At 73.1% G+C, this 55,816-nt stretch carries 55 protein-coding genes (2 of these 55 cut by a window edge); 19 read left to right on the top strand and 36 right to left on the bottom strand.

The window, feature by feature from the left end; all coding sequences use genetic code 11:
• The 4 genes in view from hppD to hisC are tightly spaced (at most 22 nt apart) and all read left to right on the top strand, a layout consistent with a single transcriptional unit that may run on beyond the window.
• A protein-coding gene (gene hppD, locus ACIRG9_RS26005) for a 4-hydroxyphenylpyruvate dioxygenase (RefSeq protein WP_402861029.1) crosses the window boundary here: on the top strand, window positions 1-1,203 show its 3' portion. It extends 3 nt beyond the left edge of the window; only the last 1,203 of its 1,206 coding nucleotides appear in the window; its start codon lies off the left edge, out of view; it ends in the stop codon at window positions 1,201-1,203.
• Window positions 1,204-1,213: 10 nt separating this feature from the next.
• On the top strand, window positions 1,214-1,927 hold the full coding sequence (locus tag ACIRG9_RS26000; RefSeq protein WP_402861026.1) for an RDD family protein: 714 nt from the start codon (window positions 1,214-1,216) through the stop codon (window positions 1,925-1,927).
• A gap of 22 nt (window positions 1,928-1,949) precedes the next feature.
• A complete protein-coding gene (locus ACIRG9_RS25995) occupies window positions 1,950-2,903 on the top strand; it encodes an RDD family protein (protein ID WP_402861023.1) in 954 nt (317 codons plus the stop codon).
• Complete coding sequence (gene hisC / locus ACIRG9_RS25990; RefSeq protein WP_402861020.1) at window positions 2,900-4,003, top strand: histidinol-phosphate transaminase; 1,104 nt, start codon at window positions 2,900-2,902, stop codon at window positions 4,001-4,003. The genes ACIRG9_RS25995 and hisC overlap by 4 nt, the downstream gene beginning before the upstream one ends.
• An 83-nt stretch (window positions 4,004-4,086) precedes the next feature.
• Here hisC and ACIRG9_RS25985 read toward each other — a convergent pair whose 3' ends face one another.
• The 5 genes from ACIRG9_RS25985 to ACIRG9_RS25965 all read right to left on the bottom strand — a co-directional run bounded on the left by ACIRG9_RS25985 (window position 4,087) and on the right by ACIRG9_RS25965 (window position 8,573).
• Window positions 4,087-5,337 carry a PQQ-binding-like beta-propeller repeat protein gene (locus ACIRG9_RS25985; protein WP_402861017.1) on the bottom strand — a complete coding sequence of 417 codons (1,251 nt, stop codon included), beginning with the start codon at window positions 5,335-5,337 and terminating at the stop codon, window positions 4,087-4,089.
• A gap of 121 nt (window positions 5,338-5,458) precedes the next feature.
• Window positions 5,459-5,941 carry an SRPBCC family protein gene (locus ACIRG9_RS25980; protein WP_402861014.1) on the bottom strand — a complete coding sequence of 161 codons (483 nt, stop codon included), beginning with the start codon at window positions 5,939-5,941 and terminating at the stop codon, window positions 5,459-5,461.
• 126 nt (window positions 5,942-6,067) lie between these two features.
• Window positions 6,068-6,277: a DUF397 domain-containing protein gene (locus ACIRG9_RS25975; RefSeq protein ID WP_402861011.1), complete on the bottom strand. Its 210-nt coding sequence runs from the start codon at window positions 6,275-6,277 to the stop codon at window positions 6,068-6,070.
• A gap of 200 nt (window positions 6,278-6,477) precedes the next feature.
• A complete protein-coding gene (fahA, locus tag ACIRG9_RS25970) occupies window positions 6,478-7,677 on the bottom strand; it encodes a fumarylacetoacetase (protein WP_402861008.1) in 1,200 nt (399 codons plus the stop codon).
• Window positions 7,678-7,709: 32 nt separating this feature from the next.
• Window positions 7,710-8,573, bottom strand: a complete 864-nt coding sequence (locus tag ACIRG9_RS25965; RefSeq protein WP_402861005.1) for a hypothetical protein — start codon at window positions 8,571-8,573, stop codon at window positions 7,710-7,712.
• 94 nt (window positions 8,574-8,667) lie between these two features.
• Here ACIRG9_RS25965 and ACIRG9_RS25960 point away from each other — a divergent pair, with 94 nt between their 5' ends.
• Window positions 8,668-9,834: a homogentisate 1,2-dioxygenase gene (locus tag ACIRG9_RS25960; RefSeq protein WP_402861003.1), complete on the top strand. Its 1,167-nt coding sequence runs from the start codon at window positions 8,668-8,670 to the stop codon at window positions 9,832-9,834.
• Between the two features lie 26 nt (window positions 9,835-9,860).
• Here ACIRG9_RS25960 and ispF read toward each other — a convergent pair whose 3' ends face one another.
• Genes ispF through ACIRG9_RS25945 form a run of 3 tightly spaced genes read right to left on the bottom strand, consistent with a single transcriptional unit; the run spans window position 9,861 to window position 11,610 of the window.
• Complete coding sequence (ispF, locus tag ACIRG9_RS25955; protein WP_402861000.1) at window positions 9,861-10,358, bottom strand: 2-C-methyl-D-erythritol 2,4-cyclodiphosphate synthase; 498 nt, start codon at window positions 10,356-10,358, stop codon at window positions 9,861-9,863.
• 16 nt (window positions 10,359-10,374) lie between these two features.
• Window positions 10,375-11,070 (bottom strand): 2-C-methyl-D-erythritol 4-phosphate cytidylyltransferase, encoded by a 696-nt coding sequence (ispD, locus tag ACIRG9_RS25950; protein ID WP_402860997.1) that lies wholly within the window; start codon window positions 11,068-11,070, stop codon window positions 10,375-10,377.
• A 54-nt stretch (window positions 11,071-11,124) separates the two neighbouring features.
• Window positions 11,125-11,610: a CarD family transcriptional regulator gene (locus ACIRG9_RS25945; protein ID WP_007073334.1), complete on the bottom strand. Its 486-nt coding sequence runs from the start codon at window positions 11,608-11,610 to the stop codon at window positions 11,125-11,127.
• Between the two features lie 328 nt (window positions 11,611-11,938).
• On the opposite strand from ACIRG9_RS25945, the gene ACIRG9_RS25940 reads away from it, so the two are divergent.
• Window positions 11,939-12,661 (top strand): hypothetical protein, encoded by a 723-nt coding sequence (locus ACIRG9_RS25940; protein ID WP_402860994.1) that lies wholly within the window; start codon window positions 11,939-11,941, stop codon window positions 12,659-12,661.
• A gap of 12 nt (window positions 12,662-12,673) precedes the next feature.
• Here the strand turns inward: ACIRG9_RS25940 and ACIRG9_RS25935 are convergent, their stop codons facing one another.
• From ACIRG9_RS25935 to ACIRG9_RS25920, 4 genes are all read right to left on the bottom strand, one after another.
• The gene (locus tag ACIRG9_RS25935; RefSeq protein ID WP_402860991.1) at window positions 12,674-13,234 is read right to left on the bottom strand and encodes a hypothetical protein; all 561 of its coding nucleotides are present in this window, start codon (window positions 13,232-13,234) and stop codon (window positions 12,674-12,676) included.
• Between the two features lie 56 nt (window positions 13,235-13,290).
• Window positions 13,291-14,340 carry a type III polyketide synthase gene (locus ACIRG9_RS25930; protein ID WP_402860988.1) on the bottom strand — a complete coding sequence of 350 codons (1,050 nt, stop codon included), beginning with the start codon at window positions 14,338-14,340 and terminating at the stop codon, window positions 13,291-13,293.
• An 80-nt stretch (window positions 14,341-14,420) separates the two neighbouring features.
• Window positions 14,421-15,587 (bottom strand): acyl-CoA dehydrogenase family protein, encoded by a 1,167-nt coding sequence (locus ACIRG9_RS25925; RefSeq protein WP_402860985.1) that lies wholly within the window; start codon window positions 15,585-15,587, stop codon window positions 14,421-14,423.
• 31 nt (window positions 15,588-15,618) lie between these two features.
• A complete protein-coding gene (locus ACIRG9_RS25920; protein ID WP_402860982.1) occupies window positions 15,619-16,377 on the bottom strand; it encodes a methyltransferase domain-containing protein in 759 nt (252 codons plus the stop codon).
• Window positions 16,378-16,422: 45 nt separating this feature from the next.
• Here ACIRG9_RS25920 and ACIRG9_RS25915 point away from each other — a divergent pair, with 45 nt between their 5' ends.
• The 4 genes from ACIRG9_RS25915 (at window position 16,423) to disA (ending at window position 21,013) form a co-directional block, all read left to right on the top strand.
• Complete coding sequence (locus ACIRG9_RS25915; protein ID WP_402860979.1) at window positions 16,423-17,262, top strand: UbiA family prenyltransferase; 840 nt, start codon at window positions 16,423-16,425, stop codon at window positions 17,260-17,262.
• 140 nt (window positions 17,263-17,402) lie between these two features.
• Complete coding sequence (locus tag ACIRG9_RS25910; protein WP_402860976.1) at window positions 17,403-18,143, top strand: hypothetical protein; 741 nt, start codon at window positions 17,403-17,405, stop codon at window positions 18,141-18,143.
• Between the two features lie 106 nt (window positions 18,144-18,249).
• Window positions 18,250-19,698, top strand: a complete 1,449-nt coding sequence (gene radA / locus ACIRG9_RS25905) for a DNA repair protein RadA (protein ID WP_402860973.1) — start codon at window positions 18,250-18,252, stop codon at window positions 19,696-19,698.
• Between the two features lie 130 nt (window positions 19,699-19,828).
• Window positions 19,829-21,013: a DNA integrity scanning diadenylate cyclase DisA gene (gene disA / locus ACIRG9_RS25900; RefSeq protein ID WP_402860970.1), complete on the top strand. Its 1,185-nt coding sequence runs from the start codon at window positions 19,829-19,831 to the stop codon at window positions 21,011-21,013.
• Between the two features lie 42 nt (window positions 21,014-21,055).
• On the opposite strand, the gene ACIRG9_RS25895 is transcribed toward disA, so the two are convergent.
• The 3 genes from ACIRG9_RS25895 to ACIRG9_RS25885 all read right to left on the bottom strand — a co-directional run bounded on the left by ACIRG9_RS25895 (window position 21,056) and on the right by ACIRG9_RS25885 (window position 23,024).
• Window positions 21,056-21,793 (bottom strand): hypothetical protein, encoded by a 738-nt coding sequence (locus ACIRG9_RS25895; protein ID WP_402860967.1) that lies wholly within the window; start codon window positions 21,791-21,793, stop codon window positions 21,056-21,058.
• Window positions 21,794-21,954: 161 nt separating this feature from the next.
• Window positions 21,955-22,515, bottom strand: coding sequence for a peptide deformylase (locus ACIRG9_RS25890; protein WP_402860964.1), 561 nt, complete (start codon window positions 22,513-22,515; stop codon window positions 21,955-21,957).
• Window positions 22,512-23,024 carry a glycine cleavage system protein R gene (locus ACIRG9_RS25885; protein ID WP_402860961.1) on the bottom strand — a complete coding sequence of 171 codons (513 nt, stop codon included), beginning with the start codon at window positions 23,022-23,024 and terminating at the stop codon, window positions 22,512-22,514. The genes ACIRG9_RS25890 and ACIRG9_RS25885 overlap by 4 nt, the downstream gene beginning before the upstream one ends.
• 95 nt (window positions 23,025-23,119) lie before the next feature.
• On the opposite strand from ACIRG9_RS25885, the gene ACIRG9_RS25880 reads away from it, so the two are divergent.
• Complete coding sequence (locus tag ACIRG9_RS25880; RefSeq protein WP_402860958.1) at window positions 23,120-24,025, top strand: A/G-specific adenine glycosylase; 906 nt, start codon at window positions 23,120-23,122, stop codon at window positions 24,023-24,025.
• 324 nt (window positions 24,026-24,349) lie between these two features.
• Here ACIRG9_RS25880 and ACIRG9_RS25875 read toward each other — a convergent pair whose 3' ends face one another.
• The 3 genes from ACIRG9_RS25875 to lysS all read right to left on the bottom strand — a co-directional run bounded on the left by ACIRG9_RS25875 (window position 24,350) and on the right by lysS (window position 29,422).
• Window positions 24,350-26,887, bottom strand: coding sequence for an ATP-dependent Clp protease ATP-binding subunit (locus tag ACIRG9_RS25875; RefSeq protein WP_402860955.1), 2,538 nt, complete (start codon window positions 26,885-26,887; stop codon window positions 24,350-24,352).
• Between the two features lie 561 nt (window positions 26,888-27,448).
• On the bottom strand, window positions 27,449-27,799 hold the full coding sequence (locus ACIRG9_RS25870; RefSeq protein WP_402860952.1) for an Lsr2 family protein: 351 nt from the start codon (window positions 27,797-27,799) through the stop codon (window positions 27,449-27,451).
• Window positions 27,800-27,913: 114 nt separating this feature from the next.
• The gene (lysS, locus tag ACIRG9_RS25865) at window positions 27,914-29,422 is read right to left on the bottom strand and encodes a lysine--tRNA ligase (RefSeq protein WP_402860949.1); all 1,509 of its coding nucleotides are present in this window, start codon (window positions 29,420-29,422) and stop codon (window positions 27,914-27,916) included.
• A gap of 94 nt (window positions 29,423-29,516) precedes the next feature.
• Between lysS and ACIRG9_RS25860 the strand changes: the two genes are divergently transcribed.
• A complete protein-coding gene (locus ACIRG9_RS25860; RefSeq protein ID WP_402860946.1) occupies window positions 29,517-30,257 on the top strand; it encodes a class I SAM-dependent methyltransferase in 741 nt (246 codons plus the stop codon).
• 154 nt (window positions 30,258-30,411) lie between these two features.
• On the opposite strand, the gene ACIRG9_RS25855 is transcribed toward ACIRG9_RS25860, so the two are convergent.
• From ACIRG9_RS25855 to ACIRG9_RS25825, 7 genes are all read right to left on the bottom strand, one after another.
• On the bottom strand, window positions 30,412-31,170 hold the full coding sequence (locus tag ACIRG9_RS25855) for a type III pantothenate kinase (protein ID WP_402860943.1): 759 nt from the start codon (window positions 31,168-31,170) through the stop codon (window positions 30,412-30,414).
• A 17-nt stretch (window positions 31,171-31,187) separates the two neighbouring features.
• Window positions 31,188-32,084 (bottom strand): carboxylating nicotinate-nucleotide diphosphorylase, encoded by an 897-nt coding sequence (gene nadC, locus ACIRG9_RS25850; RefSeq protein ID WP_402860940.1) that lies wholly within the window; start codon window positions 32,082-32,084, stop codon window positions 31,188-31,190.
• A complete protein-coding gene (locus ACIRG9_RS25845; RefSeq protein ID WP_402860937.1) occupies window positions 32,081-33,823 on the bottom strand; it encodes an L-aspartate oxidase in 1,743 nt (580 codons plus the stop codon). Before ACIRG9_RS25845 ends, nadC begins: the two co-directional genes overlap by 4 nt.
• A gap of 61 nt (window positions 33,824-33,884) precedes the next feature.
• Window positions 33,885-34,778: a septum formation family protein gene (locus tag ACIRG9_RS25840; protein ID WP_402860934.1), complete on the bottom strand. Its 894-nt coding sequence runs from the start codon at window positions 34,776-34,778 to the stop codon at window positions 33,885-33,887.
• A 95-nt stretch (window positions 34,779-34,873) separates the two neighbouring features.
• Entirely contained in the window at window positions 34,874-35,302 is a 429-nt protein-coding gene (gene panD, locus ACIRG9_RS25835; RefSeq protein WP_402860931.1) for an aspartate 1-decarboxylase, read from the bottom strand.
• Window positions 35,303-35,323: 21 nt separating this feature from the next.
• Window positions 35,324-36,172 carry a pantoate--beta-alanine ligase gene (panC, locus tag ACIRG9_RS25830; RefSeq protein ID WP_402860929.1) on the bottom strand — a complete coding sequence of 283 codons (849 nt, stop codon included), beginning with the start codon at window positions 36,170-36,172 and terminating at the stop codon, window positions 35,324-35,326.
• A gap of 103 nt (window positions 36,173-36,275) precedes the next feature.
• The gene (locus ACIRG9_RS25825) at window positions 36,276-37,253 is read right to left on the bottom strand and encodes a Rossmann-like and DUF2520 domain-containing protein (protein WP_402860926.1); all 978 of its coding nucleotides are present in this window, start codon (window positions 37,251-37,253) and stop codon (window positions 36,276-36,278) included.
• 206 nt (window positions 37,254-37,459) lie between these two features.
• On the opposite strand from ACIRG9_RS25825, the gene ACIRG9_RS25820 reads away from it, so the two are divergent.
• Both ACIRG9_RS25820 and ACIRG9_RS25815 read left to right on the top strand, forming a co-directional pair.
• On the top strand, window positions 37,460-38,551 hold the full coding sequence (locus ACIRG9_RS25820) for an SAM-dependent methyltransferase (protein ID WP_402860923.1): 1,092 nt from the start codon (window positions 37,460-37,462) through the stop codon (window positions 38,549-38,551).
• 330 nt (window positions 38,552-38,881) lie between these two features.
• The gene (locus ACIRG9_RS25815) at window positions 38,882-40,042 is read left to right on the top strand and encodes an NADH-quinone oxidoreductase subunit D (protein ID WP_402860920.1); all 1,161 of its coding nucleotides are present in this window, start codon (window positions 38,882-38,884) and stop codon (window positions 40,040-40,042) included.
• Between the two features lie 17 nt (window positions 40,043-40,059).
• Here the strand turns inward: ACIRG9_RS25815 and ACIRG9_RS25810 are convergent, their stop codons facing one another.
• From ACIRG9_RS25810 to ACIRG9_RS25795, 4 genes are all read right to left on the bottom strand, one after another.
• Window positions 40,060-42,012: a hypothetical protein gene (locus tag ACIRG9_RS25810; RefSeq protein WP_402860917.1), complete on the bottom strand. Its 1,953-nt coding sequence runs from the start codon at window positions 42,010-42,012 to the stop codon at window positions 40,060-40,062.
• 190 nt (window positions 42,013-42,202) lie between these two features.
• Entirely contained in the window at window positions 42,203-43,210 is a 1,008-nt protein-coding gene (locus tag ACIRG9_RS25805; RefSeq protein WP_402860914.1) for a glycine betaine ABC transporter substrate-binding protein, read from the bottom strand.
• 369 nt (window positions 43,211-43,579) lie between these two features.
• Entirely contained in the window at window positions 43,580-44,302 is a 723-nt protein-coding gene (locus ACIRG9_RS25800; RefSeq protein ID WP_402860911.1) for an ABC transporter permease, read from the bottom strand.
• A gap of 112 nt (window positions 44,303-44,414) precedes the next feature.
• A complete protein-coding gene (locus tag ACIRG9_RS25795; protein ID WP_402860908.1) occupies window positions 44,415-45,101 on the bottom strand; it encodes an ABC transporter permease in 687 nt (228 codons plus the stop codon).
• Between the two features lie 2 nt (window positions 45,102-45,103).
• Between ACIRG9_RS25795 and ACIRG9_RS25790 the strand changes: the two genes are divergently transcribed.
• Complete coding sequence (locus ACIRG9_RS25790) at window positions 45,104-46,099, top strand: ABC transporter ATP-binding protein (RefSeq protein WP_402860905.1); 996 nt, start codon at window positions 45,104-45,106, stop codon at window positions 46,097-46,099.
• Window positions 46,100-46,236: 137 nt separating this feature from the next.
• On the opposite strand, the gene ACIRG9_RS25785 is transcribed toward ACIRG9_RS25790, so the two are convergent.
• From ACIRG9_RS25785 to folP, 7 genes are all read right to left on the bottom strand, one after another.
• Window positions 46,237-46,749: a hypothetical protein gene (locus tag ACIRG9_RS25785; protein WP_402860902.1), complete on the bottom strand. Its 513-nt coding sequence runs from the start codon at window positions 46,747-46,749 to the stop codon at window positions 46,237-46,239.
• A gap of 68 nt (window positions 46,750-46,817) precedes the next feature.
• Complete coding sequence (locus ACIRG9_RS25780; RefSeq protein ID WP_402860900.1) at window positions 46,818-47,126, bottom strand: hypothetical protein; 309 nt, start codon at window positions 47,124-47,126, stop codon at window positions 46,818-46,820.
• A gap of 123 nt (window positions 47,127-47,249) precedes the next feature.
• Window positions 47,250-48,461: an ABC transporter permease gene (locus tag ACIRG9_RS25775; RefSeq protein ID WP_402860897.1), complete on the bottom strand. Its 1,212-nt coding sequence runs from the start codon at window positions 48,459-48,461 to the stop codon at window positions 47,250-47,252.
• Between the two features lie 119 nt (window positions 48,462-48,580).
• Window positions 48,581-49,069, bottom strand: coding sequence for a DUF3180 domain-containing protein (locus tag ACIRG9_RS25770; RefSeq protein ID WP_402860894.1), 489 nt, complete (start codon window positions 49,067-49,069; stop codon window positions 48,581-48,583).
• A gap of 55 nt (window positions 49,070-49,124) precedes the next feature.
• Window positions 49,125-49,652 (bottom strand): 2-amino-4-hydroxy-6-hydroxymethyldihydropteridine diphosphokinase, encoded by a 528-nt coding sequence (folK, locus tag ACIRG9_RS25765; protein ID WP_402860891.1) that lies wholly within the window; start codon window positions 49,650-49,652, stop codon window positions 49,125-49,127.
• Window positions 49,649-50,008 carry a dihydroneopterin aldolase gene (gene folB, locus ACIRG9_RS25760; protein ID WP_402860888.1) on the bottom strand — a complete coding sequence of 120 codons (360 nt, stop codon included), beginning with the start codon at window positions 50,006-50,008 and terminating at the stop codon, window positions 49,649-49,651. Before folB ends, folK begins: the two co-directional genes overlap by 4 nt.
• Window positions 50,005-50,868: a dihydropteroate synthase gene (gene folP / locus ACIRG9_RS25755; RefSeq protein WP_402860885.1), complete on the bottom strand. Its 864-nt coding sequence runs from the start codon at window positions 50,866-50,868 to the stop codon at window positions 50,005-50,007. The genes folB and folP overlap by 4 nt, the downstream gene beginning before the upstream one ends.
• A 355-nt stretch (window positions 50,869-51,223) precedes the next feature.
• Here folP and ACIRG9_RS25750 point away from each other — a divergent pair, with 355 nt between their 5' ends.
• The 4 genes from ACIRG9_RS25750 to ACIRG9_RS25735 all read left to right on the top strand — a co-directional run.
• Window positions 51,224-51,538: a hypothetical protein gene (locus tag ACIRG9_RS25750; protein ID WP_402860882.1), complete on the top strand. Its 315-nt coding sequence runs from the start codon at window positions 51,224-51,226 to the stop codon at window positions 51,536-51,538.
• Window positions 51,539-51,550: 12 nt separating this feature from the next.
• A complete protein-coding gene (locus ACIRG9_RS25745; RefSeq protein WP_073837722.1) occupies window positions 51,551-51,913 on the top strand; it encodes a hypothetical protein in 363 nt (120 codons plus the stop codon).
• A 49-nt stretch (window positions 51,914-51,962) separates the two neighbouring features.
• On the top strand, window positions 51,963-55,394 hold the full coding sequence (locus ACIRG9_RS25740; RefSeq protein WP_402860878.1) for an ATP-binding protein: 3,432 nt from the start codon (window positions 51,963-51,965) through the stop codon (window positions 55,392-55,394).
• 187 nt (window positions 55,395-55,581) lie between these two features.
• Window positions 55,582-55,816, top strand: the 5' end (the start) of a protein-coding gene (locus ACIRG9_RS25735; protein ID WP_402861127.1) for an MFS transporter. The gene runs 1,673 nt beyond the window's last position; only the first 235 of its 1,908 coding nucleotides appear in the window; its start codon is at window positions 55,582-55,584; its stop codon lies off the right edge, out of view.

Genomic DNA, 55,816 nt, shown 5'->3' with positions numbered 1-55,816 from the left:
ACCCAGGCGATCGACCGACCCGACTCGACCGACGAGGTCGACGTCGACGCCCTCGTCGGCGCCGTCGACCACGACATCACCCGGGACCCGTTCCCGGTCAAGGGTCTCGACCACGTGCACTTCCTGGTGGGCAACGCCAAGCAGGCCGCCCACTACTACTCCACCGCGTTCGGCATGACCTGCGTGGCGTACCGGGGCCCGGAGCAGGGCTACCGGGACCACGCCCAGTACGTGCTGACCAGCGGCTCGGCCCGGTTCGTGCTGACCGGCGCGGTCCGTCCGGACGCCGACGGCGCCGAGCACGTGACGAAGCACAGCGACGGCGTCTCCGACATCGCGCTGGAGGTGCCGGACGTGGACGCCGCGTACGCGCACGCCACCGCGCAGGGCGCGACCGGCCTGGTCGAGCCGCACGACGTCACCGACGAGCACGGCACCGTCCGGATGGCGGCCATCGCCGCGTACGGCGACACCCGGCACAGCCTCGTCGACCGGTCCCGCTACACCGGCCCATTCCTGCCCGGCTTCGTGGCCCGCGGCCCGATCGTGGACCGGCAGCCGATGATCGCCGCTGGCGTCCAGCCGAAGCGCTTCTTCCAGGCCGTCGACCACATCGTCGGCAACGTGGAGCTCGGCAAGATGGACGACTGGGTCGAGTTCTACAAGCGGGTCATGGGCTTCAGCAACATGGCCGAGTTCATCGGTGACGACATCGCCACCGACTACTCCGCCCTGATGAGCAAGGTGGTCGCGAACGGCACCCGCAAGGTCAAGTTCCCGCTCAACGAGCCGGCCATCGCCCGCAAGAAGTCGCAGATCGACGAGTACCTGGAGTTCTACCAGGGTGCGGGCGCCCAGCACATCGCCGTGGCCACCAACGACATCCTGGGCAGCGTCGACGCGATGCGGGCGGCCGGTGTCGAGTTCCTGGACACCCCGGACTCGTACTACGACGACCCGGAGCTGCGCGCCCGGATCGGCCAGGTGCGGGTGCCGATCGAGGAACTGAAGGACCGCAAGATCCTGGTCGACCGGGACGAGGACGGCTACCTGCTCCAGATCTTCACCAAGCCGGTGCAGGACCGCCCGACCGTCTTCTTCGAGTTGATCGAGCGGCACGGCTCCCTCGGCTTCGGCAAGGGCAACTTCAAGGCCCTGTTCGAGGCGATCGAGCGGGAGCAGGAAAAGCGCGGCAACCTGTAACACTGTCCGCGTGACCCAGCCGCCCCCGAACGCGTTTCCGCCGCCCGCCGGGCCCCCACCCGCGGGCGGCGGCTTCGCTCCCCCCTCCGGACCGCCGTACGCCCCGCCCGCGCAGTACGCCCCGCCGGCGTACGCCGGACCACCGGGCGCTCCCCCGCCGGCCCATTCGCCGTACCCGGGTTTCGTGCCGCCGCCGCTGGCCCCGAACGGTCAGCCGCTCGCCAGTTTCGCCGACCGGCTCCTCGCCTGGCTGATCGACATCGCGATCGCGACCCTGCTCGGCATGGTGCTGTTCTTCCCGGTCTTCATCTGGCTCTGGTTCCGGATGTTCAGCGAGATGATGGCGGTGAACCCGGACGGCACGGTGCCCCAGCCCGATCCGGCGACGATGATGACCGAGTTCTTCGTGCCTTTGCTGCTCGCCGAGGCCGGGCTGGTGGTGGTGATGCTCGTCTTCTACTGGCTCTACCACGTCGAGTACGCCCGCCGGACCGGCCAGACGCTCGGCAAGAAGGTGATGAAGCTCCGGATCGTGCCGCTCGACCCGGCCACGCCCCTGACCCGGGGCGTGCTGGGCCGGCGCTGGCTGATCGAGTTCGGCGCCGGCGCGCTGGTGCCCTTCCTCCACTACGTCGACGGGTTGTGGCAGCTCTGGGACAAGCCCTGGCAGCAGTGCCTGCACGACAGGTTCGCCGGAACCGTCGTCGTTAAGGTTGCACCGTGAGCGAGCGCAGCGAGGCACGGCCGTGAGCGTGCAACCCGGCTGGTACGTCGACCCCGCCGATCCCGACACCCGACGGTACTGGGACGGCGACGGCTGGGTCGGGGCACCGATACCCGTCGACGCCACCCCGCCCGAGGGTCCCCCGCCACCCGAGCCGGTTCCCGCCGACGTGCCGGCGGCCGCCGTGCACGGGTCGCAGCAGGAACAACCGGGGCAGCCGGCCGCCAGACCGCGGCCGGGGCAGCCGGGCGGGCCGAGCGCCGGTGCCCCGGCTGGCGGGCCGTGGCCGGGGCACCCGCTCGGACCGGGACACCCGCAGGGGCCGCCGCCGGGCTGGCCGTACCCGACCTGGCCGGGGCAGCAGCCCCTGCCGCGCCCGCACGGGCTGCCGCTCGCCTCGTACGGCGCCCGGCTGGTCGCCCGGGTGATCGACTTCGCCCTGGTGTTGCTGCTCAACGTGGTGGTGAACGGCTGGTTCGTCTGGCGCCTCCTCGGCGAGTTCGCCGCACCGTGGAACGAGTACGTGCGCCGGGTGAACGCGGGGGACTTCCGGAACCCGGAGCCGCTGCCGGCCGCCGGTGAGCAGTTCGGCAGCCTGCTGGTCACCGTCCTGCTGATCGCCACCGCGCTCTGGTTCGCGTACGAGGTGCCCTCGATGGCCGCCCGCGGGCAGACCTTCGGCAAGCGGCTGGTGGGCATCCGCGCGCTGCCGGTCGAGGCCGACGCGCCGCTCGGCTTCGGCCGCGCCACCCGGCGGTGGAGCACCCTCGGCCTGCCCACCCTGCTCTGGTTCTGCTGCGGCCTCGGGCTGCTGCTCCAGTTCGTCGACGTGGTCTCCGCACTTCTCGACCAGCCGTTGCGCCAGGCGCTGCACGACAAGCGGGCGCAGACCGTGGTGGTCCAGTTGCCCCGCACCAGGCCCGACCCCCGTACCACCCCGCGCGACCGCGCCAACCCCCCGGGAGACACCGAATGACCGACACCGGACGTCACCAGCCTCCGCTGCGGCTGACCCGCGCCGACCTGGACGCGCTGCCCAACTACGTCCCGGGACGCAGCCCCGCCGACCTGGCCCGCGAGCTGGGCCTGGCCGAGGCGATCAAGCTGGCCAGCAACGAGGTCCCCTACGGCCCGCTGCCGGGCGTGGTGGAGGCGGTCGCCGAGGCGGTGGCCGGCTCGCACCGCTACCCGGACATGGGCGTGGTGGCGCTGCGCCAGGCGCTCGCCGAGCGGTACGGCGTGGCAGCCGACCGGATCGCCACCGGCTGCGGTTCCGTGGCGCTGGCCGAGCACCTGGTCCGGGCCACCTGCCTCCCCGGCGACGAACTGCTCTACTCGTGGCGGTCGTTCGAGGCGTACCCGATCATCGCGGCGACCAGCGGCGCGACCAGCGTGCGGGTGCCGAACGACGCCGGCCACGGCCACGACCTGGCCTCGATGGCGGCGGCGGTGACCGACCGGACCCGGATGATCCTGGTCTGCAACCCGAACAACCCGACCGGCACCGCGGTCCGCAAGGCGGAACTGGACCGCTTCCTCGACGCGGTCCCGGACGACGTGCTCGTGGTGATCGACGAGGCGTACCGGGAGTTCGTCACCGACCCCGAGGTGCCGGACGCGCTCGGCTACCTGGACCGGCCGAACGTGGCGGTGCTGCGCACCCTCTCCAAGGCGTGGGGGCTGGCCGGCCTGCGGGTCGGCTGGCTCGCCGCGGCGCCAGCCGTCGCCGCCGCCGTGCGCAAGGTCGTCACGCCGTTCTCCACCAGCATGGCCGCCCAGGCCGGCGCGCTGGCCGCGCTGGCCCAGGCCGACGAGGTCGAGCGGCGCTGCGCGCTGGTCGTTGCCGAGCGGGACCGGGTCACCGAGGCGCTGCGCAAGCTGGTCCCGGACGTGCCGGCCAGCCAGGCCAACTTCGTCTGGCTGCCGCTGGGCGAGCGGGCCGTCGAGTTCGGCAAGGCGTGCGAGGCGCGTGGCGTGATCGTCCGGCCGTTCGCCGGTGACGGGGTCCGGGTCACCATCGGCACTCCGGCCGAGAACGACGCCTTCCTCGCGGTCGCCGAGTCCGCCCTCAGCTGAGGTGTAAGGAAGGGCCCCTTGTACAACGCCATGCGTTAACAAGGGGCCCTTCCTTACACCCGCCACGCAGCGTGCGCGGGGTGTCAGGTGACGGCGAGCAGCACCGGCTCGGCCACCAGGAAGTACGCCTGGTCGTCGTCTTCCGGGACGGCCCGCTCGCGGACCCGCTCCACCGCCACGTAGCCGCCCGTGGCGTACGCCCGGCCGGGCTGCCAGCCGATCCCGTCGTGGCCGATGGTCAGGGCGATGCGGGACCGCTCCGCGCCGGTGGCCGGGTCGAGAGTCACCAGGTCCCGCCCCTCGGTCAGCAGGTGCACCCGGCCCGGCTCAGCCGCGATGAGCCGTACCGGGCCGAGGTCGGCCCGCCGCCACAACTCCGCGCCGGTACGCGCGGACCTGCCGGTCACCACGCCCGCCGAGGTGCCGACGGCCCGCTCGCCGTCGAGCGCGGTGTCCACCCCGTCGAGGCCCGGCGCGGCCACCGGGGCACCGGTGCCCACCAGCCAGCCCCGGCCGTTGCCCTCGCCACCGGAGATGCGCAGCCCCTGGCAGCCGGAACGGCCCTCCCGGCAGCCGATCGGCGTCAGCACGAACCTGTCGGGGGCGTCCGGCGGCCGCCAGCGGGTGCGGACCGCGCCGGTGGCGGCGTCCCGGAACTCGACCGTCTCCGGCCCGTCGCAGGCCGCCAGTCCGAGCACCTCACCCGCGGCGGTCGTGCCCGCCGCGCCCAGGCAGCCCCGCTCCTGGTCAGCCCGCCACAGCCGGTGGCCGTCGACCAGGTCGTACCCGCCGAGTTCCCCGACGCCGGCCACGACCAGCACGGTCCGGCCGGTCGGGATGCGGGCGACGGAGAGCCCGGACGGGTCCCAGACCGTCGTGGCGTGGGTGCGACGGGGTTTCGGCTGCACGCCCGGTTCCGGCCCGTCGGCCCGCCAGGCGACCCGCCCGGTCCGCGCGTCGAGGGCCACCAGCTTCCCGTCGGACCAGCGGCTGACCACTGTGGTCCCGTCGGCCACCACCCCGCTGAGCCGCGCCGGCCAACGCCGGTACGACCAGTACGGGGAGACGCGGTGCCGTCGGTCCGCCGGCTGGTCGGCGTACACCTGGCGGGCGGCCGCGTAGACGCGGAGCCGGTCGTCCACGATCAGCGGCGCCGCCGGCAGCCGGCCCACCACCCCGACGGCCGGGGTGACCGCCGACGGGTAACCGGCCCGGGCGACCGTCTGGACCTCGGCCGGGGCGAGCACCCGGTACCCGACGACCACGACGGCCCCGACGCCGAGCAGCGCCGCGACCACGGCCGCCACCACCCGTCGCCTCTTCGGGAACCCCATGCCGCACCTCCGTGCGGCACCCTACCCACGGCAACCAAGGGAAACACTGTGAGGTCGGGCCGGCCGCGGCCGGCGCGATCGGCCCGGTGAGCTGGGCCTGGGATGGTTCGTCGCGCCGGGCTCAGGCCGCCACCGCGGGAGCCGCGGACCGGGCGGCGCGGGCGAGGTCGGCGAGGTCACGCCGGAACGCGCCCTCGACCGCGCGGACCGCCAGACCGCCGAAGATCAGGGCAAGGACCCGACCGGACCGGGCGGTGGGCCGCGCCTCCTGCCGGACGGTGACGGCGGTGCAGGCCCGGCGGCGCCGCCGGACCGTACGCAGCGTCCAGGTGATCCGGTAGTCCACGCCGATGCCGGGCGAGCTGAGCACCAGCCGCCGGAGCGGGACGGCCTCGACCACGACGAACTCCTCCGCCTGGGCGCCTCCGTCCGGCCGGGTACGAATCTCCTGCCAGCTGGTACCGGCAGCGAGGTGACCCGGGGTGAGCAGCTCGACCGCGCCGACCGTGGAGAGCCAGTCGGCGCGGGCCGGCAGGTCGACCAGCAGCTGCCAGAGAGCGATGGCGGGCGCCTCGATGAGCTGGGTGACCGCGACCGTCGACATGACACCTCCCGTGTCGTCCACGGTACGGGGAGTGAGGTCGCGGCGGGACCCCCGCGGCGGATTTCCCGCCGCCGCTGACCGCTTCGGCGGGGATCGCGAGCTTCGTCCGGCCCGTCCCGCAGCCGGTCAGACCCGGAACCGCCCGCGCCGGACCGCCTCGACGAAGGCGGTCCAGCCGGGTGCCGTCACGGCCAGCACCGGGCCGGCCGGGTCCTTGGAGTCGCGTACCGCGACCACGCCGACGGTCCGGGCCAGATTGTCCGCCACCTCGACGCACAACCCCTGGTCGTTCGAGCGGCTGCTGGTACGCCAGACGGCGCCCGCGAGATCGGTCATGCTCGGTGCCTCCTTGTCCCCTGGGACGTTCCCCACGACAGCCAGCGGCACCGTGCCGCGCCGCCGGCCGGGGTCCCCGCCAGCCGCGGCGGACCCGGCACGATCAACGCGGATGCGCAGGACCCCGATCACACAACGGGTGCGACCGGGCCGGCGGTACGGGAGGCCAGGTCAGCGGGCCGGAAGGCTCCGTGGCCGGGTCAGCGGGCCGGGAGGATGGTCCCGGTGACCTCGCCGAGGGCGATGGTGGTGCCGCCCCGGCCGGGGGCGGTGGCGGTGACGATGACGGTGTCGCCGTCCTCCAGGAAGGTCCGGGTGCCCCCGTCGGCGAACTTGACCGGCTCGGCCCCGCCCCAGGTCAGCTCCAGGAACGAGCCGACCTGGCCGCGCTCGGGGCCGGACACCGTGCCGGAGGCGTAGAGGTCACCGGTACGCAGCGACGCGCCGTTGACGGTGAGGTGGGCGAGTTGCTGGGCGGGTGTCCAGTACATGGTGGCGAAGGGCGGCTCGGTGACCCGTTCGCCGTTCCACTCCACGGCCAGGTCCAGGTCCAGCCCGAGGTGCGGGCTGTCCCGCAGGTAGTCCTGCACCGGCGGATCCTGGTCGGGCGCGGCCACGAAGGCGTCGGCCAGCGCGTCCAGCGGGGTGACCCAGGCCGAGACGGAGGTCGCGAAGGACTTGCCCAGGAACGGGCCGAGGGGCTGGTATTCCCAGGCCTGGATATCCCGGGCGGACCAGTCGTTGACCAGCACCACGCCGAAGACGTGGTCGGCGAAGTCCGCCACGGACACCCGGTCGCCGAGCCGGCTCGGCACGCCGACCACGAAGCCGACCTCGGCCTCGATGTCCAGCCGTACGGAGGCACCGGTGGTCGGGCCCTGCGCGGTGGCCCGCTGCCCGGCGGGGCGGACCACCGGCGTTCCGGAGACCACCACCGTGCCGGCCCGGCCGTGGTAGCCGATCGGCACGTGCTTCCAGTTGGGCAGCAGCGGCGGCTGGCCCGGCCGGAAGATCTGCCCGACGTTGCCCGCGTGGTGCTCGGACGAGTAGAAGTCGACGTAGTCGGCCACCTCGAACGGCAGCAGCAACTCCACCTCGCGCAGCGGCACCAGCAGCGGCTCCACCGCCGCGCGGTGCCCGGCGTCGGTGAGCAGCTCAGTGATCCGCTGCCGGACAGCGGTCCACTGCGGGCGGCCGAGCGCCATGAAGTCGTTGAGCGTAGGACGGCCGAGCGCCCCGGCGGCCAGCACCAGCCCGGCTGCCTCCGCGCCGGCCAGATCCAGCACGAAGTCACCGATGCGTACGCCGATCCGCGGCTCGCGGTCGCCGTGCCGGAACACCCCGTACGGCAGGTTGGTCACCCCGTACGCCGAACCCTCCACACCTGCAATCCAGCTCATGCCGCCACTCCGCTTCGCTTCCTGACGCTCGCTCATTTCTCAACGCCCCCGTTCACCAGGCCGAGCCGGATCAGATCGGTCAGTGGATCGGAGATGCTGCACGAGCCGTACCCGACCCAGAGCGGGCGCTCGGCGTCCCGGTGCGCCCGGACCCGCTCGACCGGGCGTACCGGGTCGGTGGCGGCGAGCAGCTCGGCGACGGCGTCCACCTCGACGCCCTCGGTGGCGGCCAGGGTCGCGGCGAGCACGTTGACGAAGCCGTGGTGGGTGAAGGCGGTCTCCGGGTCCCGGTGCCGGATCGCGTGGTGCAGCCCGGCGGTGAGCTTGAACGGCAGCTCCCGGTCCCGGCAGGCACAGATCACCGCGGCCAGCTCGACCGGGGTCGGGAAGAGTTCGGCGGCCAGCCCGCCGGTGCGGAACTTGGCGGCGATCGGCAGCCCGGCGGCCCGCGCCCCGGCGACCGTGTCCAGCGCGCCCATCAGGCCGAAGGTCAGCGGGATCTCGGCGTAGACCTGGGTGTCGCGCCACTGCTCGGCGAGCTTGACCAGCTCGGTCAGGCCGGGTTGCGGGTCCTCGCCGCGCTTGGCGACCGCCACCTCGACCTGCCTGGCGGTCACGCCGTCGGGCAGGAACGACAGGGCGTGGGGCAGCCGTTCGATGCCGGTGTCGCCGATGAGTCCGACGACGTAGCCCTCGGCCGGGTCGACCAGGTCGCTCAGGTCGCCGGCCGCGATCGCGGAGGCGGGCAGCAGCAGCGGGCCGACCAGGTCGGCGTACCGGGCGGCGCGATGCCGCCGGTGGGCGGTCACCGCGTCCGGCAGCGTGGCGCTGCCGGGCGGGAAGACCGCGGCGTCGTCGACCAGGCCGGCGAGGAGGCGGGGCACCTGCGTTGACACGAGACAAGAATGTACGGGACGCTACGAGGAACGGACAACAGCGTCCGATTATCGGACGTTACCGGCCGGAGAACGGGACATACCGGGAGGCGAGATGCCCTACTACCGCAGAGTCGGCGAGGTGCCGCGCAAGCGCCACACCCAGTTCCGTCAGCCCGACGGCACCCTCTACGCGGAGGAGCTGGTCGGCCAGGAGGGCTTCTCCTCCGACTCGTCGCTGCTCTACCACCGGTACGCGCCGACCGCGATCGTGGCCGCCGAGGCGTTCACCCCGCCCGCGTTCACCCGGGTGCCCAACCTCCCGCTCAAGCCGCGCCACCTGCGTACCCACAAGCTCGACGGGACCGGCGCGGACCCGGTGCTCGGCCGGCAGTACCTGCTCGCCAACGACGACGTGCGGATCGCGTACGTGCGGGCCGACCAGCCGTCCCCGTTGTTCCGGGACGCCACCGGCGACCACTGCCTCTACGTCGAGTCCGGCTCACTGCGGGTCGAGTCGCCGTTCGGCGTGCTGGACGCGGTGGCCGGCGACTACGTCGTCATCCCCACCTCGACCATCCACCGCCTCGTGCCGACCGGCGACGAGCCGGCCCGGTTGCTCGCGATCGAGGCGGCCGGGCACGTCGGCCCGCCCAAGCGCTACCTGTCGGTGCGCGGGCAGTTCCTGGAGCACTCGCCGTACTGCGAGCGGGACGTCCGGGGACCGGACGCGCCGCTGCTGGTCGACGACGAGGACGTCGAGGTGCTGGTCCGGCACCGTCGCGGATGGACCAGCTACACCTACGCCCACCACCCGTTCGACGTGGTCGGCTGGGACGGGCACCTCTACCCGTGGGCGTTCTCCATCCACGACTTCGAGCCGATCACCGGGCGGATCCACCAGCCGCCGCCGGTGCACCAGACCTTCCAGGGCCCGAACTTCGTGATCTGCTCGTTCGTGCCCCGCAAGGTCGACTACCACCCGGACGCCATCCCGGTGCCGTACAACCACCACAACGTCGACTCCGACGAGATGCTCTTCTACACCGGCGGCAACTACGAGGCCCGGCGGGGCTCCGGCATCGAGCAGGGCTCCATCTCGCTGCACCCGTCCGGGTTCACCCACGGACCGCAGCCGGGTGCGGCCGAGCGGTCCATCGGGGCGGACTTCTTCGACGAGCTGGCGGTGATGGTGGACACCTTCCGCCCGCTCGACCTCTGCGACGCCGCGTCCACCTGCGAGGACGACGCATACGCCTGGACCTGGGCGCGACGCGGCTGACGTGCCGGCCGGTGGACGGCCCGGGGCTACGAGCGCCGGGCCTCCTCCGCCGGGGCCGCGTACACCAGGGCCACCGCGATGCCGGTCAGCCCCTCGCCGCGCCCGGTGAAGCCCAGGCCGTCGGTGGTGGCCGCGGAGACGGTGACCGGAGCGCCCACCGCCGCGGAGAGCACCCGCTGCGCCTCCTCCCGGCGCGGGCCGATCTTGGGCCGGTTGCCGATCACCTGGACCGACACGTTGCCGATCTCGAAGCCGGCAGCCCGGGCCCGACGCGCGCTCTCGGTGAGCAGAGCCACGCCCGAGGCACCCGCCCACTCCGGCTGGTCGACACCGAAGTTCGCGCCCAGGTCACCCAGGCCGGCGGCGGAGAGCAGGGCGTTGCAGGCGGCGTGCGCCGCCACGTCGGCGTCCGAGTGGCCGGCCAGGCCGTCCTGGCCCGGCCAGTGCAGGCCGGCGACCCAGCACGGTCGCCCGGCCTCGAAGGCGTGCACGTCGGTGCCGATGGCCACCCGAGGGACGATCATGACCCGAGCGTACGCGTCAGGCGCCGGTGGCCAGCAGGTGCTCGGCCAGCGCCAGGTCGAACGGCCGGGTGACCTTCAGCGCGTACTCGGAGCCGGGGACGCAGACCACCGGCACGCCCAGCTTCTCCACCAGGCCGGCGTCGTCGGTGAGTGGATCACCGGCCGCCTCGTGCGCGGCGGTCAGCACGGACCGGCGGAAGCCCTGCGGCGTCTGCACGGCCCGCAGGGCGGAACGGTCCACCGTGCCGAGGACCGCCTCGCCCGCACCGACCTCCTTGATCGTGTCGACCACGGGCAGGACCGGGATCACCGCGTCGTGCCCGGCCCGGACCGCCTCGGCCACCGACTCGACCAACTCGGGTGGGGTGAGCGCACGGGCCGCGTCGTGCACCAGGACGATCTCCGGCCCGGCGGGTACGGCGGCCAGCGCGGCGGCCACCGACGCCTGGCGCTCCGCGCCACCGGCCACCACGGCCACCGGGGCGACCCGCGCGAGCATCTCCCGGACCGCCCCGACATCGGCGGCCGGGGCCGCCACCACGATGGTGTGCACCGAGGGCGCCGCCGCGATCCGGCGTACCGCGTGCACCAGCAGGGGCTCACCGGCGAGCGGCCGGAGCGCCTTCGGGGCGCCGGGGCCGAGGCGTACGCCGGCACCGGCCGCAGGAACAAGGACCGCGACGTCACCGCGCGGATTGAGCTGCGCGGTCACGTCGCGGTCCTCGGATTTCTTTGCTACGGGGCGGGTAGGACGATGAGGTGCGGATCAGGCCTCGGTCAGCACCTTGTCGAGCAGCGTCTCCGCCTCGTCCTTGGTGCTCTTCTCAGCCAGCGCGACCTCGCCGACGAGGATGTCGCGGGCCTTGGCGAGCATGCGCTTCTCGCCCGCGGACAGACCCCGCTCCCGCTCCCGGCGCCACAGGTCGCGAACGACCTCGGCGACCTTCAGCGGGTTACCGGAAGCCAGCTTCTCCAAATTCGCCTTGTAACGCCGCGACCAGTTGGTCGGCTCCTCGGTGTGCGGTGCACGGAGCACGTCGAAGACCTTGCCCAGGCCCTCTTCGCCGACCACCTCACGCACACCCACGATCTCGGCGTTCTCGGCGGGCACCCGGACCGTGAGGTCACCCTGCGCGACCCTCAGGACGAGGTACTGCTTGGGCTCGCCCTTGATGACCCGAGTCTCGATTGCCTCGATGAGTGCGGCCCCGTGGTGGGGGTAAACAACGGTCTCGCCGACACTGAAAACCATAGGTTCGAAACCCCTTTCGCTGTGTCTAGGGTAACACGCTCAGGCACCGATGTCTCACCACTGTCCTGACCGTTGGCGCAGCTCAGGGGCCCTGTGAGAGGTATTTCTTCAGCTTGACAGGCGGTCAAACCGATGGTTTTGACACGCTCCGTGACCAGTGAATGACAACCCGGCACGGGCGGCAGGAGCGTCGATATCTAGGGCGATGCGCTCCTCCCATGGTAGCCCCGGAATCCAAGATGCGCCCAGGTGTGGCGGTACGCCGACGGGTGCGGGACGCTGGAGGAGGACGCGACGTCCGCTCACCGAGACGGTTCCTGGGGGTCCGATGGGCATGGCTGACGCTGAGGGCCAAGGGCCACCGGACGGGCTGCCCGACCTGCCGCCGGAGTGGGGTCGGGTGGTCATCCCCGACGACGCCTCGGAGCTCGATCACGAGGCCCGGCAGATCCGCCATGAGCTGCGCCGTCTCCACCAGCGGACGGTGTGGCGCCGCCGGCTCGGTCTCGCCCCCCGGCCGGACGGCCGCCCGCCGCTCGGGCTGCCGGTGCTGGTCCTGCTGGTGTCGGTGCTGATCACCCTCACCGGCCTGGCCGCGGTCACCTGGCCCCGCTCGTCACGCTCCGGCGGCAGTCCCACCGTGCTTCCATACCCGGCGACCGCCTCGGCGGCGGTCGGGCCGCTGCCTGCGCTGGACCTGGTCGACGCCGCCGAATCCCCGGTGCCGCTGCGCAGCCTGCTGCCCGCGATGATCGTCCTGGTGGACGCCTGCGCCTGCGCCGAGCAGGTGGCCCAGGCGGTGGCCGAGGCACCACCGGGCGTCACCGTGGTCACCGTGACCGGAAGCCGCGAGGTCGACGCCACCCCCGCGCCCGGGGTCCGCGCCCTCGCCGACCCGGCCGGCGGCCTGCGCGACTACCTCCGCCTCGCCGCCCACCCCGGCACGGCCCCCGCCCTCCTGGTGGACCGGACGGGCATCCTGGTCCGGCTCGTGCCCGAGTTGGGGCCGGTCGACCAGTACCGCGACGATCTCGTCCACCTCGCCGCCTGACCGCGCGGCCCGTCACAACCGGACGGCGAGCAGGGCGTCCAGATCGACCTCGCCGTCCGCGACGGTGAATCGCACCCGCAACGGACCGCCGTAGGCGGTGAGCGGCTGGTTGATGGGCTCCGCCGGGCAGGTCGTCCTCAGGAGCGTGGTGTCCTCCTCGGCGCCCATGAAGGCCACCATCAGCGTCCCCCCGCCGGTGCAGGAGACGGTGAGCAGAAGACGCTCACCGGGCGACGGGTCGGCCTGCCGGACCAGCGGATCGTCGCCCGGGGCCAGGTGGGACTGTGCCAGCCAGATGCTGCTGTAGACCACCGTCTCCTGGGTGTCGTCCGCCTCCTCGGGGACGACCATGAACTCGTCGGGCTCCGCCTCCGGCACCGGAAGGACCTGGCCGGTCCGCGGGTCGACCAGTCGCACCCCGGGCTCCAGGAACGCGTCCGTCGAGGGACCGGGCGCGACGTCGGTCCGTCCGAGGGCGGGCGCCGAGCCCTGCCACCACCAGGCACCGAGCGCCACCGCGACCGCTGCCAGCCCGGCCAGCAACGCACCCCTTGTCCGGTCCTCGCCAGCCATGCGCCGAGCCTAACCACGCGGCGCCCGTCCGGACCGCCCCGCGAACCGGGCCGGCCTCAGCCGGTCCGCTCGAGCAGCGCCGCGTACAGGGTCAGACCCGGTCCGAACGCGAGCATCACGATCCGGGCCGGCGGCGCCAGCGCGCCGCGCAGCCGGTCCAGAATCAGCAGCACCGTCGGAGACGAGCAGTTGCCGTGCTCGTCGAGGGTGGCGCGGGACGCCGCCAGGGCCTCCGGCGGCAGGGCCAGTTCCCGGTCCACCACGTTGAGGATGCGCGGGCCGCCCGGATGCACCGCCCAGCCGTCCACCTCGGCGGGCGTCCGGCCGTGCCGGGCCAGCAGGTCGTCGACCAGCCCCCGGACATGGTGCGAGAGCACCTGCGGGACCTTCGGCGACAGTCCCATCCGGAAACCGGTGTCGGTGACGTCCCAGGTCATGTGGTCGGCGGTCGAGGTATCGGTGACCGAGGCGACCTCGCGCAGCGCGTACCCCCGGCCGTCGGGGACGAGCACGGCGGCGACCGCGGCGTCCGAGAAGAGGGCGTGCGACACGATCTGCTGGGTGTCCACCCGGGCACCGGCGGGCTGGATGTGCAGGCTGGTCAGCTCCGCGCAGAGCAGCAGCGCGGGGCGGCCCCGGGCGGCGACGAAGTCGCTCGCCGCGCCCAGCCCCGGCAGGGCCGCGTAGCAGCCCATGTGGCCGACGAACATGCGCTGGGTGTCCGGGGCCATCCCCAGGTCCCGGGCGAGCAGGATGTCCAGCCCCGGAGTGGCGTACCCGGTGCAGGAGCAGACCACGAACAGTCCCACGTCCCGGGCGTCGAGCCCGGCGGCGGTCAGCGCCCGGCCCACCGCCTCCTTGCCGAGCGGCAACGCCTCCACCTGATAGCGCCGCATCCGGCGCTCGGTCGGCCACTCCGAGACATCCTCCAGCAGCGGGTTCACCGCCGCCTGCCGCCGCGACACGCCGGAGTTGGCGAAGATGCGCTCGGCCAACGCTCGGGTTGCCCCGGAGAAGTGCTTCGCGAAGAAGCCCTCCCAGAGTTCGTGCTGCGCGGCGGCCGGCGGCTGTGCCGTACCCAGACCCGCGATCACCGGTACGGCCATGTCCCCCGCCTCTCGATCCCGATCCCCACGCTTCACCAACGACTACCACCCGCGCGCGACAGCGGGGCCCACGAAACTCTTCACCAGCGCGGGGCTGAGCCGTCGCGGTCGGGGTCTCCGCCGAGCGCGGCCACGCCGAGCCAGTCGGCGCAGACGTCGGAGGTGGCGGGGTGCAGCGAGCCACAGCGTGCGTCGCGGTAGAGCCGTTCCAGGGGGTGTCCCCGGCGGGTGGCCGAGGTGCCGGCGGCCTCCAGCATGGACGCCGCGACGTCGGCCGCGGTCGTGCCGGCGAGCAGTTTGGCCCGCCACACCCAGCGGTTGGTGTCCGCGTCGCCAGGTGCCTTGTCCACTCGGCGGGCCGCCTCGGCCACCACCAGCTCGGCCGCCGCGACCGCCGCGTCGGCCCGGCCCAGGCGGGCCCGGACCGCCGGCAGACCAGCGAGGTTGCGGGCGTTCAGATGCTCGGCGGCGGCGTCGATCGCCGAACGGGCCACGCCGACGTAGACGGCGGCGTAGCTGGCCACCAGCCAGTGCGGCATGAGCTGGGCCACCACCAGGGCGAGCCCCTCCACCCCGCCGAGCAGCCGGTCGGCCGGGACGGTGACGTCCAGGTGCAGGTCGTGCGACGAGGTGGCGCGCATGCCGAGCGAATCCCAGGTGGGCTCCACGGTGATCCCCTCCCCGGCCGGGACCAGGAACTGGGAGACCACCGACTGGTCGGCGGCGCTGCGGGCGGCCACCAGGTAGCCGTCCGGGTGTCCGGCGCCGGAGCAGAAGGTCTTGCTCCCCTTGATGTGCCAGCCGCCCTCGACCGGCTCGTACGCGGTGCTGAGCTGGGACAGCCGGGCACCGGCGCCGCGTTCGCTCATGGCCACCGCGTACCAGGCGCCCTCGGCAGCCGCCCGGAGCAGCCGGTCCCGGGCGGCCAACGCCTCGTCCGGTACGCCCAACGCCTCCGCCAGTTCCTCGGTGACCGCGCCCAGCGCCCCGGTGACCGAGGCGTGCATGTTGAACACCAGCGCGGTGGCGCCGTTGCCCCGGGCCAGTTCGGTGGCGACGGCGGCGTACTCGGCGAAGGTCGCCCCCACCCCGCCCAGCTCCCGGGGCACCATCAGCCCGAAGAGCCCGGCCTCCCGCAGGTCCGCGAAGTCGTCGACCGGGAAGGAGCCGTCCCGGTCGTGCTCCGCCGCGCGGGCGGCCAGGCGCGGCGTCAGGCGGCGGGCCGCCTCCAGCGCAGACACGGTCATGTCGGCTCCCTCTCGACGTCTCTGGCCCCGGCTAATCGATCCGGCGTCCGTAGCCCTGGTAAAGCACTGCGGTGGAGCGGGTCGGCACGATCCGCGGCGCCGACCGCCCGGGCCGGTCGGCGGTGCCGCGCATCCGGCGCAGCAGCCAGGCCAGCGTCCCGCCCAGTTGCGGGCGGATGCCGGACAACCGCAACTCGACACCGTGCCGGGCACACTCGGCGACCAGGGCGCGCGCGTCCACGAACAACCGTGGATCGTGGATGCCACGCGGCACCGTGGGCAGCCGCTCGCCGATCTCCACCGCGACCAGCCGGGCCAGCAGGGTGTCGTTGAGGGTGTCCAGCACCAGGAGGCCGCCCGGCCGCAGCAGCCGGCACGCCTCGGCGACCGCGCGACGCCAGTCCGGCACGTGTTCCAGCACCTCGCCGGCGGAGACCACGTCGGCGCAGCCGTCCGCGAGCGGAACGGCGGTGACATCGGCGTTGACCACGGTCACCCCGTGCGCGGCGGCCTGGTCGAGGGCCGACCGGGTGAGATCCACCCCGATGTGCCGGTAGCCCTTGCCGGCCAGGTGCGGGGCGAGCAGGCCGGCACCACAGCCGAGGTCGACCAGGACCGCGTCCCTCGTCAACGCCGGCGGCACCAGACCGGCGCGGGCCCGGGCCAGCCAGTGCAACATCGCGAACGCGCCGTCCGGCCGCCACCACTCGCCGGCCAGGTCGTCGTACTGGCGCGGGTCGTTCGGGGGCAGCACCCGGGGCGAAGTGGACACCGGGGCCACATCTCGCATTAACCGAGCGTGGCACGACTCCCCGGTAACGACCAGACTTCCCTTATGCCGTCTTCGGTGTTAGGACTACTCAGGGCGAGCCATCCGGAACCGGCCGCCGCGGTCACCGCGGTGGCCGGGCTGCTGGCGGCCGGCGTCGGACATCGGCCGGCCGGCATCGCCGCCGTGGTGCTGACCGTGCTGGCCAGCCAACTCGCCGTGGGCTGGAGCAACGACGCGCTCGACGCGCACCGGGACGCCGTGGTGGGGCGTACCGACAAACCGGCGGCCACCGGCGACATCCGGCGACGGACCCTCGGGTACGCCGCCGCCGCGGCCGCGGTGGCCACCCCGCTGGTCGCGCTCTCCACGAACGGCGCGGCGGCGGCCTGCGTGGCGCTCGGGCTGATCTCCGCGCTGCTCTACAACTGGCCGCTGAAGTCCACCCCGCTCTCCGTGCTGCCGTACGCGGTCTCGTTCGGCGCGCTGCCCGCCTTCGTGGTGCTGGCCCTGCCCGGCGCTCCCGCACCCCCGGCCTGGCTGCTGGCCGCCGCCGCCTGCCTGGGTGCCGGGGCGCACTTCGCCAACGTGCTGCCGGACCTGGCCGACGACGCGCGGACCGGGGTGCGCGGGCTGCCGCACCGGCTGGGGCCGACCGGCAGCCGGCTGGCCGCCGCCGGGCTGCTCCTCGCGGCGACCGTCGTCCTGGTCGTCGGGCCACCCGGGCCACCGTCCTGGGTGGGCCTGTCGGCCATCGCCGTCGCCGTCGTGGTGCCGGCCCTCGGCTGGTACGCGGGACGAGTCTCCGCCTCGGCCGGCGGCCGGCCGGTGGCCGCCTTCCGGGCGGTGATGGTGGTGGCGCTCATCGACGTGCTCCTGCTGGTGACGAGCGGCCGAGTGGTCTGACCGGCCCCCGGAAGGTGGCATTGCCGGGTCCGCGTGCGGGCCTCGATCAGCCCCAACTACCCTGGAGCGCGGTCTGCGCGGGTATGGCCACCCCGCACCTGGCGTACGGCCGGGTGGGGATCGTGACGAGGAGGACCGACGTGACGCGCTCGATCAGGGGTTCCGGACGTGCGGCCCTGCTGCTGGCCGGTACGGCGGCAGCGGCGAGCCTGCTGCTGTCCGGGTGCGGCGCCGGCCAGGTGGCCGAGACCGCCATCAACGTCCCGTCGGTGCAGGGTGTCAACGTCCAGACCCCCGACTTCAACTTCCTGGTGCGCGGCCTGCACGTGCAGTACCCGGGCACCGAGGGCTACCAGGCGGGCGCCGACGCCCCGCTGGACGTCGTCCTCTACAACGACAGCGAGGCCCCGGTCACCGTGACCGTGACCACCGACAGCGCCCGCGACATCGTGCTCACCGGCGCCGACGCGGCCGGTCCGCAGGCGAGCCCGACCAACTCCCCGACCGAGCGGGCCACCGCGTCGCCCTTCCCGAGCGACCCGAACGCCTCCCCGAGCGAGGCGCTGGGCGCGGGCGAGCCCACCTCCCCGTCGGCCTCGCCGAGCGAGTCGGGCGCGCCCAGCCTGCCGGCTCGGATCGACCTCCCGGCCAAGGGATTCGCCCAGCTCAGCCCCGGTAGCGACCGTTTCCTGAAGCTCGTCGGGCTGCACGACCGGCTGCTCAGCGGCCAGCAGGTCAACCTGATCTTCGACTTCGGCAACGGCAACGTCATCCGGACCGGAGCCCCGATCGGCGTGCCGCTCACCCCGGCCGCGCAGCCCTCGCCGGTCGTCCACCCCCGCGAGGAGGCGGCTGGCAACGAGGGTGGCGAACACGGCTGATCGCCGACCTGATCGTCCCCGACACCGCCGGTGTGGCCATCGCCACGCCGGCGGTGTCGCCGTTTCCGGGTGTGCTTTCGTCGTACCGTCCGGTTAGCGTCCTGGGGTGAGCACGTCCCGATCGACCTCCCCCCGCGCCACCACCGCTCGCGGCCGTGGCGCCGCCCGGGAGCCACGCCCGGCGTACGAGTGCGACGCCTGCGGCCACCAGCCCCCCAAGTGGGTGGGGCGTTGCCCCGAGTGCGGCGAGTGGGGCTCGGTGATCGAGTGCACCGTCACCGGGCCGCTGGTCTCCGGCCGGGTGGTCAGTTCCCGGATGCCCGCCGAGCCGGCCCGCCCGATCGCCACCATCAGCGCCGCGCCGGCCCGGGCCCGGCCCACCGGGGTCAGTGAGCTGGACCGGGTGCTCGGCGGCGGTCTGGTCCCCGGCGCGGTGGTGCTGCTCGCCGGTGAGCCCGGGGTCGGCAAGTCCACCCTGCTGCTCGACGTGGCCCAGCAGTGGGCAACCAATGCCGGCAGCCCGTCGCTGGTGGTCAGCGGCGAGGAGTCGGTCAGCCAGGTGCGGCTGCGCGCCGAGCGGATGGGCACCCTGCACGAGCAGCTCTACCTGGCCGCCGAGAGCGACCTGTCGGCGGTGCTCGGCCACCTCGACGCGGTCAAGCCGGGGCTGCTGGTGCTCGACTCGGTGCAGACCATCTCGACCACCGGCACGGAGGGCGTGCCGGGCGGGGTCACCCAGGTCCGGGCGGTCACCGCGGCCCTGGTGGCGGTCGCCAAGGAGCGCGGCGTCGCCACCGTGCTGGTCGGTCACGTGACCAAGGACGGTCAGGTCGCCGGGCCCCGGGTGCTGGAGCACTTGGTCGACGTGGTGCTGCACTTCGAGGGCGACAAGCACTCCTCGCTGCGGATGGTCCGGGGGGTGAAGAACCGGTTCGGCGCGGCCGACGAGGTGGGCTGCTTCGAGATGCACGAGGGGGGCATCAGCAGCCTGGCCGACCCGTCCGGGCTCTTCCTCACCCGCTATTCGGAGCCGGTGCCGGGCACCTGCGTCACCGTGGCGATGGAGGGGCGGCGCGCCCTGGTGACCGAGGTGCAGGCGCTGATCGGCGCCACGGTCGCCGGCTCACCACGGCGTACGGTCTCCGGGCTGGACGGGGCACGGCTGGCGATGGTGCTGGCGGTGCTTCAGCGGCGCACCGAGCGGCTGGCCCTGCACGACCGCGAGGTGTTCGCCGCCACGGTCGGCGGCATCCGGGTGGTGGAGCCGGCCGCCGACCTGGCCGTGGCACTCGCGGTGGCCTCCGGCGGACTCAACCTGGCCATCGCTCCGCACCTGGTGGCGATCGGCGAGGTCGGTCTCACCGGCGAGGTGCGCCGGGTGGGGGCGGTGCCGCGCCGGCTGGCCGAGGCGGCCCGGCTCGGCTTCCGGCTGGCCCTGGTGCCTCCCGGCTGCGGGCCGGGCAGCAGCGGGGTGACCCCGGAGAACATGCGGGTGATCGAGGTCACTGACGTACGCGGGGCGCTCCAGGCCGCCGCCCGCGCTTCCGCCGAGTGACCCACGGTGAGCGTGCTGGGCGATTCCGGACAGCGGGCGTACCGGCTCGACGACCGGAGAAGCCGGACATCGTGACACATCACAGTAACCACGAGAGCACCCACCGCAGGGCAGTCCGTAGACTGTGCCCGTGCCGATCGACCGCGATGCCACCAAACCCGCCGCGACGACGCCGCACGCCCGCACCGGCGCCGTGGGAAACTCCGCCCGTCCGATCAGCGTGAGCGTGACCGGGAGCGTCGGCGGGGCCGGCGGTGACCCGCTGCGGGCCAACCTCGCCCTGATGGCGCCTGGCACCGCCCTGCGGGACGGTCTGGAGCGCATCCTGCGTGGTCGCACCGGCGCACTGATCGTCCTCGGCTACGACAAGGTGGTCGACTCGATCTGCACCGGCGGCTTCCCGCTGGACGTCGAGTTCTCCGCGACCCGGGTCCGTGAGCTGTGCAAGATGGACGGCGCGGTGGTGCTCTCCAACGACGGCACCCGGATCGTGCAGGCGGGCGTGCACCTGATGCCCGACCCGTCCATCCCCACCGAGGAGTCCGGCACCCGGCACCGCACCGCGGAACGGGTGGCCCGGCAGACCGGCTACCCGGTCATCTCGGTCAGCCAGTCCATGCGGATCATCAGCCTCTACGTCAACGGCCAACGACACGTGCTGGACGACTCGGCGGCGATCCTGTCCCGGGCCAACCAGGCCCTGGCCACCCTGGAGCGTTACAAGCTCCGCCTCGACGAGGTCTCCGGCACCCTCTCCGCCCTGGAGATCGAGGACCTGGTCACCGTACGCGACGCGGTGGCGGTGGTGCAGCGGCTGGAAATGGTCCGTCGGATCGCCGACGAGATCGCCGGGTACGTGGTGGAGCTGGGCACCGACGGTCGGCTGCTCGCCCTCCAGCTCGACGAGCTGATGGCCGGCGTCGACGCCGACCGCACCCTGGTCATCCGGGACTACCTCCCGGTCGGCCGGAAGTCCCGCACCCTCGACGAGGCGCTGGTCGAGCTGGACCTGCTCAGTGCCACCGAGCTGATCGACCTGGTCGCGGTGGCCAAGGCGATCGGCTACCCGTCCGCCTCCGACGCCCTCGACGCGGCGGTCAGCCCGCGGGGCTTCCGTCTGCTGGCCAAGGTGCCCCGGCTCCCCGCAGCCGTGGTGGACCGGCTGGTGGTGCACTTCGGCAGCCTCCAGCGGCTGCTCGGCGCCACCGTGGAGGACCTGCAGGCCGTCGAGGGGGTGGGCGATGCCCGGGCCCGGGGCGTCCGCGAGGGGCTGTCCCGGCTCGCCGAGGCATCCATCCTGGAGCGGTACGTCTGAGCCTCCGCCCGCCGGCCCGGTCGAGGTCGGCCCGGTCGCCGCTCAGTTGGTGATGGTCAGCTTCACCGGGTTGCTGATCTTGGTGCCCACCCGGGCGAACACCTGGTACGAACCGGCGGGCACGAACTCGCCGGCCGCCAGCCCGTTCGCGCACCGGTTGCTGTACCGGCTGTTCCAGCCCAGTTCCCAGTAGCGCTCGAACTTCGGCGTGAACGACTGCATGGCCGAGCCCCTGCCCGTGCCGCAGGTGTCCGAGGACCAGACCCGATCCGCGCCCACCTTGACGAAAAGCTCCTGGAGATCGGCACCGACATCCCGGCTGCACGTACGCTCGGACACGTTCTTGACCTTGAGGCGCAGGGTGACCACCGTGCCCCGCTGGGCGGTGGCCGGCAGCGCCACCGGGGTCACCAGGATCTCCGAGTCGGTGCAGGTCCCGTTGTCGACCACCGGGGCGACGGAGGTGTCGTTCGTCCCGGTGCCGCCGCCCGCCGGGCCGCCCTGCCCACCGTCCGAGCCGCCGTCCGAGCCACTGCTGGATTCCTCCGGTGTCGGGGCCGGGCTGCCGGACTTCGGCGTCAGCACCGTGCCGGTCGGCTCCGGGGCGGCGGTGGCGGACGCCGTTCCGGTGGGTCCGGCGCCGGCCGCACCGGTGTTGTTGCGCTTCGTATTCGTGCAGGAATAAAGCAGGACAATCAGGAAAAGAAGCCCGGCTCCGAGTACGACGGCGCGACGCCGCCAATACACGGCGGGTGGCAGGGGGCCGACCGTCAGACGCATGATGCGTTCACCGTAGTCGCGCGGCGCACGGCGCGGGGAACGACGCGCCGGTACGGATCAACCGCGCCCGCCAGGCGGTCCACACTCGACATTCCACGGTCACCGAACGGCTTCGGACGAGCGCGCAGCGCCACGACGAACACCCAGGTCCCGCGAGTCGATCAGAGGTAGACCTTGCGCTGGTAGATGGCGTGCGCGCTGGCCACCCGGTCGAGGAAGAGCAGACCGGCGCAATGGTCGATCTCGTGCTGGAGCGCCCGCGCCTCGAAGCCGTCGGTGACCAGCCGCACCGGCGCACCGGTGCCCGGCAGCACCCCCTCGACCACCAGCCGGCTGGCCCGCTTCACGTCACCGGTCAGGTCAGGCACCGACATGCACCCCTCCCGCCCGGCCTTCCAGCGGGTCGCCTCGACCACCATCGCGTTGCACAGCACGAACGTGCCGTGCACGGTGACCGCCTTCGGATGTCCGGTGATGTCCACCGCGAACACCTGGGCACTCACCCCCACCTGCGGGGCGGCGAGGCCCACGCAGCCGGGCGAGACCCGCATGGTGGCGACCAGGTCGGCGGCGAGGCGGACCACCTCGTCCGAGGTCGGGTCGACCTCCGGCCCGGGCCGGCTGAGCACCGGATCGGGTGCCACCACCACCGGCCGTACCTCACCCGGCACCGCCAGCGACTCCGGGGACCAGCCGCCAAGGCCGACGTACTCGGCGGTCACAGCAGGTCCGTGTCCGCTGGGCGGAGGCTGACGCCCACGCCCAGCTCGGCGGCGGTACGGGCAAGGCGGCCGGCCACCTCGTCCGAGCGGCCCGGCGGCAGCTCGACCTCGGCGACCACCACATAGAGGGAGCCGGTCAGCCGGGTGCTCAGATCGGTGACGTTGCCGCCCGCGTCCGCCAGCACCCGGGTCATCGCGGCGACGATGCCCATCCGGTCCGCGCCGTGCACCGCCAGCACGTACGGCTCACCGGGCGCCGGCGTCTGCCCGTCCGGGGTGACCGGGCGTACGGTGGCCAGGAGCCGGCCGTCGGCGGCGAGCGGGGCCAGCGCGGCCTCGACCTCGGCGGCGGCCGGGCCCACGCAGATCAGAGTCATCGCGAAGTGGCCCCGCAACCGGGTCATCGTGGAGTCGGTGAGGTTGGCACCGAGCCGCGCGAGCGCCTCGGCGACGTCGGCCACCATGCCCGGCCGGTCCTGGCCGATGACAGTGATCGCGAGCTCGTTCATCCGGACATTCTGCCCCGTCGCGCCCGGATGGTCGAAGAGGCCCACCCCGCCCGCCCACCCAGCGGGAAAGCCACCGTGACATGATCGGCAGCGCCATGTCCGAGCCCACCTTCGCCGCCCTGGTCAGCCGCTGGTACGAGCGGAACGCCCGCGACCTGCCGTGGCGCGAGCCCGGCATCGGCGCGTGGGCGATCCTGGTCAGCGAGGTCATGCTCCAGCAGACACCGGTGGTCCGGGTGCTGCCCGCCTGGGAAGCGTGGCTGGCCCGATGGCCGGTGCCAATCGCGCTGGCTGAGGACACCCCGGCCGAGGCGATCCGGATGTGGGGACGGCTCGGCTATCCCCGCCGGGCGGTACGGCTGCGGGACTGCGCGGTGGCGATCATGGAACGGCACGGTGGCGAGGTGCCGGATCGGCTGGACCAGTTGCTGGCGCTGCCGGGCGTCGGGACGTACACGGCCCGGGCCGTGGCGGCGTTCGCCTTCGGGCAGCGGCACCCGGTCGTCGACACCAACGTACGCCGGGTGGTGTGCCGGGCGATCGCCGGCGAGCCGGACGCCGGCCCGGCCACCCGCCCCGCCGACCTGGTCGCCACCGAGGAACTGCTGCCCGCCGAGCCAGCCGAGGCGGCACTGGCCAGTGCCGCCTTCATGGAACTCGGCGCCATGGTCTGCACCGCCCGCGCGCCCCGCTGCACGATCTGCCCGGTCGAGTCGGTCTGCGCCTGGCGGGCGTCCGGCCAGGCGGCGCCGACCGGCCCGACCCGCCGCCCCCAGCGCTACGCCGGCACCGACCGTCAGGTACGCGGCCTGCTGCTCGCGGTGCTCCGCGAGGCGACCGGCCCGGTGCCGCACCAGCGGCTGGACCAGGTCTGGCACGACGACGTGCAACGCGCCCGGGCCCTGGCCGGGCTGGTCACCGACGGCCTGGTCGAGCCGGTCGGCGAGGAGTCCTTCCGCCTGACCGGCGACGGCCCCGCGGTCCCCCTCCCGCACTCCTGACCCAGCCGGCACGGCGCGCCCCGCTCATTGATCCACCCAGCTTGCGGCAACCGGCGGTGTCCCCGCACCTTAATCCACTCAGGCTGCGGCAACCCGCGGCACCCCCGCACCTTGATCCACTCAGGTTGCGGCAACCGGTGGTCTCCGACGCCGCTGAGACCACACTTTGCCGCACAACGAGCCGATCACGGCCGAGCCGATCACGGCCGAGCCGATTACGGCCGAGCCGATCACGGCCGACTGGCGCGGGCCGGTGAGGTGAAAGGCGACGGCCCCGGTGGCTCTCGCCTACCGGGGCCGTCGCCCTGTCACATCTGCCCGGCGTTACGCCGCGTCGTCCGCACCCGCGGTGGCCGCGCCACCGAGGTCCGCCGGGACGGCGTCCGGCACGGCCACCGGCCGGTCGGTGCCTCGGAAGACGAGCTTGGACTTGTCGACGTTGCTCGGGTCGCCGTCGCAGTCGACCACCACGATCTGACCCGGGGTCAGCTCGTTGAAGAGGATCCGCTCGGAGAGGTTGTCCTCGATGTCGCGCTGGATCGTGCGACGCAGCGGCCGCGCGCCCAGCACCGGGTCGAAGCCCTTCTTCGCCAGGTACTTCTTGGCGTTGTCGGTCAGCTCCAGGCCCATGTCCTTGTTGCGCAGCTGGCTCTCGATCCGCTGGATCATGATGTCCACGATCGAGAGGATCTCCGTCTCACGCAGCTGGTGGAAGACGATGGTGTCGTCGATCCGGTTCAGGAACTCGGGCCGGAAGTGCTGCTTGAGCTCGTCGTTGACCTTCTGCTTCATCCGGTCGTAGTTCGACTCGGAGTCCTCAGAGGCCTGGAAGCCCATCGACACCGCCTTGGCGACATCCCGCGTACCGAGGTTGGTGGTCAGGATGATGACCGTGTTCTTGAAGTCCACGATCCGGCCCTGGCCGTCGGTGAGCCGCCCGTCCTCCAGGATCTGCAGGAGCGTGTTGAACACGTCCGGGTGGGCCTTCTCGATCTCGTCGAACAGGACCACCGAGAACGGCCGACGACGCACCTTCTCGGTCAGCTGCCCGCCCTCGTCGTAGCCGACGTAGCCGGGCGGGGCACCCACCAGCCGGGAGACGGTGTACCGGTCGTGGAACTCGGACATGTCCAGCTGGATGAGGGCGTCCTCGCTGCCGAACAGGAACTCAGCGAGGGCCTTGGACAGCTCGGTCTTACCGACACCGGACGGGCCGGCGAAGATGAACGAGCCGGACGGGCGCTTCGGGTCCTTCAGGCCGGCCCGGGTACGCCGGATCGCCTTCGAGACCGCCTTGACCGCGTCCTCCTGGCCGATGACGCGCTTGTGCAGCTCGTCCTCCATGCGCAGCAGGCGCGAGGTCTCCTCCTCGGTCAGCTTGTAGACCGGGATGCCGGTCCAGTTGCCGAGCACCTCGGCGATCTGCTCGTCGTCGACCTCGCTGACGACGTCCAGGTCACCGGCCTTCCACTCCTTCTCCCGCTGGGCCTTCTGGCCGAGCAGCTGCTTCTCCTTGTCGCGGAGCTGGGCGGCCCGCTCGAAGTCCTGCGCGTCGATCGCGGACTCCTTGTCGCGGCGCACCTGGGCGATCCGCTCGTCGAAGTCACGCAGGTCTGGCGGCGCGGTCATCCGGCGGATCCGCATCCGGGCACCGGCCTCGTCGATCAGGTCGATCGCCTTGTCCGGCAGGAACCGGTCGGAGATGTACCGGTCGGCCAGCGTCGCGGCCGCGACGAGAGCCGCGTCCGTGATCGAGACACGGTGGTGCGCCTCGTAACGGTCCCGCAGGCCCTTGAGGATCTCGATGGTGTGGGCCAGCGACGGCTCACCCACCTGGATCGGCTGGAAGCGGCGCTCGAGAGCGGCGTCCTTCTCCAGGTGCTTGCGGTATTCATCGAGCGTGGTGGCACCGATGGTCTGCAGCTCGCCACGGGCCAGCATCGGCTTGAGGATGCTCGCCGCGTCGATCGCGCCCTCGGCGGCACCCGCACCCACCAGGGTGTGGATCTCGTCGATGAACAGGATGATGTCGCCGCGGGTGCGGATCTCCTTGAGCACCTTCTTGAGGCGCTCCTCGAAGTCACCGCGGTAGCGGGAGCCGGCCACCAGCGCGCCGAGGTCGAGCGTGTAGAGCTGCTTGTCCTTCAGCGTCTCGGGCACCTCGCCCTTGATGATCTTCTGAGACAGCCCCTCGACCACGGCGGTCTTGCCGACGCCGGGCTCACCGATCAGGACCGGGTTGTTCTTGGTACGGCGGGAGAGCACCTGCATGACCCGCTCGATTTCCTTCTCGCGCCCGATGACCGGGTCGAGCTTGCCCTCACGGGCGGCCTGGGTCAGGTTACGGCCGAACTGGTCCAGCACCAGGCTGGTCGACGGCGCGGCCTCGCCCGGCGCGGTACCCGCGGCGGCCGGCTCCTTGCCCTGGTAGCCCGACAGCAGCTGGATCACCTGCTGGCGGACCCGGTTGAGGTCGGCGCCGAGCTTGACCAACACCTGGGCGGCCACGCCCTCGCCCTCACGGATCAGGCCGAGCAGGATGTGCTCCGTGCCGATGTAGTTGTGGCCGAGCTGCAGCGCCTCGCGCAGCGACAGCTCCAGCACCTTCTTGGCCCGCGGCGTGAACGGGATGTGTCCGCTCGGCGCCTGCTGGCCCTGGCCGATGATCTCCTCGACCTGCTGGCGGACGCCCTCCAGGGAGATGCCGAGGCTCTCCAGGGCTTTGGCCGCAACGCCCTCACCCTCGTGGATCAGGCCCAGCAGGATGTGCTCCGTACCGATGTAGTTGTGGTTGAGCATCCGGGCCTCTTCCTGGGCCAGGACGACAACCCGTCGCGCTCGGTCGGTGAACCGCTCGAACATGCCCTCGTGCTCCTCACGTGCCGTGCGCCTTGATGGTCAAGATCTTGGCGGGGCCGGTGCGCGGACGTCCGGGACGGGCGTCCGTGCCTCCTTACTCTATCGCCGCGGACCGACTCCGCTGAGGTCGTGTGTCCCCGCGAAAGGCCGTTCCCACGTCGTTTCTGACAACCGTCCACGCTCAGCAGGTGTTCCGGTACCCCTGGCTGTACGCGCAGAGCGAAATTCGACCCTTGGTGGAAAAGCCCGGTCTGGGGCCTCCGGAGGGTCTTCCGGGCCCGGGGCGGGCGGCGTCGGTGCCCCCGCCGTCATCCACAGCCTGTGGACAGCATCTCCACCGCCTGTGGACAACCTGCCCCGGGAGGGTTTTCTTCCCGCCCCCGGCCCGACTACGCGGCACGCCCGACCAGCGTTGACCGGCCAGCCCACCCGACCGGACGCTCGGCGCAACCCGGCATGTCCCGGCCGCACCCGACAGCGGACCCACCGGGGCGAAAACGGCGACGCCGGACCGGAGTGGCACTCCGGTCCGGCGTCGTGTCGCCCGCTTACGGGGTCGTCGGATCAGTGACCCGCCTTCGCGTGGTACTCCTCGACGATCTCCTGCGGGATCCGGCCCCGGTCGGAGATGTCCTTGCCGGCCTTCTTCGCCCAGGCCCGGATGGCCTTGTTCTGCTCGCGGTCGGCGGTCGCGCCGCCCCGGCCACGCGCGGCCCGGCCGCCGACGACAACCCCACCGCGACCGACCTTGGTCCCGTGGTCGACGTACTGAGCGAATACGTCACGCAATTTCTCGGCGTTCGCCGCCGAGAGGTCGATCTCGTACTGCACGCCGTCGAGGGCGAACTTGACGGTCTCGTCAGCGTCCCCGCCGTCCAGGTCATCGACCAGCTTGTGAATGATCTGCTTGGCCACGTCCCACATTCCTTTCGAGCAGGGTGCTGTGCTCCTGCGAATACAGAGCACAATAACCCGCCCTCCGCTTGTCTCGTCAATAGGATGCGGTAACGACCTGGGTACGGCCGGCGGCTACTCCGGCCGGACCAACGGGAACAGGATGGTTTCCCGAATTCCCAGGCCGGTCAGCGCCATCAAGAGCCGGTCGATTCCCATTCCCATACCACCGGCCGGCGGCATTCCATACTCCATCGCCCGGAGGAAGTCCTCGTCGAGTCGCATCGCCTCGTCGTCGCCGCGGGCGGCGAGCTGCGCCTGGGCCACCAGCCGCTCCCGCTGCACCACCGGGTCGACCAGCTCCGAGTACGCGGTGCCCAGCTCGAAACCGAGGACGTAGAGGTCCCATTTCTCGGCCAGTCCCGGCTCACTGCGGTGGGCCCGCGTCAGCGGACTGGTTTCCTCCGGGTAGTCGCACACGAAGGTGGGCGCCTGCAGTGACGGCACCACCAGTTCCTCGAACAGCTCCTCGGCCAGCTTGCCCGGACCCCACTTCGGGTCGACCCCGAGACCGACCTTGTCGGCGTACTCGACCAGGCGAGACCTTTCGGTGCGGACGGTGACCTCCTCACCGAGCGCTTCGGAAAGAACACCGAACAGCGTCACCGATCGCCACTCGCCGCCCAGATCGAACTCCCGGCCGTCGGCGTGGGTGACCACCGTCGATCCGCTGACCGCGATCGCCGCCCGCTGCACGAGATTACGGGTCAGCTCGGCCATCGTGTTGTAGTCGCCGTACGCCTGGTAGGCCTCGAGCATCGCGAACTCGGGCGAGTGCGACGAGTCGATGCCCTCATTACGGAAGTTGCGGTTGATCTCGAAGACCCGGTCCACGCCGCCTACCACGGCGCGCTTGAGAAACAGTTCCGGCGCGATTCGCAGATACAGATCGGTGTTGAGCGCATTGCTGTGGGTCACGAATGGGCGGGCCGCCGCGCCACCGTGCAGCAACTGGAGCATCGGGGTCTCCACCTCGATGTAGTCCTGCCCGTGCAGGGTGTCACGGAGGCTGCGGACCGCCGTCGCCCGGGTACGCACCATCTGCCGTGCCTGTTCGCGTACGACCAGGTCAACGTAGCGCTGGCGGACCCGGGCCTCCTCGCTCAGCGGCTTGTGCGCCACCGGCAGCGGGCGCAACGCCTTGGCGGTGACCGCCCACTCCTCGGCCAGCACCGACAGCTCGCCACGCCGGCTGGTGATCACCTCGCCGGTGATGCCGACGTGGTCGCCGAGGTCGACCAGGCGCTTCCAGTCCTCCAGCCGCTGCGCGCCGACCCGGTCCAGCGAGAGCATCGCCTGGAGTTCGGTGCCGTCGCCGTCCCGAAGCGTGGCGAAGCACAGCTTCCCGGTGTTGCGTACGAAGATCACCCGGCCGGTGACCGAGACCCGGTCGCCGGTGGCGGTGTCGGTAGGCAGCTCGGCGTACTGGGCGCGGATCCGGGCGAGCGTGCTGGTCCGGGGGTATCCGACCGGGTACGCCTCGACGCCCTCGGCGAGCATCCGGTCCCGCTTCTCCCGGCGGACCTTCATCTGCTCCGGAAGGTCGTCGGCGGGGTCTACTGGCACGGCATTCTGCTCGGTCACGGCACGCTTCCTCAAGCCTTGGAGGGATATCGGCGGGTCAGCACATGAGCGTACTCAAGCCCCGTGCCGGCCGTTACGGGATAACCTGCCGCCCATGACGGACCCCACTCAGGCACTCTCCTTCGGCGCCGCCGCGGCCGACTATGACCGGTTCCGGCCCCGCTATCCCGAGGAGGCGCTGCGCTGGGCACTCGACGGCCTGGCCGCGCCGGCCCGGGTCGTGGACCTCGGTGCGGGCACCGGCATCCTCACCCGTGGACTCCTCGTGCTCGATCACGACGTCGTACCCGTCGAGCCGGATCCGGGGATGCGGGCGCAGCTGGCGCTCGCGACGCCGGGCACGACGCCGCTGGCCGGCACCGCCGAGGCGATGCCGCTGCCGGACGGGTCTGCGGACGCAGTGCTGGTGGGGCAGGCGTACCACTGGTTCGACCGGGAGCCGGCGCACGCCGAGATCGCCCGGGTGCTGCGGCCCGGCGGCACCTTCGCCCCGATCTGGAACCTCCGGGACGAGCGGGTGGCCTGGGTGGCGGAGCTGACCCGGATCGCCCACCTCGGCGACAACGCGGGCAACGTGGTCGAGAGGTACGGCGACTTCGGCCCCGCCTTTCAGCCGGTCGAACTGGGCGAATTCGCCCACTCGACCACGCTGACGCCCGACGAGGTGTTCGGCATGCTGCACACCCGGTCGTACTGGCTCACCGCCTCGCCGGACGAGCAGGAGCGAGTCGACCGGGACCTGCGGCAGCTCGTCGCCACCCACCCGGACCTGAAGGGCCGGGAGACCGTCGAACTCCCCTACCGCACCTTCGTCTTCCGCTCCCGCCGCCGCTGAGCACCGCGTTGCTGAGCACCGCGTTGCCGAGCACCGCGTTGCTGAGCACCACGATGCTGAGCACGGCGTTGCCGAGCACGGCGTTGCCGAGCACGGTGATTAAGAGGGGCCCGTGCTCTACCGGAGGCGTTAAGAAGGGGCCCTTCCTTGCCCGTCACACGTTGCGCTCGTACACCATCCGCAGGCCGATCAGGGTGATCATCGGCTCGTGGTGGGTGATCGTGCGGCACTCATGGAGCACCAGCGGGGCGAGGCCGCCGGTGGCGATCACGGCCTTCACCTCGCCCAACTCCTCGGTCATCCGCTCCACGATCCGGTCCACCTGGCCGGCGAAGCCGAAATAGAGCCCGGCCTGCAGGCACTCCACCGTGTTCTTGCCGATCACCGAGCGGGGCTTGGTGGCCTCCACCTTGCGGAGCTGGGCAGCGCGGGCCGCGAGCGCGTCGAAGGAGATCTCGATGCCCGGCGCGAACGCGCCACCGAGGAACTCGCCCCGACCGCTGATCACGTCGAAGTTCGTGGTGGTGCCGAAGTCCACCACGATCGACGGACCGCCGTAGAGGCTGTACGCGGCCAGGGTGTTGACCACCCGGTCCGCGCCGACCTCCTTCGGGTTGTCGATGGCGAGCTGCACCCCGGTGCGTACCCCGGGCTCGACGATCACGCTCGGCAGGTCCGCGTAGTAGCGGGACAGCATGGTACGCAGCGAGCGCAGCGCGGCCGGCACCGTCGAGCAGGCCGCCACCCCGGTGATCTCCACGGCGTCACCGGCCAGCAGCCCCCGGAACTTCAGACCCAGCTCGTCCGCGGTGGAACGGGCATCGGTCTTGATCCGCCAGGAGTGCACCAGCTTGTCGCCGTCGAAGGTCGCCAGCACGGTGTTGGTGTTTCCGATGTCGATGCAGAGCAGCACGCTGGCAGCCTAGACGCTCATTCGGCCCGCAGATCCAGGGCGATGTCCAGGATCGGCGAGGAGTGGGTGAGCGCGCCCACCGAGAGGAAGTCCACCCCGGTCGCGCCGTACTCGGCGACTACCGGCAGGGTCAGCCCGCCGGTGGCCTCCAGTTCGGCCCGGTCGCCCACCGCGGCGACCACCTCGCGCAGCTGCGCCGGGGTCATGTTGTCCAGCAGCAGGAAGCCGGCGCCGGCCTCCACCGCCTCCACCGCCTCGGCCAGCGTGTCCACCTCCACCTGCACCGACACGTCCGGGAACGCCTCCCGGACCCGCCGGTAGGCGGCGCCGACACCGCCCGCGGCAACCTTGTGGTTGTCCTTGATCATGGCGACGTCGTGCAGGCCCATCCGCTTGTTGGTGCCGCCGCCGGCGCGGACCGCGTACTTCTCCAGGGCGCGCAGGCCGGGGGTGGTCTTGCGGGTGTCGAGCACCGTCGCGCCGGTGCCGGCCAGAGCGTCGGCCCAGGCCCGGGTGTGGGTGGCCACCCCGGACATCCGGCAGAGCAGGTTGAGCGCGGTCCGCTCGGCGGTGAGCAGCAGCCGGGTCGGGCCGGTCACCGTGGCCAGCACGTCGCCGCGCGCCACCCGCTGCCCGTCGTGGGCCACCAACGACACCTCGACCGTACGGTCCGTCCCGGTCACCTCGCCCACCAGCTCGAACACGGCCGCCGCCACGGGCAGCCCGGCCACCACGCCGTCGGCGCGGGCGACCAGGTCACCGGTGTCGTTCTGCTTGTCGGGGATGGTGGCGACACTGGTGACGTCGAGAAAGTCGGGGCCCAGGTCCTCGGTGAACGCATCGACGATCACCCGTCGCACCCCCGCCGGGTCCAGGCCCCCGGCCCGCAACGCCCGCTCCGTCGAGTCCCTCATCGCAAGTCCTCCCACCGCTCGGTCAACGAGCCCTGCGTCCCGATCCCGCCGACGAAGTGGCCCAGCCACCGCTCGTCGGCGGTCGGGAAGTCCTCCCGCCAGTGACAGCCCCGGGTCTCCCGGCGCCGGTAGGCGGCGGCGACCAGCGTCGACGCCACGGTGATCAGGTTCGTCGCCTCCCAGTCGGCGGTACGCGGGACGCCCCGGCCCTGACCCAGCTCGGTCAGGGTGACGGCGGTCGCCGCGAGGGTGTCCGCCGAGCGGAGCACCCCGGCGCCCCGGGTCATCGCCCGTTGCAGGGCCGGGGTGCCGGCGGTCGGCACCACCCAGCCCTGGCCACCGACCCAGGCGCCGGTCTCGGCCGGCTTCGCCTGCTCGGGCAGGCCGACGGCGATGTCCTCGGCGATCCGGCGGGAGAAGACCAGCCCCTCCAGCAGCGAGTTGCTGGCCAGCCGGTTGGCGCCGTGCACGCCGGTGCAGGCGACCTCGCCGCAGGCGTAAAGGCCGGGGATGGAGGTACGGCCGCGCAGGTCGGTGCGGACGCCGCCGGAGGCGTAGTGGGCGGCCGGGGCGACCGGGATCAGGTCGGTTGCCGGGTCGACCCCGATGGCCAGGCAGGACGCGACGATGGTCGGGAAGCGCCGGGCCAGGAAATCCCCGCCCAGGTGGCGGGCGTCCAGCCAGACGTGGTCTGCGCCGACGGCTCCAGGTCGCGGCGCGGCGTCAGACGCGCCGAGCGGGAGTTGTCGCCCGGTGGTCAGCAGCACCCGGTGGATGCCCTTGGCGACCACGTCCCGGGGCGCCAGTTCGGCAAGCTCGTGCTGGCCGACCATGAACCGCTTGCCGTCCCCGTCGACCAGGTGGGCGCCCTCGCCGCGCAGCGCCTCCGACACCAGCGGCTGCTGGGCCCGCGTCGCGCCCGACGCGCCCGTCGGCACGATCAGCGCGGTCGGGTGGAACTGGACGAACTCGACGTCGGTGACCGCCGCGCCGGCCCGCATGGCGAGCGCCACCCCGTCGCCGGTGGAGACCGCCGGGTTGGTGGTGGCCGCGAAGATCTGCCCCATGCCGCCGGTGGCCAGCACCACCGCCCGGGCCAGGATCGCGCCGACGCCGTCCTCGCTGCCCTCGCCGAGCACGTGCAGGGTGATCCCGCAGGCCGGGCCGAGCCCGTCCGGGCCGTCACCGGGGGCGCGCAACAGGTCCAGCACCAGGGCGTGCTCGACCAGCCGGATCCACGGGTCGCGGTGGACGGCCGCGTGCAGCGCCCGTTGCACCTCCGCCCCGGTCGCGTCGCCGCCGGCGTGCACGATCCGGTCGGCCCGGTGGCCGCCCTCCCGGGTCAGCATCAGCGACCCGTCCGGGTTCCGGTCGAACTCCGCCCCGATCCGCATCAGCTCGCGCAGCCGGGTCGGGCCCTCCTCCACCAGCACCCGCACCGCCGCCGGGTCGCAGAGGCCGACGCCGGCGACCTCGGTGTCGGACGCGTGTGCGGCCGGGGTGTCGGCCGGGTCGAGCACCGCGGCTATACCACCCTGCGCCCAGCGGGTCGACCCCTCGTCCATGTTGACCTTGGTGACCACGGTGACGTGCAGGCCCGCCTCGCGCAGGTGCAGCGCGGCGGTCAGGCCGGCGACCCCGGAGCCGACGACGATCACGTCGGTGGTCTCCACCCAGCCGGGTGCGGGCGCGGCGAGCAGCCTGGGCAGGGCCGGCAGGTCGACGGTCGGAAGGTCCATGCGGACAGTCAACCCGAAGGCTCCTCGCCTCGGGCCGCGGGGGCGGGACGAGTGGTTCGGGCTACTTCGTCCGTACCGGCAGGCCGGCCGGTCCGGCACCCCTGAGCGAGGCGGTCACCCTACGGTCGCTGAGCCAGAGGTAGCAGCGGACGCCCCGGTCGCCGGCGGCCCACCGGCCCGCGCCCGGCGGGCGGACCACCACGCCACTGCGGAACCGCAGCGTCGGGTCGTCCGGCACTCCGGCGTACTTCGCCAGGACGGTGTTGCAGCCGGCGTAGAGCGGGGCCCAGTCGGCGTCCTTCGTCGGGTACGGGCGGTCCGGCGCCGACCACACCCCGACGAACTCGGCGTCGTGCACGGTGCCGCACCCCACCGCGGTCAGCGTCTGCACCCGCCGGGCGTCGCCGCCGGTACGCTGGCAGCCCAGCCGCAGCCCCGACGGCCCCTTGAGCGCGTCCCGCAGGCTGCCGGTACGGGTCACCACCTGCGCCGCCGCCTCCACCGTGGTCAGCTCGGTCAGGTCGCAGCGGTACCACCGGGAGCCGGCCGCCCAGCCGGGACCGGCGGGCAGCGCCACCGCCAGCCGCAGCCGGCCGGCCCGCCAGTTGTCGCCGACGTACCCGTTGGCCCGGCTGTCGCAGTCGGCGAACGCCGTACGCAGCTCGACGGAGCCGAGGGCCGGCGGGCTGGCCCGGTCGACCGTGAAGGCGCCCACGTGCACGGTCTCCACCCGGTGCGGCAACTCGCAGCCCACCGGGTCGTACCCGGCCGGACCGACCGTGGCGGTGAAGTCGGCCAACTGGCAGACCCCGGCCGCCGGGGTGAACGGCCCGGCCGGTGGCAGCGCCGCCCAGTCGTCGGTGAGGTCGCCGTCCAACCCGCCGGATCCGGCGCAGCCGGCCACGGCGGCTCCCGCGACCAACGCGGCGACCAGGACCCTCATCGCACGGCGCATCGCGGCCTCCCCCAGCCGACGACCGTCACTTCGACGGTGCGCCCAGGGTAGCCGGGAATGACCTTCCGGTGACAGACCGTACGGCCCGGCCGAGGTCAGTTCAGGGCGGCGGCGAGAGGGTTGGGCACCGGATCGCCGGCGGTGCCGGCAGCGGCGGTGGTCGGGTCGGCGGTCAGGTCGACCACCCGGTTGTCCGCGTCGACGTGCACCACCCGCGGCTGGTACGTCCGCGCCTCGGCGTCGTCCATCTGCCCGTACGAGATGAGGATCACCAGGTCACCGGGGTGCACCAGGTGCGCGGCGGCGCCGTTGATGCCGATCACGCCGCTGCCTCGCCGCCCCGGGATGACGTACGTCTCCAGCCGGGCCCCGTTGGTGATGTCGACGATCGCGACCTGCTCACCGGGCAGCAGGTCGGCCGCGTCGAGCAGGTCCTCGTCCACCGTCACCGAGCCGACGTAGTGCAGGTCGGCCTGGGTCACCGTGGCCCGGTGGATCTTCGACTTGAGCATGGTCCGGAGCATCGGATGCCTCTCTCGCACGAGTCAGGAACGCCGGGCGAGCAGGATCGCCGCGTTGTCGATCAGCCGGGTGGTGCCGACCCGGGCCGCGATCAGCATTCGCGCCGGGCCGGAGACCGGGCCCGGCTCCAGGTCGGGGTCGGTGAGCATCAGGTAGTCCAGGCGGGCGCCCGGCGTACCGGAGTCGAAGGCCCGGTGGGCGGCGGCCAGCACCGCGTCCGCGTCCGCGCCCTGCTCGGCGGCCTCGACGCCGGCCCGCAGCGCGGCGGACAGGCTCAGCGCCGCCGCCCGCTCCTCCGCCGAGAGGTACCGGTTGCGGCTGGACAGGGCCAGGCCGTCCGGCTCGCGTACGGTCGGCACGCCGACGATCTCGGCCGGCACGTCCAGGTCCCGGACCATCCGCCGGACCAGGGTGAGCTGCTGGTAGTCCTTCTCGCCGAAGAAGGCCAGGTCGGGACGGGTGAGCTGGAGCAGCTTCAGCACCACGGTGAGCACGCCGTGGAAGAAGCCGGGCCTGCTCAGGCCCTCCAGGTCCTCGCCGCGCGGGCCCGGGTTGACCCGGACCGTCGGCTGGCCGTCCGGGTACATGTCGACGACGGCGGGAGCGAAGACCACGTCCGCACCGGCCCGCCGACAGATCTCCAGGTCGGCGTCGAGGGTCCGCGGATAGCGGTCGAAGTCCTCGTTCGGGCCGAACTGGAGCGGGTTCACGAAGATCGTGACGATGACGTGGTCGGCCCGCTCGCGGGCCGCCCGCAGCAGCGTCTCGTGCCCGGAGTGCAGCGCGCCCATGGTCATCACCACGCCGACGGTGCCGGTCAGGCCGTCCCGGGCCGCCGCCAGCTCCTTGCGCGTGTGTACCAGCTCCGTCATGGCGTCACCTCCGTTGTCGGCGGCCGCACGGCCCGCAGACGCACACCCCGCGCTCGCGCCGCCGCTTCGCTACCGAGCCAGCTGGTTCGCTCGCTCCGCTCGTTCACGCGGCGACCCCGCCGTAGAGGCCGCTCAGCACGTCCAACAGCGACTCCGCGTCCGCCGGGCGGAGCCGACCGGCCGCGATCGCGCGATCCGCGCTCCTCCTGGCCAACGCCAGATAGGGGGGCACGGATTCCGGCGCGGTCGCCGCCAGCCTGACCAGGTGCCGGCGTACGGTGCCCGCGTCCCCCCGGGAGACCGGGCCGGTGAGCGCGTCGTCGCCGAGCCGCAGGGCGTTCTCCAGGGCGGCCCGCAGCAGCGGGGCGAGCACCTTCTCCGGCCGGTCCACCCCGGCGTCACGCAACCGGTCGACCGCCTCGTTGACGAGGGTCACCAGGTGGTTGGCGCCGTGCGCCAGCGCCGCGTGGTAGAGCGGGCGATCGTCCTCCGCCACCCACTCCGGCACGCCGCCGAGGTCGGCGACCAGCCGGGCGGCGAACACCCGCAACTCGGCCGGGGCGGTCACCCCGTACGAGATGCCGGCCAGGCGGGTCAGGTCGTCCGGCGTACCGGTGAAGGTCATCGCCGGGTGCAGCGCGAGCGGCCGCGCGCCCACCACGGCGGCCGGGGCGAGCACCGCCAGCCCGTGCGCGCCGGAGGTGTGCGCGACCACCTGGCCGGGGCGCAGCGCGCCGGCCTCGGCCAGGCCGGCGACCACGCCGGCCAGGGCGTCGTCGGGCACCGCCACGACCAGCAGGTCGGTGGCCGCGCGGGCGACCGCCGTCGCGGAGCGGTTCGGGGTCTGCGGCAGCAGCAGCGCCATCCGGGCCTGGGCGGCCCCGGAGGCGCCGGAGGCGGCGACCACCCGATGGCCGGCGGCGGCGAGGGCCGCGCCGAGCACGGCACCGACCCGGCCGGCGCCGAGCACGCCGACGCTGAGGGTGCGAGGGAAGGCGAGCGGGGCGCCGTTCGAGGCGCCGCCCGGCGGTACGGCGGCCCCGGGCAGGGCGGCCGGACGCGGGCGCAGCGGTGCGCTCATGACAGTCGATCCAGTCCTCGAAGGGGGTACCGGTCGATCGCAAGTATGCGCCGGAGTCGCGGAACCTGGACAAGCATGTGTGAAAACCTTCACCGGCCGGCCGCCGGCCCAGTCGGGCGGAGTGCTGCGCCCACACCGGCTACCGTGCCGCATGTGACTGCACGGATGATGGTGGACGAGGTCGGCATCGTGGAGATCTGGCCGGGATGAACCCGGTGCGCTGGCGGGACGCGATGGACCAGGCCCTCTACGGGCCGGACGGCTTCTTCGTCTCCGGGGCCGGACCGGCCGCCCACTTCCGCACCAGCGTGCACGCGTCTGCCGCGTTCTCGTCCGGCCTGCTTCGCCTGCTCACCGCTGTTGATCGTGCGCTGGGTCATCCTCCCCGTCTTGACATGGTGGACGTGGGCGCGGGCCGGGGTGAGCTGCTCCGGGCGCTGCTCGTGGGGGTTTCCGGGGAGCCCGCCGCCCCGGTCCCCCTCGCCGACCGGGTACGCCTCACGGCGGTCGAGCGGGCGCCCCGTCCCGAGAACCTCCCGGCTGCGATCGACTGGCTGGACGAGATCCCTGACGGGATCACCGGGCTGCTGGTGGCCACCGAGTGGCTGGACAACGTCCCGCTGGAACTGGCCGTGCACACCGGCGGCATCTGGCGCTACCTCCTGGTCGACCCGCTGACCGGCGATGAGTCACCCGGCCCCCCGCTCACCCCCGAGGACACCACCTGGCTGACCCGCTGGTGGCCCGCCCCCACGCCCCCTTCCGGGTCGTCGATCAAGGAGTTTGCGTCGGCCGGAGGCCCGGAACCGGACGCACACCTCTTGATCAACACGGCGGTGCGGGCTGAGGTGGGGAGGGCACGGGATGCGGCGTGGGGAGAGGCGGTTGGCAGGGTGGAGCGGGGGGTGGCAGTGGCGGTCGACTACGGGCATCTGCGGGAGCGGCGGCCGCTGGGCGGGACGTTGACGGGATACCGGGACGGGCGGCAGGTGCCGGCGGTGCCGGACGGGACCTGTGACGTCACCGCGCACGTCGCCATGGACTCGGTCGCCTCCGCCGGTGAGCGGGTCGCCCGGTGCGCGTACACCCTGATCTCCCAGCGGGAGGCGCTGCGGGCGCTCGGGGCCGACGGCGGACGACCGCCGCTGAGCCTCGCCTCCCGCGACCCCGCCGGGTACGTCCGCGCGCTGGCCGCCGCGTCGGCGGTGGCCGAACTGACCGACCCGGCCGGCCTCGGCGGGCACTGGTGGCTGCTGCAGCCGGTCGGCGTCACCTTCGATCCCGTCATGGCACGATGACGGGCTTGACATCCTCCACCCGCCTGAAGGCGGGGGATTCCTCCCCTCGCAGGGCGGATCTTCCTGCTTCATCGGCGATCGCCCCCGGGACGAACCCAAGCCGAGGTCTTACACTGCCTCCACAGACATCACATCCCGCCAGCCCGGCGGTAGGCCAGTCGAGTTTCCTCGATCGGCACCGCCAAGGCTACCACCGGTTTACACGCTCCGCGCCCGAGTGGGTGGTGGACAGTTATCGGCCTTGGCGGCGGATTCCCGGTCCCTGTCCTGCTCCGCGGGAGTCCGTTTCCTCCCCGGCCTGAAGGCCGGGGCATCCACGGAAGGAATCTGATGACCACGGACGCCGGCGACCTCCGCGAACTGACCGTCGGCACGGGCGCCGGCGGTGAGCAGCTCGGCACCGACATGGTGCTGAACATCGGGCCGCAGCACCCCTCCACGCACGGCGTGCTGCGGCTGCGGCTGGTGCTCGACGGCGAGCGGGTGGTCTCCGCCGAGCCGATCGTCGGCTACATGCACCGGGGCGCGGAGAAGCTCTTCGAGGTACGCGACTACCGGCAGATCATCGTGCTGGCCAACCGGCACGACTGGCTCTCCGCGTTCGCCAACGAGCTGGGCGTGGTGCTGGCCGTGGAGCGGCTGATGGGCATGGAGGTGCCCGAGCGGGCGGTCTGGCTAAGGATGGCCCTGGCCGAGCTGAACCGGGTGCTCAACCACCTGATGTTCCTCGGCTCGTACCCGCTGGAGATCGGCGCGATCACCCCGATGTTCTACGCGTTCCGCGAGCGGGAGACCCTCCAGGCGGTGATGGAGGAGGTCTCCGGCGGCCGGATCCACTACATGTTCAACCGGGTCGGCGGCCTCAAGGAGGAGGTGCCGGCCGGCTGGACGGGCCGGGCCCGAGCCGCCGTCGGCGAGGTACGCCGGCGGATGCCCGACCTGGACCAGCTCATCCGGCGCAACGAGATCTTCCTGGCCCGTACGGTCGGGGTGGGCGTGCTGTCGGCGGCCGACGCCGCCGCGTTCGGCGCGTCCGGGCCGGTCGCCCGGGCCTCCGGGCTGGACCTGGACCTGCGCCGGGACGAGCCCTACCTGGCGTACGACCAGCTCGACGTGCCGGTGGTGACCAAGACCGCCGGGGACTGCCACGCCCGCTTCGAGGTGCTGCTCGACCAGGTGTACGTCTCGCTCGACCTCGCCGAGCAGTGCCTGGACCGGGTGGACCGGCTCACCGGGCCGGTGAACACCCGGCTGCCCAAGGTGGTCAAGGCCCCCGAGGGGCACACCTACGCGTGGACCGAGAACCCGCTCGGCATCAACGGCTACTACCTGGTCTCCCGGGGCGAGAAGACCCCGTGGCGGCTCAAGCTGCGCACCGCCTCGTACGCGAACGTGCAGGCGCTGGCCACGCTGCTGCCCGGCTGCCTGGTGCCCGATCTGATCGCCATCCTCGGTTCGATGTTCTTCGTGGTCGGCGACATCGACAAGTAGCGGCAGGGCCCCGGGGATCAGCGCCAGCGGTCGGTGGACCGGGCCCGGTCGGTGGTCCGGGGTGCGTCGTCGCGCGCCGGGTGGCCGTACCGCTCGTCGCCGTACCGGACCGGCTCAGGCTCCTCCCGGCGCCACTCGGGCTGGCCACCCTGCTGCGTGGCCGGGCGCCACTCGTCCGGTACCGGAACCCCGCCCGCCGGCAGCGCCGGTCGGCTCTCCTCCGCCCAGCCGGGTCCCGCCTCGCCGGGCACGCCGTGGTCGCGGCGGGGCTCGCGGACGGACGCCCAGCGGTCCTCGACCCGGTACTCGGTGCCGGCTCCGGCGGCGTGCACCGCGGCGCGCCGCTCGCCGACCTGGATCTCCCGGCCGTGTTCGTCGTCCCGGACCGCGGCCCAGCGGTTGCCGACGCGCAACTCCGACCAGTAGGCACCCTCCGGGTCGTCGGTGGCGACCTCCCGCCCCGAGGGCTCGGACGCAGTCCAGGCGGGTACGCCCGGATTCGTCCAGCCCTCACCAGCCCGGTCCGGCCCGTCGTGCCGGCCAGTCCGGGTGCCTTCGTCGGCGCGGTCCCGCCCGTCCTGCCGGCCCGATCGAGCCCAGGAGCCTTCGTCGGCCCGATCCCGTCCGTCGTGCCGGCCCGCGCCAGCGGCTCGGGAGCCCTCGTCGCGGGGCCCGTCCGGGCCCGTCGGCCGGGTCAGCTCGTCCCGCCGCCCGTCGCGGCCGGCCGGCCGCCACCGCTCGTCGGCCGCTCCCGCCGGCGCTGCCGCCGCGGAACGCTGCTCGGCCGGCCCGTCGGCCGACGACCAGGACCGCTGGCCGGCCCGCCCATCCGCCGCCGACCAGGCTCGCTGCTCGGCCGGCCCGGTCGACCGGGAATCACGCTCGGCCTGCCTCGCCGCCCATCCGCGATCCTCGCCGGGCCCGCTCCCGTCGCCGGCCCGGGCGGCACCCACCGCCGGACGATCGGCGGAGCGGGCCATCTCGTCCCAGGGCGCCCGCTCGTCCCAGGATGCCCGTGGGCCGCCCGGCCCGTCCCGCTCGCCGTCCGGTCCGGACCGGGAGCCGCCGCGCCAGTGCTCGCCCTGGGTGGGCCGGGCCTGGTCGCCACCGGTCCAGCCACGGTCGCCCGCCGGCTCCCGGTACCCCGACCAGGAGCGTTCCTCCGGCGCCGCGCCGCTCCCCCGCGGTTCATCCGCAACGGGGGACCAGCGGTTGGCATACCCCCCGTAACGGCTGCCGGTGCCCGAATCGGCACCACCGTCCACGATGGTGTGCCGAGTGGTGACGTGCACGGTCTCCGTGTGGTGCACCACCCCGACCGGGCGGGGTTCCGACCGGGCGTCCGGCTCGGCGGTGCGCGGGGCGCCGTAGACGCCGGACCGGGGGCGGTCGGTGCCGTGGCGGATGCCGGGCTGCGAACGGGACTGCTCGTCCTCGTCGCGGCCGGAAGGCTGTCCCCCGCCGGTCGGCGCCTGCTCCGGGCCGGCGCCGCGACGGGACCGCCCCTCGGCGTACGACTCGGCCGGGGACACCCGGGCGCGGGCGGCGGCCGGCTCCTCGGCGGCCGGCGCGGCGCCGGCCGCGGCGGCCATCCCGGCAGCCGCCGAATCCAGCCGGCGATGCAGCGCGGTGACCGTCTCCTGCATACGTTGGGCCTGGTCGAGTGCCTGGTTGCCCCGGTGCGCGGCGGCCACGATCTCGCTGCGCAACTCGTGACGGAGCTGCTCGATCTCGGTCCGCATCTCCTCGGCACCGGCTGCCTGGTCGCCGCCCTCGGCGCGCAGCGCGATGGAGAGCCCGATCAGCACCACGGCGAAGATCGCCAGCACCGCACCGAGCCGCAGCGAACCGCTGCCGTCGGCAACCAGGAGGATCAACGCGGCCAGGGGGGCGAGCGCCACACCGATCCAGAACAGGACGGTGTACAGCGAGGACGGGCGCTTCTCGGCGGGGGCGACCGAAGCGGGCATGGCTACGCAGCGTACCGAGAGTTGCCCCGGTAGGGAACGGGTACCGGCTTCGAGCTGACAGTCGGTGAGCGATCTTTGCGGCCCGGTCCCGGCCGCGCCGGTCGCCGACGGGCCACCCGGACCCACCGGCGACCGGCGACTGTTCCGGGTCCCGGCACGGCTACCACCGGGCCGGAACAGCCGTGGGCCGTCAGCTCGCGGCGAGCGCCGCGTCGGAGGAGAACACCAGGCCGACGCTGGCCGCGCCGGTCTTCAACGCGTTCTTGGTCTGCGGGCCACCCGCGTCCAGCGAGCTGAACGAGCCGGCCTTGAAGTCGTAGACCTGGACCAGGCCGGCCTGGCACTTCGGCCGCTGCGGGCACTCCGGCGGACCGGCGAGCACCGTCGCCTTACCGGAGCACTTGGCGGCCAGGTCGGAGAGCGTGGCGAGCTGGTACTTGTCGGCGAAGGCCTGGGTGACCGCGAAGGCGTTCTGGTCCTGGGCCTGCGACGGCTGGCCGAAGGTGAGGCCGACCTTGTCGCCCTCGGCCTTCAGCGCACTGATCGTCTTGTCCAGCTCGGGCGAGGAGACGGGCTCGGCGTCCTTCCCGTTGGCCTTGGTGTTGAGGAACTCGGCCATGGTGGCCGCGTACTCGGGAACGACCTGGATCTCACCCTTTTCCAGGGCCGGTTCGTAGAGCTCGCGGCTGCCGATGGTCTGCACCTTGACCTGGTATCCGGCCGAGGTGAGCACGATCTTGTAGAGCTCGGCGATGAGCTGGCTCTCGCTGAAGTTGGCAGCACCGACCGTGACCTGGCCACCCGGGCCCTTCTCCACACCCTGGCTGACGCCGTTCGCGTCGGCGAACTCCTTCGCCGCGACCTGTGGGGTCTTCCGGTCGACATCGACCGCCCGGTTCAGCTCGATCAGCTTGGTGGTGTCGAGCGCCCCCGAGACCTTGTCCAACGCGGCGACGAGCTGCGGCGTGGCCACCTTCGTGTTGATCGCGGGGAGGACGTTGTCGGTGTTCTGGAGCTTCTTGTCGTCGTTGAGGACGACCAGCTTGTCGCCCGCGACCGGGGCGCAGCCGGCCCCGGAGGCACCCTGCTCAGGGGCGTCGGTGCCGGAGGAACCGGCGTCACCGCAGCCGGTGAGCAGACCCGCAGCGGTGAGGGCGCCGAGCGCCCCTACGGCCAGACGACGTGTACGCGCGCGCAACTGTTGCCCGCCTTCCGTGTCCCGGCGCGACCCATTCGGGCCGGCCGCGTGTCCGACGGGCGATCCGGTCGGCCGCCCGCTTGTTCGTCGGGGCGATCCGGTCTGCCGCCCGCGACTCCAGCCAATATCCTCCGGGCCGGACCGACAAACCCTGAGCGGATTTCGTCACCGGATCGTCACCCAACGCCAATTCGCCCCGGTTCCGGCAACTGCGGTGACACTTAATGTGCAGCAATTCGCCAGTTTTCCGTCACGCTGACGTGACGTCGGCCACGCCCCGATTCGACCCGGTTCAGCGCCCGCCGTATCGGCCGCGCGTCGCCGGTCTCAGGCGCCCGCCGGGGTGTCGGCCACGTCGGTTCGGCCGGTTCAGGCACCCGCCGTGGCGGCGGCGGCACGCCGGTTCGCCGCCCGTCGGGCCCGCCGCAGCGGACGCGGGGTGACCAGCCGCTCCACCAACGCCAGCACCCCCTCGACCAGCAGGGACAGCCCGGCGACCAGCACACCACCGGCGATGATCTGCCCACCCCCGGCCGCGATGTCCAGCCCGAAGCCGGCCCGGATGATCTGCCCCAGCCCGCCACCGTTGACGAAGGAGGCCAGCGCCGCGGTGGCGACCACCTGCACCGCGGCGGTACGGAACCCGGCCGCCAGGTACGGCACCGCCAACGGCAGCTCCACCCGGCGCAGCACCTGCCCACCGGAGAGGCCCATGCCACGCGCCGCGTCCCGGGCCTCCGGGTCGGCCTGCCGCACCCCGGTGTACGCGTTGGCGAGCAGCGGCGGCACCGCGAACACCGCGAGCGCGACCACCACCGCCGGCCGGCCGAAGCCGAGGAAGGTCAACGGCAGGATGGTCAGCAGCGCCAGGGTGGGGACGGCGAGGGTGACGTTGGAGACCAGCAACACCAGCCCGCCGCCCCGACCGGTGTGCCCGAGCCAGAGCCCGATCGGCCAGGCCACCAGGCAGCCCACCAGCACCGCCAGCGCGGAAATGCTCAGGTGCTCGCCGAGCCGTTCGAGGATGCCGCCCGGGTTCGTCCAGTTCAGCGGATCGTTCAGCCAGATCACGGCGTCCCGGAAGTGGTTCACCCTGCCGCCCTTCCGTCCGCGACCGCACGGCGTCGCACCGAGCTCCGCCGGTCCCCCGGCCCCTGTGTTCGGTGCGTGACCGCGTGGTGCTGCCGCGCCGCCCTGCTCGCGCTCACGCGGCGCGCCCGCGCAGCCACGGGGTCAGCAGCCGGCCCACCCCGGCCAGCACCAGGTCCAGCACCAGGGCCAGCAGCACGCAGAGGACAGTGCCGGTCATGATCTCGGCCTTGTAGAAGTTGTTCTGGAAGCCGGCGAAGATGAGCTGCCCCAGGCCGCCGCGGCCGATCACCACCCCGACGGTGACCAGGGCCACCGTCGAGACCGTGGCGAGTCGGAGCCCGGTGAGGATGCCCGGCAGGGCCAGCGGCAACTCGATCCCGAACAGCCGGCGCCAGCGGCCGTACCCCATTCCCTCGGCCGCCTCCAGGACCTCGGGCGGCACCTGATTTAGCCCGGCCAGCGCGTTACGGACGATGACCAGCAGCGCGTACAGCACCACAACGGTGAGCACGGTCACAGCCCCGATCCCCAGTGTCGGCCCGAGAAACGCGAACAGCGCCAGCGACGGAATCGTGTACAGCACCCCGGACACCGCCAGAACCGGTCCGGCCAGCGACCGGAACCAGTACGCGGCCACCGCCAGCGGCAGCGCCACCAGCGCGGCGAGTAGCACGGCTCGGGCGGTCAGCCAGGTGTGCTCACGCAGCGCGGCCAGGATCGTGTCAGAGTTGTCCCGCACGTACTGCCAGGAGAACCACGGGTTACCCGGCGCAGACCGGTGACTCAGGTGGAGGGACACGCGTGAACGTTACCCCGGGAGCCACCGCCGGACACGGTGCCGCATCGATCACCCTGGAGGGCATCCGCAAGCGCTATCCGGACGGCACGGAGGCGGTGCGGGAGCTGAGCCTGGAGGTGAAGGCCGGCGAACTGACGGTGCTGATCGGCCCCTCGGGCTGCGGCAAGTCGACCGTGCTTCGCATGATCAACCGGCTGATCGAGCCGACCGACGGCCGGATCCTGCTCGGCGACGACGACGTCACCCGGGTCGACCCGGTGGCGCTGCGCCGCCGTATCGGGTACGTCATCCAGAATGTCGGACTTTTCCCGCACCAGACGGTGGCCGCCAACGTGGCCACGGTGCCCGGCCTGCTCCGCTGGCCACGGCAGCGGACCCGGGACCGGGTACAGGAGCTGCTGGAGCTGGTCGGGCTCGACCCGGGACAGTTCGGCGGCCGCTACCCGCACGAGTTGTCCGGCGGCCAGCGGCAGCGGGTCGGGGTGGCCCGGGCGCTCGCCGCCGACCCGGTGGTGCTGCTGATGGACGAGCCGTTCTCGGCGGTCGACCCGATCGTGCGGACCAGGCTGCAGGAGGAGTTCCTGCGGCTCCAGGCCGAGGTCCGCAAGACCATCGTGCTGGTCACCCACGACCTCGACGAGGCGGTCCGGCTCGGCGACCGGATCGCGGTGCTCTCCGAAGGTGGCCGGCTGGAGCAGTACGACACCCCGGCCGCCCTGCTCGGGTCGCCCGCCTCGCCGTTCGTGCGCGAGTTCGTCGGGGCCGACCGGGGCATCCGTCGGTTGGCGGTCACCCCGGTCACCCACGAGGTGCTCGACCCGCTCCCGGCCGGTGATCCGGTCGACCTGCCGGCGGTGCCGCTGGGCGGTTCCGCGTACGACGCGCTGGGCGCGCTGCTCACCTCGGACTCGGAGCAAGCCGTGGTCACCGACGACGGGCAGCCGGTCGGCATGCTCAGCCGGTCCCGGCTGCTCGGCCTGGGCGCGCTGGCGGACTGAGCCGCGCCGGCGCCGACCGTTGACGCGGACGGCCGGTTGCTCACCCCGACCCACGACGCGGCGGCCAGCGGCTCACCTCGACCCCCGACGCGGGCGGCCGGTGGCTCGCGCGATCCCCGACGCGGGCGGCCGGTGGCTCAGGCGCGACCGCCGAGGCTGGCCAGGCCGATGATCCAGCCGGTGAAGAAGCCGTAGGTGGCACCGGTGCTCGCGCCCTGGAAGGCGACGAGAAGCGACCCACCCGGCCCGAACAGCGCCGCCAGCAGGGCGGTGAACCCGCCGGCCAGGGCGTACGCGGCCCAGCCGGAGAAGAACTGGCTGGTCGAGTTCCCGACCCGGGCCACCTGGCCGGCGGGCAGCAGGTAGAGCAGGGCCGCAGCGAGGATCACCAGCAGGAGGGCCCGCAGGTCGGCGGCGAGCACGCCCTGCGACGGGTCGTCGGAGTGCAGCCGCCAGGCGGGCCAGGCGAGCAGCCGCAGGAGCCAGCCGCCCGCTCCGGCCGGGTCGGTGTGGTGCTGGACCCAGTCCACGTACATCGGGCTGCCGCAGACCGCGACGAGCAGGAACGCGGCGAGGGCACCGGTGCCGGCGGCGGTGCCATACCCGCGGACGGCCCGAAGGCGCTTGGTGATGGCCAGGGGGCGGGTCACCGGCCCGCCCCGCCGGGCAGGCCCGCGCGTACGCGCGACCGCCCTGGGCCGGCGGACGGCCATCGGGGTCAGTGCTTCATCAGGTAGTCGATGAAGGCGGCCCGCAGCAGCGGCGCGGACTCCTCGTAGCCGTGCCCGGTCAGCTCCCGCCAGAGGGCGTTCGCCTCGTCGACGGTCGGCCCGACCGAGTTGGGGGCACCGTCCAGGGCGGCGGCCTCGTCCGCGTTGGGCAGGTGCCGCAGCACCGACCAGAAGAACCTGACGTCGCGGCGCTCCCGGGCCAGGGCGAAGGCCTGCTCGCGCAATTCCTCGGTGGAGAGCTTGTCGAGCTCGTCGAAGGTGCGGCCGCCGGGCCCGGTGGCAGGAGATTCGGTCATGTCGCCGAGCCTAACCGGCGAGATCAGGTCCGGCTCGCCGGACGCGTCCCGGTCGACGCACCGGACCGGCCGACTCCGCCCCCACCGGCCGGGCTGATCCCCCGCACCGGCTCGGGCGTCCGGTCAGCGGTCGTCGGCGTCCCAGCGGCGCGGCGCGCTCTCCCAACGCGGGGCCTCCCACGCGTCGACGGTGGTATCGGTGGTCCGCACCGGCAGCACCGACGGCCAGGCGTCGGCGGGTTCGGGCGGCTTGGTCAGCGCCCAGCCACTGGTGATGGTGCCGTCGCCGGCCGGCCCCAGCTCCATCCCGGGGCGTGGCCGGCCGAACGTCTCGACCAGCCGGGTGACCAGCAGCCCGACACCGAGCACGGCACCGCCGACGGCCCATCGGCTGATCGTCCACCCCTGGGCCGTGGACCAGCTCAGGAAGACCTCCACCAGGGTGACCGCGAACAGCGTGCCGAAGACCCCGCCGCGCCGGCCGTAGGCGCTGGTGCCAGCGAGCATCGCGGTGCCGACCGCGAGCACCGACCAGTCCAGCCCGGTACGCGGCAACACCGGGCCGTCGCCGTTCGCCGCCAGCAGCACCCCGCCGAGCATGGCCAGGACGGTGGAGCCGACCAGGGCCAGCGCGGTCACCGTCGCGGCGACGCCGCCCCGCCGGCGGGCCGGATCGGCGACCGGCCGGAACCGCCCGATCAGCCGCCGGACCGGCTTCATCGCGCCGAAGAGTCCGCCGAGGACGGCCACCGCGGCGAAGCCGACGAAGAGGTAGAGGGCGGTGTCCCGGGGGTCGTAGCCGCCCTGGGCCGTGACCGGACCGGTCCGCCGCTCGATGTACACGATGACGCCCGCCGCGGCGGCCAGGCTCGCCGCCCAGCCGGGCACATGCAGCACCACCACCGCCAGCGCCAGCGCCAGCCCGCCGAGCACCGCCACCACCAGCGCCGGAAGCAGCGCCTCCCGGACGCCCCGGTCGCCCTGCTCGGCGAAGTGCAGCGCGGCGGCCAGCGCGACCGGGCCGATCGCCAGGTTCACCGCGGCGGCGCGCAGGCTCAGCCCGGCGGCGAGGGCGAGCAGCCCGAGCGCGGCCACGTCGACCAGGAGCGAATCGAGGCGGCCCCCGCGCAGCGCGTCCGGGTTGTCCCGCCAGAGCAGCCAGGTCATCGTGGCCAGCCCGGCCAACAGCAGGAACTCCCAGATCACGTGGACGGCGACGCCGTCCCGGCCGGGCTCACCGTGCGCCGGGTCGTCGAAGACATGCTCCAGCACCGAGGCGGGTACGGCGGACGACGGCTCCGCCGGCACGATCCGGCCCGTTTCGTCGTACCCCATGCGCCGTGCCTCCCACGTGGCCGGCCGTTCGGGTCCGACGCAGGGCGGACCGGCGGCGGCCGTTGCTCTCCGGTCGCCAGGGACGGTACCTGCGGGCCGGGACGGTGGGAACCCCCGGATCAGCGCTGGCCGGGTCGGCTTTCCCGATCGCCGGGTTCGCGGTCCTCGTCGTCCTTCTGCTCCGGCACCCGGCAGGCCCGTTCCAGCCAGAGCGCCGCGGCGACCAGCGCGAGCGAGGCGAGCACGCCGCCGACACCGGCCGGCCGGTCGCCGACGGCGGCGTTCGTCCGCTCGATGAAGAGCCAGCCGGTCAGGCCGGCATAGAAGCCGGCAAAGATGGCCCCGGCCAGCGCGGAGGCTTTGGCCAGCACCACGAACCGGGCGACCAGCAGCGGGTTGAGCGGCTCCCTGCCGGGGCGTCCCTCGATCTTGCCGCGGGTGTTGACGGCCGCGTACCCCTCCAGCACGGCCAGGGCGGCGAGCGTGACCACCGGCAGCCAGGGCAGGCTGGGCGCCAGGTCGTAGTAGAAGCTGCTGATCAGCAGCCAGGCCACCGCCGCGGCGGCCAGGCCGGCCACCACCAACGTGGAGATCCGGGTCGGACCCATCCGGAAACGATCGGGGTCGCGCGGGGACTGCGTCATGCGTGCCGGCTCCACTGGGTCATGCGTCCGACTCTAACGCCAGATCCGACCGGGGGGTGAGTTCCAGGGCGTCGGAGGCCAGCGGCTCGGCGTTGAGCAGGTCGGTCAGCCAGCCGTGCCCGGGCAGCCGGCCGTGCGGCTCGATGTCGATCCACGGCCGCAGCACGAACGCCCGCAGGTGGGCGCGGGGGTGCGGAAGGGTCAGTTCGGGATCGTCGCTGAGCACCGGCTGCCCGGCCTCGTCCCAGACCGCGACGACGTCGACGTCGAGGGTGCGCGGACCGTACCGGCGCTCCGGGTCGCGGGTCCGCCCGGCCGCCGCCTCGGCAGACCGGGCCCGGTCCAGCCAGTCACGCGGGTCCGCCGCCGGGTCCACGACCAGCACCGCCGCGTTCAGGTACGCGGGCTGCTCGGCGTCGCCCCAGGGTGGAGTCTCGTAGACCCCGGAGACCACCAGCACCGCGTCGTCGAACGCGGCCACCGCCGCGCGCAGGTGGGCGAGCCGGTCACCGAGGTTGCTGCCGATCGACAGCACGGCCCGGGTCACCGGGTACGCCGCATCGTGACGGCCACGTCGCGGAAGGCGTACGGGATCGGGGCTTCGGGCTTGTGTACGGTCACCGTGGCGGCGGCCACCAGCGGTTCGGCCAGGCAGACCGTGAGCAGCCGGTCGGCGAGCGTCTCGATCAGGTTGACGGGCTCGCCGGTGATCACCGCGACGAGCTTCTCGGCCAGCTCGCCATAGTGCACGGTGTCGGTCACCTCGTCCGAGCGCGCGGCCGGGGCGAGGTCAAGTTCGAGCACTGCGTCGACCACGAACTCCTGCCCCTGGGCACGTTCGAAGTCGTAGACGCCGTGCCGGCCGTGCGCGCGCAGGCCGGTCAGCTCGATCCGGTCGGTCACCGGGCCACCTCGCTCGCCGTGCTGGCCAGGCGCGGGCTGCCGGTGGCCCGCCAAACGGCGAGCGCGTCGGCGGTGGCGCGGACGTCGTGCACGCGTACCCCCCAGGCGCCGGCCGCCACCGCGAGCACGCTGGTGGCGACGGTGGCCGCCTCGCGTCCGGACGTGGGTCGGGGAGTTCCGTCGGCGTCGGCGAGCAACTGGCCCAGGTACGACTTGCGGCTCGACCCGAACAGCAGCGGGAAGCCGAGGTCCACCAGTTCGGGCAGGCGGGCGCTGAGTTCCCAGTTGTGCGCGGCGGTCTTCGCGAAGCCGAGCCCGGGATCGATGATGATCTTCTCGGCGGCGACTCCGGCGCCCAGCGCCTCGTCGACCCGCTGGCTCAGCTCGGCCCGGACCTCGGCCACCACGTCACCGTAGTCGGCCAGGTCGCGCATCTGGCGGGAATGGCCCCGCCAGTGCATGAGCACCCAGGGGCAGCCGGCGTCGCGAACCACCCGGGCCATGTCCGGGTCGGCGAGGCCACCGGAGACGTCGTTGACCACATCGGCGCCAGCGGCGAGGGCCGCCTCGGCCACCCGGGCCCGGCTGGTGTCGATGCTGCTCGGGATGCCGGCGAGGCGCAGCGCGCGGATCACCGGCAGCACCCGGGCGATCTCGGTCTCCGCGTCGACCCGGTCGGCGCCTGGCCGGGTGGACTCGCCACCCACGTCGACCAGGTCCGCGCCCTCCGCGCGCAGTCGCACTCCGTGTCCGACGGCGGCATCCAGATCGGCGTACCGGCCGCCGTCGGAAAAGGAGTCGGGCGTGACGTTGAGGACGCCCATCAGCACCGGGGCCTGCGCCCGCACCAGATCGGTCACGACCCGACAGTACCGGTCCCCAGCAGGGCTTCCGGCGACCCGGGGGAGCCTCACCAGCGACGGCCCTGACATGCGAATTGGAACAGGTGTACGATCGGTCGTCCGGGTCGTATCCGGTCGAGTCTTCGCGGGTTGTCGCAAAGGTGCCCGGCCCGTACGCTTTGGAATTGCCCAGCATCGAGATGGCGAAGCCTGGAGGGAGGGCCGAAGCGGGAAAAATCCTCCCAAAGCTCGCCACTCTCCGTGGTGGGCACCGGACGCAGCGTCAGGAGCGCCGCGTCCAGAAAGCACCATCCCGCCAGGCTTGCCTACTTGCACCGCGCGGCACCGCCGGCCGCGACATGGGGAGGTTCCAGTGATCGCCATCGAGCTCATGGGGACGGCTTCCGCCGCCGTCGATCACGCGCTCCACACCCTGGCGTCGACTCCACTCGCCGAGCCGGCACCCAAGGGCATCGCCACCGAGAACATCGTCAGCTTCTTCGCCAGCAAGATCGCACCGATCCTGCTGGCGGTGCTCGGCGTCATCTTCATCGGTCGGGCCAGCCGGGGCGAGATCTCCAAGGTGCTGACCAGCTCGGCGATCGCGATCGTCGGCCTGGCCTTCATCGCGGGCGCGGCCACACTCTTCTTCGTCGGCGACTACCTGATCAACCTGATCTTCCAATAGGCGCGGGCGACCATGCGGCTGCGCACCGACGACGACATCTACCGGGCCCGCCTCGTCTATCTCGGGCCGCCCGGGTACACCCTTCCCGTCCACCTGCCGTATGCCCAGTACGGCCTGTTCATGCTGCTCGTACCCCTCTACATGTTCATCCACTGGTTGTTCACGTTGCAGGTCGAGCTCTTCCCCGCCTGGGAGATCTCCCTCGCCATCGTGACCACCTCGTTCATCTTCCGGCACGTCGATCCGGACCGGCCGGCGCGCATGGTCATCCGGACCGCGCTGACGGACTGGCGACGTACCCGGGAGCCGGCGGCCGAGCTGCGCGACCCGCGCCTGGTGGCGAGCCGGATCAGGATCCGGGAGGAACTGGCATGACCGGGTGTACGCCGATGTTGCAGCCGAACAACGCGGGTGAGGCGGTCGCATGAGTCGCTCTTCCACGCCGGGTTCCCCGGCCGGGCGTCCGGCCGGCCCACACGGTAACCGAGCGCGATCGTTTGACTACCCGTCCGACGAGGAATCGGACGAGGTCGCGCTGGACCCGGCGCTGGCGACCAGCCCCGGGCACGGCCGGGTCGGGGTCTTCCAGCCGCCCCGGCCGGCGGGGCCCCGCACGACCGGCCACGAACAGCGGGTGCCCGCGGTCGGCGACCACGGCGACATCGACTCGCCGTTCCTCGACCTCTTCGGTGGCGCACAGCCCGGCATACGGCGTCCCGCCGCCCGCCCCCCGAACCCACCCGCGGCGATCCCGGCCGAGCCGGCTCCCGTGGTGGCGCCGCCCCGGCGAGGGATCGGGCGGGAGGCGCCGCCGATCCCGCACCAGCCGGCCGCCCCAGCCGAGCCGGCCACGCCGCCCCCGACCGTAAGCAACGACACGCCGGTGGACGAGCCGTCCATCGCCCGGCGGCGGGAGAGCGCCCCTGGCGTACGCCCGGTCGGCCGGACCCGCGACCTCCCCGAGACCGGCCATGACGTCGAGCCGCCGGACCGGCCCACCGCGCGGACGGCCGCTCTCGATCCGACACCCCCGACCCGTACCCGGGTGCCGCAGCAGCCCGGCGAGCGGCTGCCCGCGCTCCGGTCGACCACCGAGCCCGAACTGGCCGAGCCCGAGCCCGAGCCCGCCGTCGACCGTCCGGCCCGGCGAGGCGATCGGCGCGCGGCGGAGGCGGCCCGGCCGAACGGCCGCGAGGTCGCCGCCTCCGCCGCGCGCGAGGTGACCCCGCCCCGGCAGCGGTCCGTGGAACGCGGCGGCAAGCCCGTCAAGCCGGTCCGGGTACGCGCCCCCAAGATCAAGTTCGGCGACCGCGACCCATCGGTGGAACTGGCGATCACCGAGATCGCCGGCCATCTCACCTTCACCCCGAACACGGTCACCGCCTGGTACTGGCTGCCCGAGGTGCGTTGGGCGTTCCGCCCCGACGCCGAGCGGGAGGCCCTGCTCTCGGCCATCTCCGAGCAGTACGCCGGCCTGGCCGGCTTCCGGCTGCACCTGCGCCGCACCTCCCGGCCCTTCCCGGCCGACGAGTGGGCGCGCACCATCGACGCGCACACGGCGTCTCCGCTGCCCGACGTGCCCGGCACACCCGGCTGGGCCGACCACCTGGTCGCCGCGCAACGGCACCTGATGGCGGTCAACCACGCGGAGGGGCAGACGTACCTCGGCGTCACCTTCGCCCGCCGGTCGCTGGGCGACTCGCTCACCGAGCGGCTGCTGCGCGCCTTCGGTCGGGGCACCGCCGACGGCGAACGCCGCAAGCTGGGCCGCACCGTCGAGCAGTTCGACGAGGTGCTCGGGGCGTTCGGCATGCGCGGGCGTCGGGTGACCGCGCAGGAACTCGAGTGGCTGCTCTACCGTTCCGTCGCGCTCTGCATGGCGCCGCCGGGCGCCCTCTCCCCGGTCACCAACGGCCGGTGGGAGCGCGGTGACCTGCTCGCCCTCACCGAGCAGGTGGAGCGCTACCGGGCCCCGTACGGGTCGACGGTGAAGCTGGTCAACCGGATGACCGGCGAGGAGCGGCACGTGGCCGTGCTCGCCGTCGGCCGGATGGAGCCGCTGGAGATCCCCGAGCGGCACGAGCCCTGGCTGCACTTCCACGAGCGGCTGCCATGGCCGATGGAACTCTCCACCCGGGTGGACATCCTCGGCTCCGGCGACTCCTTCCGGAACCTGGAGCACCGGCTCCGGATGATCCGTTCCCAGCAGCTCGACTACGCCGAGCACGGCATCGACGCACCGCCGGAGCTGGAACGGCTCGCCAAGCGGGCACTGGTGATCGGTGACGAGATGACCACCGGCCTGCCGGTCGACTCGGCCCGGGCGCACGGCTGGCACCGGATCGCGGTCGGCGGACGGACCCGGGAGGAATGCCTGGAGCGGGCCCGCCGGCTCATCCAGCTCTACTCCCGGGAGCTGCGGATCTCGCTCCAGCACCCGAAGAACCAGGACTGGCTGGCCCGCGAGTTCATCCCTGGCGAGCCGATCGCCAACACCGGCTACGTCCGGCGGATGCCGGTCAACCTGCTCGCCGCGGCGCTGCCGCAGGCCGCCTCCACGGTCGGCGACCGGCGCGGCGACCTGATCGGCCGGACCGCCGGCACCTGCCGCCGGCCGGTCTTCCTCGACCTGCACTTCCCGATGGAGGTGCGGGAACGCTCCGGCTTGGCGGTCTTCGTCGCCGAACCCGGCGGCGGCAAGTCCACCCTGCTCGGCGCGCTCGGCTACCTGGCCGCCCGGCGCGGCGTCCAGGTGACCCTGCTCGACCCGTCCGGCCCGCTGGCCCGGCTGTGCGCGATGCCGGAGCTGGCGCCGTACTCCCGCGTGCTCAACCTGACCGGCTCCGAGCAGGGCACCCTCGCACCGTACGCGCTGATCCCGACGCCGCTGCGCAGCGAGTTCGGCGACGGGTCGGCGGGCGACCGGGAATTCGAGATCGCCATCTCCAACGCCCGCGCCGAGCGGCGCATGCTGGTGCAGGACATCTGCATGATGCTGGTGCCGCCGCAGGTGGCCCGGGAGGCCTCCACCGCGACCCTGTTCCGGCACGCCGTACGCCAGGTGCCGGCCGAGGAGACGTCCACCCTGGACGACGTCGTCGCCTGCCTCCAGGGGCTGGACGACGAGGCCGGCCGGGAGTTGGCGAACCTGCTGCTGGACACGGCCGAGATGCCGCTGGCCATGCTCTTCTTCGGCCGGCCGCCGGAGAACCTGCTCGGCGCAGACGCGGCGCTCACCGTGATCACCATGGCCGGGCTCCGGCTGCCCGACCTCAAGATCGAACGCGAGTACTGGTCGGCCGAGGAGGCGCTCGCCCTGCCGATGCTGCACACCGCGCACCGGCTCGCCGTCCGACGCTGCTACGGCGGCTCGATGTCGTCCCGGAAACTGGTCGGCCTGGACGAGGCGCACTTCATGGAGGGCTGGCGTTCCGGGCGGTCGTTCCTGGTCCGCCTCGCCCGCGACTCGCGCAAGTGGAACCTCGCCGCCCTGGTCGCCTCGCAGAACCCGAAGGACATCCTCGGACTCGACGTGCAAAACCTGGTCTCCACCGTGTTCGTCGGCCGGATCGCCGAGGACACCGAGATCGCCTCCGAGGCGCTGCGGCTGCTCCGGGTACCGGTCGACGACGGTTACGAAGCCACCCTGGCATCGCTGTCCCAGGCCGACTCCGGCTCGGCCGCCCGGCTCGGCTTCCGCGAGTTCGTGATGCGCGACGTCGACGGGCGTGTGCAGAAGGTCCGGGTCGACGTGTCGTACGTCGACGGGCTGCTGGAACACCTGGACACCACCCCCGCCGCGGTCGCCCAGTCGGCCGGGGTGCTACCGACCGTCCTGGCTGATCTGGAGGGGTGACGTGGCTTGGCCGTGTTTCGCAAGGCCCGCCCGAGCGAGCCGAGGCCCAGGCGGCGGTCCGGCACGGCGGAGGTTCGCTCGGATACCGGTGTTGCATCCGGATGAAGCGACAACGCCGCCGGTCGTCGGCGGGGCTCGACGCAGCCAGGAAGAGTCTTGCGAAACACGGCCCGGGGCCCGGGCACGGATCGCGGCGCTCCTGCTCGCGCTCGGCGTACTCGCCGGGGCCACCATCGTCTGGCCGCTGGTCGGGGCGACACCCGCGTACGGGGCCCCACCCGTCGCCCAGGCTCGGGCCGAGCTGTGCAGCACCAAGGAGTGGCAGACCGACTTCCGCGCCTGCGTCGCCCGGCTCGACGAGGTCAAGCAGGACACGGTCGAGTGCCGCAACGCCCCCGTACCCAACACGCCGGACTCGGGCC

This window comes from Micromonospora sp. NPDC093277, from assembly GCF_044765245.1.
Classification (GTDB): domain Bacteria; phylum Actinomycetota; class Actinomycetes; order Mycobacteriales; family Micromonosporaceae; genus Micromonospora.
This window is presented reverse-complemented; position numbering and strand designations above follow the sequence as displayed.

Coding starts and splice junctions, on each gene's coding strand:
- ACIRG9_RS25815 (WP_402860920.1), top strand. CDS start 38,882: ATGACCACGGACGCCGGCGACCTCCGCGAACTGACCGTCGGCACGGGC.
- ACIRG9_RS25775 (WP_402860897.1), bottom strand. CDS start 48,461: ATGGGGTACGACGAAACGGGCCGGATCGTGCCGGCGGAGCCGTCGTCC.
- panC (WP_402860929.1), bottom strand. CDS start 36,172: ATGACGGAGCTGGTACACACGCGCAAGGAGCTGGCGGCGGCCCGGGAC.
- ACIRG9_RS25940 (WP_402860994.1), top strand. CDS start 11,939: ATGGGCATGGCTGACGCTGAGGGCCAAGGGCCACCGGACGGGCTGCCC.
- panD (WP_402860931.1), bottom strand. CDS start 35,302: ATGCTCCGGACCATGCTCAAGTCGAAGATCCACCGGGCCACGGTGACC.
- nadC (WP_402860940.1), bottom strand. CDS start 32,084: ATGAGGGACTCGACGGAGCGGGCGTTGCGGGCCGGGGGCCTGGACCCG.
- ACIRG9_RS25770 (WP_402860894.1), bottom strand. CDS start 49,069: ATGGGTCCGACCCGGATCTCCACGTTGGTGGTGGCCGGCCTGGCCGCC.
- ACIRG9_RS25880 (WP_402860958.1), top strand. CDS start 23,120: ATGTCCGAGCCCACCTTCGCCGCCCTGGTCAGCCGCTGGTACGAGCGG.
- ACIRG9_RS25975 (WP_402861011.1), bottom strand. CDS start 6,277: ATGACCGATCTCGCGGGCGCCGTCTGGCGTACCAGCAGCCGCTCGAAC.
- fahA (WP_402861008.1), bottom strand. CDS start 7,677: ATGAGCTGGATTGCAGGTGTGGAGGGTTCGGCGTACGGGGTGACCAAC.
- ACIRG9_RS25925 (WP_402860985.1), bottom strand. CDS start 15,587: ATGACCGTGTCTGCGCTGGAGGCGGCCCGCCGCCTGACGCCGCGCCTG.
- ACIRG9_RS25980 (WP_402861014.1), bottom strand. CDS start 5,941: ATGTCGACGGTCGCGGTCACCCAGCTCATCGAGGCGCCCGCCATCGCT.
- ACIRG9_RS25935 (WP_402860991.1), bottom strand. CDS start 13,234: ATGGCTGGCGAGGACCGGACAAGGGGTGCGTTGCTGGCCGGGCTGGCA.
- ACIRG9_RS25895 (WP_402860967.1), bottom strand. CDS start 21,793: ATGCGTCTGACGGTCGGCCCCCTGCCACCCGCCGTGTATTGGCGGCGT.
- hisC (WP_402861020.1), top strand. CDS start 2,900: ATGACCGACACCGGACGTCACCAGCCTCCGCTGCGGCTGACCCGCGCC.
- ACIRG9_RS25930 (WP_402860988.1), bottom strand. CDS start 14,340: ATGGCCGTACCGGTGATCGCGGGTCTGGGTACGGCACAGCCGCCGGCC.
- ACIRG9_RS25860 (WP_402860946.1), top strand. CDS start 29,517: ATGACGGACCCCACTCAGGCACTCTCCTTCGGCGCCGCCGCGGCCGAC.
- ACIRG9_RS25985 (WP_402861017.1), bottom strand. CDS start 5,337: ATGGGGTTCCCGAAGAGGCGACGGGTGGTGGCGGCCGTGGTCGCGGCG.
- ACIRG9_RS25820 (WP_402860923.1), top strand. CDS start 37,460: ATGAACCCGGTGCGCTGGCGGGACGCGATGGACCAGGCCCTCTACGGG.
- ACIRG9_RS25740 (WP_402860878.1), top strand. CDS start 51,963: ATGAGTCGCTCTTCCACGCCGGGTTCCCCGGCCGGGCGTCCGGCCGGC.
- ACIRG9_RS25845 (WP_402860937.1), bottom strand. CDS start 33,823: ATGGACCTTCCGACCGTCGACCTGCCGGCCCTGCCCAGGCTGCTCGCC.
- ispF (WP_402861000.1), bottom strand. CDS start 10,358: ATGATCGTCCCTCGGGTGGCCATCGGCACCGACGTGCACGCCTTCGAG.
- ACIRG9_RS25810 (WP_402860917.1), bottom strand. CDS start 42,012: ATGCCCGCTTCGGTCGCCCCCGCCGAGAAGCGCCCGTCCTCGCTGTAC.
- ACIRG9_RS25745 (WP_073837722.1), top strand. CDS start 51,551: ATGCGGCTGCGCACCGACGACGACATCTACCGGGCCCGCCTCGTCTAT.
- ACIRG9_RS25945 (WP_007073334.1), bottom strand. CDS start 11,610: ATGGTTTTCAGTGTCGGCGAGACCGTTGTTTACCCCCACCACGGGGCC.
- ACIRG9_RS25920 (WP_402860982.1), bottom strand. CDS start 16,377: ATGCGAGATGTGGCCCCGGTGTCCACTTCGCCCCGGGTGCTGCCCCCG.
- ACIRG9_RS25875 (WP_402860955.1), bottom strand. CDS start 26,887: ATGTTCGAGCGGTTCACCGACCGAGCGCGACGGGTTGTCGTCCTGGCC.
- ACIRG9_RS25885 (WP_402860961.1), bottom strand. CDS start 23,024: ATGAACGAGCTCGCGATCACTGTCATCGGCCAGGACCGGCCGGGCATG.
- ACIRG9_RS25840 (WP_402860934.1), bottom strand. CDS start 34,778: ATGCGCCGTGCGATGAGGGTCCTGGTCGCCGCGTTGGTCGCGGGAGCC.
- ACIRG9_RS25780 (WP_402860900.1), bottom strand. CDS start 47,126: ATGACCGAATCTCCTGCCACCGGGCCCGGCGGCCGCACCTTCGACGAG.
- ACIRG9_RS25960 (WP_402861003.1), top strand. CDS start 8,668: ATGCCCTACTACCGCAGAGTCGGCGAGGTGCCGCGCAAGCGCCACACC.
- ACIRG9_RS25825 (WP_402860926.1), bottom strand. CDS start 37,253: ATGAGCGCACCGCTGCGCCCGCGTCCGGCCGCCCTGCCCGGGGCCGCC.
- ACIRG9_RS25915 (WP_402860979.1), top strand. CDS start 16,423: ATGCCGTCTTCGGTGTTAGGACTACTCAGGGCGAGCCATCCGGAACCG.